This is a genomic window from Lysobacter defluvii IMMIB APB-9 = DSM 18482 (genome assembly GCF_000423325.1).
GTDB classification, from domain to species: domain Bacteria; phylum Pseudomonadota; class Gammaproteobacteria; order Xanthomonadales; family Xanthomonadaceae; genus Novilysobacter; species Novilysobacter defluvii.
Genome location: NZ_AUHT01000008.1, coordinates 1 through 55257, shown reverse-complemented (window position 1 = coordinate 55257; position 55257 = coordinate 1). Strand labels below are relative to the sequence as shown.

Genomic DNA, 55257 nt, shown 5'->3' with positions numbered 1-55257 from the left:
TTGGCCAGCGAGACCTCGGCGACGACGGTGTGCTCGGCGAAGGTCGAGCAGCCCATGTAGTGGTAGACCGGCTGGCCGTTGTAGCTGAAGCGGGTGGTGCCGTCGGGCATCACGCCCTTGCCCTGGGTGGCGCGCACGGCCACGCACAGGTTGGTCTTGCCGGACTTGCAGAACAGGCACTCGCCGCACTCGGCGGTGTAGAGCGGGATGACGTGGTCGCCGGGCTTGACGCTGGTCACGCCCTCGCCGACCTCGACCACGATGCCCGCGCCCTCGTGGCCGAGCACGGCGGGGAACACGCCCTCGGGGTCCTCGCCGGACAGGGTGAAGGCGTCGGTGTGGCACAGCGCGGTGTGGGTGATCTTCACCAGCACCTCGCCCTTCTTGGGGCCCTCGAGGTCGAGCTCGACGATCTCGAGCGGCTTTCCGGCTTCGAATGCAACGGCGGCACGGGTCTTCATGGCGGACTCCTGGATGTGGGGGTGCGGGCTGGTACGCCCGGGAGTGGAGGGTTACTTGAGGTAGGAACGGATCAGCGCGGTCATTTCGGTGACGCGGGCGTGCCGGTCCTCCGGATCGGAGGCGGGCTGGCCGAACTGCTCGCGCAGGTGCGACTCCAGCACCCCGCTCATCAGCCCGTTGACCGCGCCACGGATGGCGGCGATCTGCTGCAGCACCGGTCCGCAGTCGGCACCGGCTTCCAGCGCGCGCTCCAGGGCATCGCACTGGCCGCGGATGCGGCGCACGCGGGCGAGCACCTTCCTCTTTTCCTCGGGGGAATGGGGCACGGCAGCGATCCGGAAACTATAGTGGGGGATAGTATACGGAGCGCCTTCCGGCGGGTCCACCCGGCCCCCGATAGACTGCCCGGTTTCCTCCCCTCCCACGCCCGCGCCATGTCCCTGCCCCGCCGACACCACCTGCTCGCCGTCCTCCTCGGAGCCTCCCTGCTGGGCTGTGCCGCCACCGGTACGCGCCCACCGCCGGCGGCGGAACCTACCATCGGCGAGCAGCGCGAGGCCGTGCTGTTCTGGTCCCAGGCCGAGCGCGAAGCGGGCTTCCGGCGGATGCAGGCGCAGTTCCCGAGCGATGTCGCGAGGCGCGGCGCCGAGGTGCGCGAGCTCCCGGTCGGCGATCCGCTTGCGCTGCCCGGCGGCGAGGCCTGGCTCGACGACTACATGGACCGCCACCACGTCGCCGGCCTGCTGGTGCTGCACGACGGCGAGGTCCGCCTGCGGCGCCATGGCCTGGGTTTCGGACCGGATGACCGCTGGGAGTCCTTCTCGGTCGCCAAGTCGGTGACCTCCACGCTGCTCGGCATCGCGCTGCAGCAGGGGCACATCCACGGCCTCGACGACCGGCTCCCGGTCTACATCCCGGAGCTCGCCGGCAGCGCCTATGCCGACGTCACCGTGCGCCAGCTGCTGACCATGACCTCCGGCGTGCGCTGGAACGAGGACTACACCGACCCACAGTCGGACGTGGGGCAGATGTACCGCGGCGCCTGCGTGGGCGACCAGGCCCACGTGCTGTCCTACCTGCAACGGCTGCCGCGCGAATGGCCGCCCGGCACCCACTGGAACTACAACACCGCCGAGACCGACCTGCTCGGCATCGTGGTCGAGCGCGCCACCGGCCAGCCGCTCGCCCACTACCTGTCGGAGGCGATCTGGAAGCCGTACGGCATGGAGGCCGACGCCTACTGGATCCGCGACGAGTGCGACGGCAGCAACACCGGCGGCAGCGGCCTGTCGGCGACGCTGGCCGACTACGCCCGGCTGGGCCAGTTCATGCTCGAGGGCGGCCGCATCGACGGCGAGCCCGTCATCGCCCGCGAGTGGATGGAAGGTGCCGTGCAGGGGCAGGACGCGGAGAACGCGCCCGGGCGCGGCTACGGCTACCAGTGGTGGACCGGTGAGGGCGGCAGCTATTCGGCCGTCGGGATCTTCGGGCAGATGATCCACGTCGACCCGGCGCGCCGGCTGGTGATCGTGCAGCTGGCCGCGTGGCCGCGTGCCACGTCCAGCGAGCTGGTGGCGGCACGGCGCGGGCTGATCGAGCGGATCAGGCAGGCCGTGGACACAGAAGCCACGGCGCCAGGCGGTGGACGCTGATCAGCCCGCACCCGCCGCTGGCGCATCCCGGAGCAGTCGACGCTCGCGCCATCCACCCCAGCGGTAGTACGCCGCCGACACCGCGCTGCTGACCACGAAGCTGATCCCGATCCCCAGCGCGATGCCGCGCTCGCCGAGGTGGGACGCTAGCCAATACGCCAGCGGTACGCGCAGGATCCACAGCGAGATGATGTTGAGCACCAGCACCTGGAACATCGCGCCGGAACCGCGCACCACTCCGTTGAGGATGAAGTTCAGGCCGATGAAGGGGTAGAACACCGCGATCGTGCGCAGGTAGGACACACCGAACGCGACGCTGCCCTCGTCGCGGATGAACAGCCGGACCAGCGGCTCGGCCCAGGCCAGCAGGACCGCGGCGATCGCCGCCATGACCGCCAGGTTGTGCCACACCCCGGTGCGGGAGATCCGGCCCACCCGCGGCCACTGCCCGGCCCCGATGTTCTGCGCGGCCATCGCGTTGACCGCCGTCCCCAGTGCCACCGCCGGCAACAGGATGATGCTGTCCAGCCGCTGCGCCGCGCCAAAGCCGGCCACCACGTCCGGGCCGAACGAGTTCACCAGCGACAGGATCACCGTCATCCCGGCATAGATGACGACCATCTGCACGCCCGACGGGACGCCCAGCTCCAGGATCGTCCGCAGCTCCGCCACACCCGACGGGCGCGGCCGCAGCCGGTACGGACTGGAGCGCCGCGCCAGGTACCACAGGCTGTACAGGAACGCCGCCGCCTGCCCCAACACCACCGCGTACGACGCACCCGCCACGCCCATGCCGAGTCCCGCAATCAGCGCCGGCGCCAGCACGGCCGCCAGCGCGGTGGCCAGCAGCACGAAGTACAGCGGCGTGCGGCTGTCGCCGAACGCGCGCAGCAGCGTGCCGACGAAGTTGTAGCCGACCAGGAACAGCGTCCCGGCGAAGCCCACCTGCAGGTAGCTTCGCGCCTCCGCCAGGATCGCGGGCGGCGTGTCGAGCAGCACCAGCAACGGCCCGGCCAGGACGAACCCGGCCCCGCCCACCATCAGCGACAGGACCAGCAGGACCAGCGTGAAACCGCCGAGGAACCGGTCCATGCCCGGGTCGTCCCCCGCCCCGCGCAGCTGGGCGAAGATGGTCAGCGTGGCGTTGTTGATGCCCAGCACGAAGGCCAGCACCATCGCCAGCAGGGTCGTGGCGACCGTGACCGCCGCGAACGCTTCACTGCCCAGCAGGTTGCCGACCCACAACCCGTTGACCAGCTGCATCGACGCCTGCAACAGGTTGGCCAACAGGATGGGGAGGGAAAAGCGGACCAGCTTCGGCGGGATCGCGCCCTGGGTGAAATCCATCGCACCAAGGTACCCGCGTTCTCCAGCGCTTGGGCACTATCCGGGCTGGACTCCCGGAGGCAGAAGAACATGAAGAGCTGGCTTTTCCTGGCGATCGCCATCGTCGCCGAGGTGGTCGCCACGTCGGCGCTCAAGTCCAGCGAGGGCTTCACGCGGCTCGGCCCGTCGGCGCTCGTGGTGGGCGGCTACGGCGTCGCCTTCTACTTCCTTTCGCTGGTGCTGAAGACCATCCCGGTCGGCGTCGCCTACGCGGTCTGGTCCGGACTCGGGATCGTACTGATCGCCGCCGTCGCGTGGCTGGTGCATGGCCAGAAGCTGGACGCGTGGGCGTTCGTTGGGATGGGGCTTATAGTCAGTGGCGTCGCGGTGCTGAACCTGCTGTCCAGGACCAGCGTGCACTAGCTTGCAGGAGCCCCCCATGACCATCAAAGCCTACGGCGCCCACGCCGGCGACCAGCCCCTCGTCCCCCTCGACATCACCCGTCGCGAGACCGGTCCGGCGGACGTGCGCATCGACATCGCCTACTGCGGCATCTGCCACTCCGACCTGCACCAGGTGCGCGCCGAGTGGGCCGGGACGGTGTTCCCGTGCGTGCCGGGGCACGAGATCGTCGGCCGGGTGGCCGAGGTCGGCGCCGAAGTGACCGGGTTCAAGCCGGGGGACCTGGTCGGGGTGGGCTGCATCGTCGACAGCTGCCGCCACTGCGAGGAATGCGCCGACGGACTCGAGAACTACTGCGACGGCATGGTCGGCACTTACAACGGGCGGACGCCGGACGCACCCGGGCACACGCTGGGCGGCTACTCGCAGGCGATCGTCGTGGACCAGCGCTACGTGCTGCGCATCCGTCACCCCGAGGCGGACCTGCCCGCGGTGGCCCCGCTGCTGTGCGCCGGCATCACCACCTGGTCGCCGCTGCGGCACTGGCACGTGGGTCCGGGCAAGAAGGTCGGGATCGTCGGCATCGGTGGACTCGGGCACATGGGCATCAAGCTGGCCCGCGCGCTTGGCGCACACGTGGTCGCCTTCACCACCTCCGAGTCCAAGCGCGAAGAGGCGCTGAAGCTGGGCGCGCACGAGGTGGTGGTCTCGCGCAACGAGGACGAGATGGCCGGGCAGCGCAAGAGCCTGGACTTCATCCTCAACACCGTCGCGGCGCCCCATGACCTTGACGCGTTCTTCCCGCTGCTCAGGCGCGACGGGACGATGGCCCTGCTTGGCGCGCCCGCGACCCCGCACCCGTCACCGCAGGTGTTCAACCTGATCATGAAGCGCCGCAGCCTGGCCGGTTCGCTGATCGGCGGGATCCCGGAAACCCAGGAAATGCTCGACTTCTGCGCCGAACACGGGATCGTGGCCGACGTCGAGATGATCCGTGCCGACCAGATCAACGAGGCGTACGAGCGCATGCTCAAGGGCGACGTGCGCTACCGCTTCGTGATCGACAATGCGAGCCTGGCGGCCTGAGCCGCCGCCCAACCGAGGCAAGAATCCATGCAGACCATCCTGTGCCCCGTCTCCGTCGGCGAGTTGGCCGACAAGGTCTCGATCCTGCAGATCAAGTCCGAACGCATCGGCGACGAAACCAAGCGCGCCCACGTGGAGCTCGAACTGGACGGCCTCATGCCGCTGTGGCGCGAGCAGCTCGACGGCCGGCCGGAGCTGGAGCCGGTCTATGCCGAGCTGAAGACCGCCAACGAGCGCATGTGGGAGGTCCAGGACGCCCTGCGAGCCAAGGAGGCGGCGCAGGTGTTCGACGCGGAGTTCATCGAGCTGGCGCGCGCGGTGGCGGCACGCAACGGCGAGCGGGTCGCGGCCAAGAACCGCATCAACCAGCTGTCCGGCTCGGAGTTCGTCGAGGAGAAGCAGTACCAGGCGCAGGACGGGGCCGGCAGCACGGAGGCATAGGCACCAACCGGCGCTTACGCCTCGCCCGGCGGCTCAGCCCTTCGGCATCAAGGCATCGTCGAGTCCCCGGGCGCGCCGGTACGCCTCGCGCCCTCGCAGGCGCTCCACCCATGCGGTGAAGGCCGGCCGCTCGGGGATCGACTTGAACCCGAGCCCGAAGTCGACCTGGCTGCCGACGTACACGTCCGCCGCGCTGAACCGGTCGCCCAGCAGCCACGGCGAGGCGGAGGCGGCCGCCTTCTCGAGGGTGTCGACCGTCTGCTCGAAACTGCCGTAGCCGACCATGCCGCTCTTGTCGGCCGGAGGCAGCAGGCCGAGCGCCTTGGCCGAAACCGCTGCCTCCACCGGGCCGGCAGCGAAGAACAGCCAGCGGTAGTACGTGCCGCGCAGGGGATCACCGGGCGGCGGCGCCAGCCCCGCGTCCGGGAACGCATCGGCGAGATAGGCGCAGATCGCCGCGGCCTCGGTGACCACCACCCCGCGGTGCTCGAGCGCCGGCACCTTGCCCATCGGGTTGATCGCCAGGTACTCCGGCGACTTCATGCTGCCGCCGTATTCCTGCACCACGGTGCGGTAGCCGACCCCGAGCTCTTCCAGCATCCAGCGCACGATGCGGCCACGGGACATCGGGTTGGTGTGGAAGACCAGTTCGTTTTCGCCCATCGGGTTGTTCCTCAGCCGGTGTTCTGGATTCCCGCGGCGATGCCGTTGACGGTCGCCACCAGGGCCTGCAGCAGTTCGCCATCCGGGCGCCCCTGCCCGCGCCAGCGCTCCAGCAGGTCGACCTGCAGCAGGCTGATCGGGTCCACGTACGGGTTGCGCAGGCGGATCGAGCGCGCCAGTTTCGGGTCGCCGGCCAGCAGCTCGCCGGCGCCCTTGATCGCGAGTATGCACTCGCGGGTGCGCGCGAATTCACCCGCGACCGTGCCGAAGAACCGCGCGTGCAGGTCGCCCTCGGGCAGCTCCGCCGCCAGGTTCGAGTAGCGCTCGAAGATGTCCAGGTCGGACTTGGCGAGCACCATCTCCACGTCGTCGACCAGCGCACCGAAGAACGGCCAGTCGCGCGCCATCTCCGCCAGCACCGCCGCGCCGTGGCGGTCGCGCGCCTTCGCCAGCGCGGTGCCCACGCCGTACCAGGCGGTCAGCCCGGAGCGGTTCTGCGCCCAGGAAAACACCCAGGGGATGGCGCGCAATGCGTCGACCTCGCCGGTGCCGCCGCGCTTGCTCGGCCGCGAGCCGATGCGCAGCCGCTCGATCACGTCGATGGGCGTGGCGGCGCGGAAGTACGCCGGGAACGCTGGATCGTCGTGCACGAGGGCGCGGTAATGCGTGCGCGCATCGGCCGCCAGCTCCGCCGCGATCGAGCGCCAGCGCGCCTCGCGCGGCTCCGGCGGGCGCGGCCGCAGGCTGGCGCGCAGCACCGCGCCGGTGGTCTGCTCCAGGTTCCGCAGCGCGAGCGGGCGGATGCCGTACTTGCGGTGGATCACCTCGCCCTGCTCGGTCAGCCGCAGGTAGCCGTCGACGGAGCCGCGCGGGCCAGCGATCACCGCACGCCCGGTCTTGCCGCCGCCGCGGCTGATCGAACCGCCCCGGCCATGGAAGAAGGCGATTCGGATGCCGGCTTCGGCCGCCAGCGCGGTGAGCTCGAGCTGGGTCTGCTGCAGTGCCCAGCGCGAGGCGATGATGCCGCCGTCCTTGGCACTGTCCGAATAGCCCAGCATCACCACCTGGCGGTCGCCGCGCGCGGCCAGGTGGGTGCGGTAGGCGGGATCGGCGAACAGCTGGCGCAGGGTGCCGGCGGCGGCCTGCAGGTCGTCTACGGTTTCGAACAGCGGCGCCACGTCCAGCGGCACCTGCCCGCCCTCGACGCAACCGCCGAGGCGGGCCAGCGCCAGCACCGCCAGCGCATCGGCGGCGGAGCGGCTCATGCTGACGATGTACGGGCCGAACACGCGCTCGCCGTAGCGCGGGCGGAGGGTGGCGACGGTACGGAACACGTCCAGGGTGGCGGCGGCCTCCGCCGCGTCCGGGTCGACGGGCCGTCGGCTGCCCTCGATGAGTTCCTGCAGCAAGGCGACCCGCTCCGCCACCGGCCGCGCCGGCCAGCCCGGGTCGCCCAGCAGCGCCGCCAGCGCCGCGTCATGAGCCGAGGACTCCTGGCGCAGGTCCAGGCTTGCCAGGTGGAAACCGAAGCAGCGGGCGCGCTGCAGTACGCGGCGCAGCGCGCCGCAACCGGCATGCGAGCCGCGGTTGCGCTCCAGGCTGGCCAGCATCGCCTCAAGGTCGGCGACGAAGCCCGCCGCGTCGGCATACCCGCCCTCCTCGCCGTCGGCGGTGCGGCGCAGCCGCTCGTCCAGCAGCAGGACGAGGTTGCGGTAGGGCATGTCCACGTGCCTGGGGTGCAGCCGCGCCGCGCCCTCCGCGAGCTGCTCGCGGTACGCCTCCAGCCGCTCCAGCACCGCCTCGTCGACGCCGACCCGGCCCAGCGACTGGCTGAGCAGGTCGGCTAGCGGCTCCAGGTCGCGCCGGTACGCGGCCAGGACCAGGGCGCGCTGGGCGGCGAGCGTGGCAGCAATGGTGCCGGCGCCCACGTTGGGGTTGCCGTCCATGTCACCCCCGACCCAGCTGCCGAAGCCGAGCACGGCGTCCGGGACCTCCACCCGCGGGAACCGGGCGCGCACCGCATCGTCGAACACCTCCAGAAAATCCGGGAGCACCCGGTACAGCACCTCCGACAGGTAGAAGCCCACGTGCTCGAACTCGTCGGCGACGCTTGGACGGGCCGGCGGGGTCTCGGCGGTCTGCCAGCTTGCGGCGAGCGCGACGCGGATGCGCTCGTGCGCACGCCGGCGTTCGGGCGGGGTGAGCCCGCGGTCCAGGTCTGCCACCAGCGCATCGACGATCTGCCGCTCCTTGTGCAGCAGGACCCGGCGCACGGCCTCGGTGGGGTGGGCGGTGAACACCGGCTCGATCCGCATCCGCGCCAGCAGTGCCGACAGGGCCGCGGCGTCCACGCCCTCGTCGTGCAGGCGCGCCACCGTGTCGTGCAGCCCCTCCGGCTGCACCCCGTGCTCCGCCCGCTCGTGCTCGCGGCGCCGGCGGATGCGGTGCACGCGTTCGGCCAGGTTCACGGCCTGGAAGTACACGGAGAACGCGCGCACCAGGTCGGAGGCTTGCTCCAGGTCCAGGCCGTGCAGCTCTGTCTCCAGCTGCGAAACCGGGTCCCCCAGCTCCCGCCGCAGGATGGCCGAGCGGCGCAGTGACTCGACCCGGTCGAAGAGTTCCTGGCCGCCCTGCTCGGCGAGGATCTCGCCGACGAGGGTCCCCAGCAGGGTCACGTCCTCGCGAAGGCGCGCGTCCGCAGGCCCGAACTCGATGCGCCTGACGTCGCCCCCCTGCCCGGGGCCATGCGTGTTCCGGTTGAATCCACTCATGCCGGCAGCCTAGCGCAGGCCCGGGTCACGGCTGTACCGCTGCCGTGCGATAGTTGCCCGGCCCGTGCTTGGCTGATGCCGCGGCAGCTTCCGGGGAGGGAAGACCAATGCTCATCCGAACCATCATCCTGCTGGCGGCGACGGCCGCTGCACCGTTCAACGCCGCCGCGCGCGACAGCCCCGGGACCGGCGTGCCGAACGCGCCCGACCCGCCAATTGCCTCCTGCGAGTCGGCCTATGCGGAACTCCCCTACGGCACGATCCTGGACCTGCTCGACCCGGACGCGCCGATCGGCAGGCGGGAGGCCGCCCTCGCCGCCTACGAACGCCTGGCAGCCATGGAGCGTTGTCCGGAGTTCGGCTACACGCTCGGGCAACTCTACCGGCATGGTGCCGACCTTCCCGGGAACCTGGTGGAGCAGGATGTCGAAAGGGCACGGGCATTGATTCGGCCGATGGCGGAGGACGGCCACCTGGACGCGTACGCGGACCTGGCGGAGATGGAGATGCGCCACGCCAATTCGCGCGAGATGATGAAGTGGACCCAGGTCTACCTGCACTTCGTCGACGACGTGCTGATGGACTACATCGAGGATGCGAGCGACGCTCATTTCCAGCGGTCGGCGTACAACGGAAACCTGCTGGCACGCGCGGAGGTGATCTGGAAGTGGCCGAAACCACGGCTGCCGCGCAAGTTGATCCGCCAGGACCTCAACGAGTACCTCGCGGAGCACGGCGAGCGCGTCACCCGGCGGATGCACGAACGCATGCAGGGCAAGTACCAGAGGCATTCGGCCCAGGATGGCCCGGGCGTGCGACGCGTGCCCGGGTCCGGAGACTGCTACGTCAAACCCGTGGGCCGGGCTGGCGCGGCGGCGGCAGCATGGATCGTCGAGGTGCTCCCTTCGGGCGAGACCGGGCGAATCGTGATGGAGAACTTCGTACCCAGCCCGGAAGCTACCGCACCCTTGAAGGAGTGCCTCCTGCGGATGCGGTTCGCGCCGCACGCGGGGCACCAGCCGATCCTCGTGCGGGTCCCGATGGTGATGGGCTCGCGGCAGGGCGCCTCGATACGGGGCCGGCGCCGCTGAACCCGCGGCCCACGAGCCGCCGTCAGTACGCGAACTCGCGGTAGACCGGCTCCACGCTGCCCTTCCACGGGCCGTGGAACAGCTCCAGCTTGCGCTCGGCGGCACTGGTACCGGCCTCCGCCATCTCCATCAGCGGGCCAAGGAAGATGCGCTCGTCCATGCCGTTGTCGTTGGTATTGGCGCGGCGCGCCAGGCCCCGCGCGGAGATCTCCAGCGCGCGCCTGGCCAGGTCGAGCACGGTGCCGCCGCGGAACGGCAGCTTCAGCCCGTGCTTCGGGACGCCATCGCGCAGCGCGTGGCGCTCTTCCATGCTGAAGTCGCGCACCAGCTCCCAGGCCTCGTCCAGCGCGTCGTCGTCATAGAGCAGCCCCACCCAGAACGCCGGCAGCGCGCAGATGCGGTTCCAGGGGCCGGAGTCGGCGCCGCGCATCTCCAGGTACTTCTTCAGCCGCACCTCGGGGAAGGCGGTGGTGCAGTGGTCGGCCCAGTCCTGCATGGTGGGCCGCTCGCCCGGCAGCGCCGGCAGGCGCCCGTCCATGAAGTCGCGGAAGGACTGCCCGGCGAGGTCCAGGTACTCGCCCTCGCGCAGGACGAAGTACATCGGCACGTCGAGCAGGTAGTCGACCCAGCGCTCGTAGCCGAAGCCGTCCTCGAACACGAAATCGAGCATCCCGGTGCGGTGCGGGTCGGTGTCGGTCCAGATGTGCGAGCGGTAGGAAAGGAAGCCGTTCGGCTTGCCCTCGGTGAACGGCGAATCGGCGAAAAGCGCCGTCGCCACCGGCTGCAGCGCCAGGCCGACGCGGAACTTGCGCACCATGTCGGCTTCGGACTCGACGTCCAGGTTGACCTGCACGGTCGCGGTGCGGGTCATCATGTCCAGGCCGAGGTTGCCGACCGTCGGCATGTAGCGGCGCATGATCGCGTAGCGGCCCTTGGGCATCCACGGCATGTCCTCGCGCTTCCAGATCGGCTGGAAGCCCATGCCCAGGAACCCCACGCCCATCGGCTCGGCCACCGAGCGCAGCTCGTGCAGGTGGCTGGCGGCCTCGCGGCAGGTCTCGTGCAGGTTGCGCAGCGGCGCACCGGAAAGCTCCAGCTGGCCCGCGGGCTCCAGCGACACCGAGGCGTCGCCGCGCGTGAGCGCGATGGTGCGGCCGCCCTCGCGTACCGGCTCCCAGCCGTACTGGACCAGGCCATTGAGCACGGCCTCGATGCCGGCCTCGCCATCGAAGGGCGGCGGGCGCAGGTCGTCGTGGCGGAAGCCGAACTTCTCGTGCTCGGTGCCGATCCGCCAGTCGCTGCGCGGGCGCGTTCCCGAGGTGAGATAGCGGAGCAGCTGCTCGCGCGAATGCAGGACTTCCTGCTCGACGTGGCTGGGACCGGACACTGCTACCTCGCGCTCATGGCTGTCGGGGCGATATGCGGCGCGCGGCGGCGAACGCAAGTCCGCCAAGTGTAGGCGGCAAGCGCGGACAGGTCGTGACCGCGTGGCGAACGCTGCTTTCCGGCACCGGGGTCACGCAGCCGGCGGCGTGCTTCCTTCGCCGAGCTGCAGCCATCCGCCGATGACCTCACGTGCCTCGTCGGCACCCTGCTTGGCCAGCGAGGAGAACAGCTGCACGCTGATCGCGTCGCCGAACTCCTTGCGCAGGTCGCGACGGACCGCCTGCAGCGCATTGCCCGCGGCGCCGCGGCCGAGCTTGTCGGCCTTGGTCAGGATCGCGTGCGCCGGCAGGCCGCGGTTGGCGGCATAGCCGAGCATCTGCCGGTCGTAGTCCTTCAGCGGGTGGCGCACGTCCATGACCACCACCAGCCCGCGCAGCGCGTTGCGGTTGGCGAAGTAGTTGTCGAGGAACTTCTGCCAGTGCGCTTGCAGGTCCTTGGGCACCTTGGCGTAGCCGTAGCCGGGCAGGTCGACCAGGTACCGCTGCTCGTGCGGCGGCACTTCGAAATAGACCAGCTGCTGGGTGCGCCCCGGGGTCTTGGACACCCGCGCCAGCGCGTTCTGGTTGCAGATCACGTTGAGCGCGCTGGACTTGCCGGCGTTGGAGCGGCCGGCGAAGGCGACCTCGAATCCCCCGTCGGGCGGCAGTTGCCCGGGGGTGTGGGCGGCCAGCAGGTAGCGGGCGCGTGCAAGCGGGTTGTTCATCGTGCAAGGATCGCATGCCGGCCCGCCCCCGGCGCGTGCGTTGACCCGTACACGGGGGCCAACGATAATTCCAAGGTTCCGACGGTGCACGGTGGCCGTCGATCCAGCGTCCTACGGAGCCACCCAATGAGCCACGCCCGCGTCCTCGGTATCGGCCTTGCCGCCCTTGCGGCAGCCGCCGTCGCCTACGCCCAGACCGAGGTCACCCCGATCCCGGATGCCGCACCGGTGGAAACCGCTCCGCTGGAGCCGGCGGCGCCGGAGGCTCCCGCCACCTGGGGCGACCCGCAGAACGGCCAGGCGCTTGCCGCCACCTGCGCCGCCTGCCACGGCGTCGACGGCAACTCGCAGCTCGACATGTACCCGCGCATCGCCGGCCAGAGCGAGATCTACATCGCCGACCAGATCGCGCGCTTCAAGTCCGGCGAGCGCAGCGACGGCATGGCCGCGATCATGAAGCCGTTCGCCGACATGCTCAGCGCCCAGGACGCACGCGATGTCGGCGCGTGGTTCGCCACGCAGACCTCCGGCGCGGGCGTCGCCGACGACACGGTCATCGCCTCGGGTCCCTACGAGGGAATGCGTTTCTACGAGGTCGGCGAGCAGCTGTACCGCTCCGGCGACCCGGCGCGCGGCATCCCGGCCTGCATGGCCTGCCACGGCCCCGCCGGCACCGGCAACCCGGGCCCGGCCTACCCGCACGTGGGCGGCCAGCACGCGTCCTACACCCAGCAGCGGCTGGAGATCTTCCGCAACGGCACCGGCGCGGAGCGCGACAACGACCTGTTCCAGATCATGGCGAACATCGCCAGCCGCCTGACCGAGGAAGAGATCGGTGCGCTGGCCAGCTACATGGAAGGCCTGCACCCGGCCGCCGACGACCTGGTCGCGGCCGCGGCACCGGTCCCGGCCGCCGCGCCGACCGCGCCGGTCACCCCGGACGCCGACCCGGTGGCGGAGCCGTCGACCGTGGAGTCCCCGGCGGACGGCGTTCCCGCCGACGGCGCTGCGGCGCCGGATGCGGACGCCTCCGGAGAAGCCGCCCCGCCCGAAGCCGGCGAGCCGGCGGAGGACGCCCCGGCGGAGGCCGATGCCGGCACCGCCGAGCTGGGCTGATCCGCGGCGACGCCGCGTCCGTCCATGCAGTACCGATAGCGCCGGCCGTCCCCACGGCCGGCGTTTTCATTTTCCGAACCGACACCGGGAGTCCCACGATGCTCACACGCCTCCGCCTCCACGCACGCCAGATGGTGCTCGCCGCCGGGCTGGCGCTGCTTGCCCTCCCGCTTGCCGCCGCGGCCCAGGAGCTCGTGCCCGGCGTCGATTACCTCGAGATCCCGGGCGGCGCGCCGTTCTCGACGCAGGACGGCAAGGTCGAGGTCGTGGAAGTATTCGGCTACACCTGCCCGCACTGCGCGAGCTTCGAGCCGCACCTGGTCGCGTGGGAGCGCACGCTGCCCGACGACGTGGCGCTGGTGCGCGTGCCGGCGCCGTTCGGCGGCCAGTGGATGCCGTACGCGCGTGCCTACTACGCCGCCGAAGCCCAGGGGATCGCCGACGAGACCCACCAGGCGGTCTTCGACGCGATCCATGACGAGGGCACCCTGCTCGCGAGCGGCGTGACCGATGCCCAGCTGGCCGACTTCTACGCCGCGCGTGGCGCCGACCGCACCCGTTTCCTGGCCGACCTGTCCAGCGAGGAGACCCGTGCGAAGCTGCGCGAGGCCACCGGCTTCCTCCAGCGCAGCCGCGTCGACGGCACGCCCAGCCTGGTCGTCAATGGCCGCTACCGCGTACTGGGCCGCACCATCGACGACATCCTGCGCAACACCTCGGCACTCATCGAGCGCGAGCGCGCAGCCGCGCGCTGACCGCGCCGTACACCTCCCGCTCCCGATGCGCTGGCTATGCTCGCGCATCGGGGCCCAGCAACCGACCTGATCCACCGGAGAGAACTTCCATGAAACTGCGCATGCCGACCTGGCCGCGACTCGGCCTGGCCCTGACCGCCACCCTGATGCTGGCCGCCTGCGGCCAGGATGCCCCGCAGCAGGCCGCGCCCGCCGCCCCCGCGCAGCAGGCCACCGCGCCGGCCACCGGCAATGGCGCCGCGGCGCCCGCGCAGGCACCACAGCCCGCCGCGCCCGCGGCCGAGCGCACCCCTGGCCCGGTCGTACCCCCGCAGGGTCCGCCGCCGGTCGCCGGCACCGACTACGTGGAGATTGCCAGCGGCCAGCCGTTCAAGCCGGGCAATCCGAAGATCGAGGTGGTCGAGGCGTTCGGCTACACCTGCCCGGCCTGCGCGCAGTTCGAGCCGGTGCTGTCGGGCTGGGTCGACCGTCTCCCGGCCGATGTCGAGTTCATCCCGGTGCCGGCGCCCTTCGGTGGCTTCTGGATGCCATACGCGAAGGCCTACTACGCGGCCGAGACGGCCGGCATCGCCGAGCAGAGCCACGACGCCGTGTTCGAGGCCTTCCACCTGCGCGGCGAGCTCAACCATGAGTCGACCGAGCCGGAGATCGCGCGCTTCTATGGCCAGTTCGGCGTCGATCCGCAGGAGTTCGCGCGCACCATGTCGAGCTTCTCGGTCAACGCCAAGGTCAACCGTGCGCGCCAGTTCCTGCAGCGCACCGGAGTCGACGGGACCCCGACCCTCGTCATCGACGGGCGCTACCGGGTGACCGGTGGGAACAGCTGGGAAGACAAGCTGCGCATCGCCGACCACCTGATCGCGATGCGGCGCGACGCGCGCGGCACCGCGCCCGCGCAGGACACCGGTGCCGCTGCCGACACGGATGCGGACGCCGATGCGGATGCCGCGCCGGACGCCGACGCCGCGCAGGGCGAGGCCACCGTCGACCCCGCCGAGGCCGGGTAAGCGGCGGATGGCAGCGCAGGCGCACGCCGCGGACGACGCCCCGCGCCCCGGTCCGGACACCAGGCCGGACCCGGCGGGGGAGTCGCGCCGCCTGCGCCTGCTCAGCGCCAACATCCAGGCCGGCTCGAGCACCCGCGGCTACACCGACTACGTCTCGCGCAGCTGGTCGCACGTGCTCCCGGCCGGCAACAAGCGGGGAAGCCTGGACCGCATCGCGGAGCTGGCCGGCCGCTACGACATCGTCGGCCTCAACGAGGCCGACCCTGGCAGCCTGCGCTCGGGCTTCACCAACCAGACCCACTACGTCGCCCAGCGGGCCGGCTTCGACTACTGGAGCCACCAACCCAACCGCCGCGTGGGCGGCGTTGCTTCCAGTGCCAACGCGCTGCTGAGCCGGCTGGAACCCAGGGAAATCATCCACCACCCGTTGCCGGGGCGGATCTCCGGCCGCGGCGTGCTGATGGGCCGCTTCGGCGATGGCCGCCACGGGCTGCTGGTCGCCGTCGCGCACCTTTCGCTGGGGGCGAACTCACGCGCCTCGCAGCTGGCCTTCATCGCCGAGCTGCTGCACGACCACCCCAACGCCGTGCTGATGGGCGACTTCAACGCCCCGCTGGACCGCCCCGAGGTGCAGGCGCTGTTCCGCAACACCCGCCTGCAGCCACCGGAGTGCGTGGTGCCGACCTTCCCCAGCTGGCGCCCGCAACGCGCGATCGACCACATCCTGGTGGGCGATGGCCTGCGCTGCTCCGGTGCCTGTGCGATGCCGGCGGCCAACTCCGACCACCTGGCCCTGTCGCTGGAGCTCGACGTACCGGAGTCGGCGCTCGACTGACGCTCCCCGGGGCGGCGCTCAGTCGTCTTCCCGGAAGCCCCCCGCCGCCATGTCGTACCACGGCGTGCACAGCTTGCGCTGGTGCTGGTGGGCGTCGAAGGAGGCGCGCCACACCTCGACCCCGCCGGCCTGCTCGGGCTGGTCGAACGCGCCGCCATCCATCGGCGCCATGCCGATGCACCAGCGCACGCGCCGCGGGACCTCGCCGGGGACCGACAGCTCGAACGCCCCCTCCAGCGAGCCGCCGGCGGGCAGCTTCGCCGCCAGCGGCACCGGCGGCAGCGTCGGGGCCGGATCCGGCAGCGGCAGCGCGACGTGGCCGAAGGTGTAGTCGCCCTCGCCCTCGTCGCGGAACAGCGGCTGGCCCACCTCGCCCGTCTTCATCCGCCCGGTCATCACCGCGTGCCGGTCGCCCCGGTCGAATACCGCCAGGTCCGCGTCGCCGGTGTTGTGCAGCCGGTACTCCACCTGCACCACGTCCTCCGCCCGCTGGTGGAAGTCCACCTCCAGGCGGACGCCGGTTCCTTCGATGACGGTGGTCGCGAACTGCGAGGTGATGGTCGGCATTGCGGAGTTCTCCTGGCTGGAGCTTGCGGATGGACCCGGGGCCGCCGTGCCGTCGTGCGCACAGGCGGCGGTTGCCGTCAACAGTACGCCCGCGAGCGCCGCCGTGCACCCGGCGCGGTGGAGGGCCGCCATCAGAACCGCAGGTCGGCGCGCAGGTAGAAATAGCGCCCGCCGGGGATGTCGTAGGTGGACGCGTCGTAGCCGTTGAGCGAACAGGACAGGCACAGGGGCGGATCCTCATCGAAGATGTTGTTGGCGCCGGCGGTCAGCTGCAGGCCGCGCAGCACGTCGAAACGGTACCCCAGCTGCACGTCGTGGTAGGTCGTCGCCTCCAGCGTGTTGGTCCCGTTCGCCGGGTCCGAGCACACCGGGAACGACACCGCGTCGCCGCACTCCTCCTCCAGCTCGCTGATGTGGCGCACGCTCCAGGACGCGTTCCAGGCGTCGCGGCGCCAGTCCAGGGTGGCGGTGGAGGTCCAGTCCGGGATCGCGCTGTCGTTGACCTCGATGCCGACGCGGCGCGGCTGCACCTGGCCGGCGGCGCCCACCGCCTCGTAACGCGTCACCCAGGTGTTCTGCCACAGCACGCGGAACCGCCCCGCGTCCAACTCCGGCAGCGTCCATGCCAGGTCCGCGTCCCATCCGTCGGTGCGGATCGAGCCCAGGTTGGTGAGCCGGTTGTTGAAACCGTTGATGCTGCCCACCGACGATCGGGTGATGCCGTCGCAGTACAGCGGGTCCAGCGTGTCCACGCACAGTTCCAGCTGGGTCTGGGCGTCGATCGCCTGCACCGCGCCTTCCAGGCTGTGCCGGTAGAAGGTGACCTCCAGGTCCAGGCGGTCCGACCAGCGGGCGTTGCTGGCGAAGGAGGGGCTGAAGACGAAGCCGGTGGTGAAGCTGCGCACGGTTTCCGGCTGCAACGCCTCGTTGCCGCCGGTGGTCACCGAGATCTGCGGATTGGTCTGCAGCGCGCCCGGCGGCACGCCGAGCGCGGCGCAGTTGGCCGGGTCGCCCGTCGGCGGGGCACCGTCCACGCCCACCAGGCAGGGGTCGCGCAGCTGCAGGTCGGCGCGGCTGGCCGAGCCGTACAGCTCGCCGATCGAAGGCGCACGGAAGCCCTCGGCGTAGGTCGCGCGCAGCAGCAGCTCGTCGGCGACCTGCCAGCGCAGGCCGTACTTGGGGGTGAACTGGCTGCCGAAGGTCGAGTAGTCCGAGTAGCGGCCGGCCAGGCTCAGGTCCAGCCCGTTGCCGAAGAAGCCCTCGGCCAGCAGCGGCACGTTGAACTCCACGTAGGCCTCGCTGACGTCGTACTCGCCCGAGGTCGGCAGCGAGGGCACGCCGTTGTAGTGGCCGGCGACGGTCAGCGGATCGGGCTGGTACCAGCCCTCGTAGCGCCGGTGCTCCAGCCCCCCGGCGAAGGACAGCGGACCGGCCCACAGGTCCACGAGGTCGCCGGAGACGTTGGCGGTGAACTGGTCCAGCTGCTGCTCGCTGCGGTCGCGCACCACGGGCTGGATCCACGCCAGCATTTCCGGGGTGATCGAGCCGGGGCCGCCGAACAGGTCCAGCGGCACGCAACCCGGGGTGGCCGCGCACACCGCCGGATCGCCCAGGGCGGTCGCGATGTTGAGGATGTTGTAGCTGCCGTAATTGACCTGCTCGGCTTCGTTGCGGCTGGTCGCCAGGTTCACGTCCCAGAACCAGGTGCGCGCCCCGGCCTCGAAGGTACCCTCCAGGCCGGCGCCGAAGTACGTCGTGTCCACCTGCTGCTCGAACACCCGCGGCCCGCCCTCCACCGGGCGCCGGCCGATCATCACCAGGTTCGCCTCGTTCTCCGGCGTGGCCGGATCATCGACCGACACCAGGTCGAAGCCAAACGGGTTGTACGGGTTGGCGGCGGAGATGAAGATCCCGTCCGCCAGCGGGTTGCCGGTGCCGGCGTCGGGGCCGAGGAAGATCGGCTCCGGCGCGGCCTGGTTGACCGACTCGCGGCGGTTGAACAGCGCCTTGGCGTAGCCCTGCAGACGGTCGTTGAAGTGGAAGCGGAACTGGCCGAAGGCGCCGGTGCGCTCCGACGGCGTCAGCAGCAGGTTGTAGGTGGCGAAGTTGAAGCGGTCGGCGGTGCCGAAGCAGTGGTAGTCGTCGGTGCGGTCGCAGCCGGCCTGGCCGCCGTCGAAGACCGGATCCGGGGCGCCTGCGTTGGGCGTCAGGTCGTGGGTCACCCCGGTCGCCGGGTCGGTGAAGATGAAGCGCCCGTGCGGCGTGCCCGAGCTGCCGAAGCTCAGCCCGGTGCCCGGCACCGGCCAGCGCGACTGCTCGCGACTGGAGGCCAGGATTTCCTCCTGGTCGACGTGGCTCAGGCCGATGAACAGGTTGCTGCGGTCGGTGTTGTGCCCCCAGGCGAAGTCGACCCCGGTCTGGCGGCCGTCGCCCTCGCCATACTCGCCGACGCTGACCGACACCTGCGCGCCGTCGAAGTCGCGGCGGGTGATGATGTTGACCACGCCCGCGATCGCATCCGAGCCGTACAGCGAGGACGCGCCGTCCTCGAGCACGTCGATGCGCTCGACGATCGCCAGCGGGATGGTGTTGAGGTCGGTGGTCGCACCCACGCCCGAGGCGGAGGACTCGTTGACCCAGCGCATGCCGTCGACCAGCACCAACACCCGCTTGGCGCCGAGGTGGCGCAGGTCGACCTGGGCCGAACCGGCGCCCACGCCGTCGCCGTTGGGCGAGAAGCCGAAGTTGCCCGAGGAGTTGAACTTGGTGTTGAGCGCCGAGCCGGCGCCGGTCAGTTCCTGCAGCACGTCGCCGATCGAGGTCAGACCGGACCGGTCGATGTCCTCGCGGCTGAGCGAATGCACCGGGACCTGGGTCTCGACCTCGGCCTTGCGGATGCGGGTGCCGGTCACCTGGACGCTGTCCAGGGTGGTGGGGTCGGGGGCGGACTGCTGGCCGGCTGGCGCGGCCTGCGCGGTACCGATGGACAGGACGGGGGTGGCAAGGGCAAGGCAAAGCGCAGCCGCGAGGGGCTGGCGAAGGGGCGCGTTCATCGACTCTCTCTCCGTGAGCAGTACGTTGGCGCCGCACCCCTGTTTGCGGCACGCCGTTTGTAATCCATCCGGCGCAGGGCCACAACCACCCCGGCGCGGAGGACGCTAGCCGCCCAGCAGCAGGCTCAGCCCGACCAGCGCCAGGAAGATCGCGAACACCTGCTTGAGCTGCGGACCCGCGAGCCGGTGCGCCAGTCGAGTGCCCCACGGCGCGGCCAGCACCGAAGCCAGGGCAATGCCGATGGCCGCGGGCAGGTACACGTAGCCGATCGCGTGCTCCGGCAGCGCGCCGGCCGGGGCATGCAGCGCATAGCCCGCCGCGCTGGCCAGGCCGATCGCCACCCCGCACGCCGACGAGGTCCCCACCGCGCGCACTGGCACCACCCCGCGCCAGACCAGCAGCGGCACCGTCATGCTGCCGCCGCCGATGCCGACCACCGACGACACCGCGCCGATCAGCCCTCCGGCCGCGAGCATTGGCGCGCCGCGGGGCGCCGGCACCTCGCCTCCGGCCACCAGGCGTGGCTTGCCGAACTGCATCTGCGCCGCCGCGAGCAGGCAATAGCCCGCCACCAGCCAGCGCAGCACGGCCTCGTCGACGCGCACCGCGAACGCGCTTCCCAGCCATCCGCCCAGCAGCAGTCCCGGCACCATCCAGGCCACCGTCGGCCACAGCACGCTGCCGCGGGCTGCATGCGCCCGCGCCGAGGCGGCGGCGGTCAGCACAATGCTGGCCAGGGAGCTGGCCAGCGCCGCGTGCATCGCCGCCTCCTGGGGAATGCCCAGCGCCGGGAGCAGCCAGGCCAGCGCGGCCACCAGCACCAGCCCGCCGCCAATGCCCAGCAGGCCGGCGAGCACGCCGGCCACGACGCCCAGCAGGGGGAACAGCAACCAGGTGACGTCCATGGAACTCCGGCGGGAAGGTGAAGACGGGGGCTGCGGGTTTCACCGCGGCATCGATATAGTCCGGGCCATGCTGCCCCGACCCCTCCACATCGTACTGGCTGCACTGCTCGGCACCGTCGCCGGCACTGCATGCGCCCAACCCGCCCCCGGCGGCCTGTCCCAGGAACAGGAGCCCGCGACGCCACCCGAATTGGCGCCGACGCCCGAGGGCACGCCCGCCGCGGCCCCGCCGGAGCTGGACATCGAGCCGCTCGAGGACCCCGCGCTCCCGCGCATCGAGCGCGCATTGTCCGATGCCGCAGCCGGGCGCATGCATGCCGTCCCGGGCGACCTGGCCTCCCACCCGCTGTATCCCTGGGTCGAGCACGCCGCGCTGGTGCGCGACATGACGCCTGCCGACGAATCGCGCGTGCTGGCCTTCCTGCAGCAGTACCGGGGCGAAGCGGTCGCCGCGGAAACCCGCCGCCTGTGGCTGGCCGCCATGGCCCGGCACCGCGCGCCGGCCTCCTTCCTGCGCGCCTGGGACGACACGGTGACCGACACCGCCCTGCGCTGCGCCTGGCTGGACGCGCGCGCGCAGCAGGGCCAGCTGGGCAAGGACTGGACCCGGGAGGCGCAGTCGATCTGGACCAGCAGCGGCCGTTCCCTGCCCGATGCCTGCGACCCGGTGTTCGACTCGCTGGCCGCGCAGGGCGGCCTGCCGGACGCGCTGCGCTGGCAGCGGCTGGAGATGGCGGCGGAGAAGTGGGAGCCGGGCGTGATGCGCTCGATCGCGCGTGGCTTCGCCGGCGCCGACCGTGAGCTGGGCGAGGACTACGCGGCGTTCATCGCCGCCCCGCATGCGCGCGCCCTGCAATGGCCCAGGACCGATCGCAGCCGGTTGATCGCCTCCCATGGCCTGGCGCGGCTGGGCAAGGAGGACCCGGACCGTGCCGAGTCGATGCTGCCGCAGTACGCGCAGGCGCTGGGCTTCACCGAAGACGACCGTGGCCGCGTGCTGTTCCAGGTCGCCCTCTGGACGGTCGCGTCCTACCTGCCCGGCGGCGCCGAGCGCCTGGCCCGGGTGCCGGCGTCGAGCTACGACGACCAGCTGCACGAGTGGCGGGTGCGCGAGGCGCTGTCGCGCTCGGACTGGCCGGCGGCACTGGCGGCGATCCGCCTGATGGGGCCGGAGCAACGTAATGATTCGCGCTACCAGTACTTCGAGGCGCGGCTGGCGGAGCTGACCGGAGATCCCGCGACGGCCCAGGAGAAATACCGCGCCGCCGCCCGCAAGCCCGAGTTCCACGGCTTCCTGGCCGCCGATCGCCTGGACCTGCCCTACGCCCTGTGCCCCCGTGGCGTGGAAGCCGACGAGGCGACCCGCCGCGCGGTGGAGGCGGACCCTGCGCTCCAGCGCGCGCTACGGCTGCACCGCATCGGCCGCCACCGCTGGGCGGTGCTGGAGTGGAGCCGCGCCGTCGAGGGCTTCAGCGACACCGGCCGTCATTACGCAGTCGCCATGGCGCAGGCCAACGGCTGGTTCGACCGTGCGGTGTTCGCCCTGCGCGGCGAGGGCGAGAACCGCCTCTACGGCCTGCGCTTCCCGCTGCACCACGACGAGGTGATCCGCCGCGAGGCCGCGCGCAACGACATCGATCCGGCCTGGGCCGCGGCGGAGATCCGCGCCGAGAGCATCTTCAACCCCGACGCCCGCTCCCCGGCCGATGCCCGCGGCCTGATGCAGGTCCTCCCGTCCACCGGCGCCGCGGTGGCGCGCCGCATCGGCTACGGATGGGAAGGCGGCCAGAGCCTGTACGACCCGGAGACCAGCATCGTGCTGGGCACCGCCTACCTGCGCCAGATGCTGGACGAGACCGGCGGCAAGCCCTACTTCGCGATCGCCGGCTACAACGCCGGTCCCGCGCCGCTGGCCCGCTGGCGCTCGCAGCGCCCCGGCATGGACGCGGACTTCTGGATCGAAACCATCAGCTACAAGGAAACCCGCGAGTACGTCGCCCGGGTGCTGGCCTTCAGCGTGATCTACGACTGGCGCCTGGATGGGGATGCGCTGCGGCTCACGGACCGGATGGAGGGGCGGACGGACGGGCCGCGGAAGGAGTTCCGGTGCCCGGCGGGTTCCTGACCGCGGGATGGTGACGGCGATGCGACCATGGGCCACATGAAGGTCTACCTCGTGGGCGGCGCCGTCCGCGACCGGCTGCTCGGCCTGCCGCCCGGCGACCGCGACTGGGTGGTGGTCGGCGAAACCCAGGCTTCCATGGAGGCCGCCGGCTTCAAGCCGGTCGGCCGCGACTTCCCGGTCTTCCTGCACCCGGACACCGGCGAGGAGCACGCGCTGGCACGCACCGAGCGCAAGTCCGGGCGTGGCCACCGCGGCTTCGTGGTCGATGCGGCGCCTTCGGTCACGCTGGAGGAAGACCTGGGGCGGCGCGACTTCACCATAAACGCCATCGCCGAGGACCCGGACGGCAGGCTGGTCGATCCATACGGCGGCGCCGCCGACATCGAGGCACGGGTGCTGCGCCACGTGGGCCCGGCCTTCGTCGAGGACCCGTTGCGGGTACTGCGCGCCGCGCGCTTCATGGCTCGCCTGGCGCCGCTGGGGTTCACCGTGGCGGATGAAACCATGGCGCTGATGCGCACGATGGTGGACTCCGGCGAGCTGGCCGAACTGGTCCCGGAGCGGGTCTGGCAGGAACTGCGCAAGGCCGTATCGGCGCCCCGGCCCTCGGCCTTCCTGCAGACCCTGCGCGGCTGCGGCGCGCTGGCGGTGGTGCTGCCGGAGGTCGACGCGCTGTACGGGGTGCCCCAGCGCGCGGAATACCACCCCGAGGTCGACACCGGGGTCCACGTCGAGCTGGTCTGCGACATGGCCGCGCGGCTCGCGCCCGGGAACGACCTGGTCGGCTTCGCCGCCCTGGTGCACGACTTGGGCAAGGCGCTGACGCCGGCGCATGTGCTGCCCAGGCACCTGGGCCACGAGCAGGCCGGGGTGGCGCCACTGCGGGCGCTGTGCGCGCGGCTGCGGCTGCCGTCCGAGCACTGCCGCTTCGCCGAGATGGTCTGCCGCGAGCACCTTAACGTGCACCGCTTCGGCGAGCTGCGCGCAAGCACCGTGGTCAAGCTGCTGGAGCGTTGCGACGCGTTCCGCCGGCCGGAGCGCATCGAGTTGCTGGCGATCGCGTGCGAGGCCGACAAGCGCGGCCGCACCGGACTGGAGGACCTGCCCTACCCCTCGCGCGAGGGCCTGCTCGCCGCCCATGCCGCCGCCTGCTCGGTGCGGGCCGCGGACCTGCCGCCGGGGCTTGAGGGACCGGCGATCGGCGAGGCGATGCGCAAGGCGCGGGTGCGTGCCGTGGCGGAGGCGACCGGCAAGAAGCCCTGACCCGGTCCGACAGGACCGCAACGGTGTACGCGCCCACGGCGCCGCTCAGCCCGCGCGGCCGTCCTGTTCCCGCGCACCGGCAAGGCGACGGTCCACGCGCTGCAGCAACAACGCCAGCCGCGTCCGCGCCGCCAGCAACCCGGCCACGATGCCGGCCGCATTGGCGAACACGTCCGCCAGCTCGGGGCTGCGGTCCACGGTGAACGCACCCTGCGCCAGCTCGATCGCGATGCCGAAGGCCAGCAGCCCCGCCGCTGCCGTCCAGCGCGCGCGGCGGGTCGCGAACAACATCACCGCGTACGCGGACATCGCCGCATAGCCCCCGCCATGCTGCAGCTTGTCCGCGCCGGGGAAGGCGACGTCCGGCAGGCCGCTGGACGGCATCAACGAGCCGGTGGCGACCAGCGCCAGCATCGCCAGCCAGCCGGCCACCCACAGCCGTGGCCAATGGAAGTCGCGCAGCACGCTACAGCCGGTGGCTCAGGTCACCGGCCAGGAAGGCGATGCCGAACTCGACGTCCTTCTGGAAACCCATCACCTGGAAGCGCTCGCCCATCTCGCTGGGCAGGGTGAGCTTCTTGACCTCGTTGGTGCGCCGCTGGCGCTCGGCCTCGTCCTGGATCTTCTCGATGCGGCCAAGCACGTGGTTCATGCCGTTGCCCATCAGGAAGCTGGCCTGGCTGCAGTACCCGGCGAAGTCGAAGCCTGCCGCCACCCCGGCCTCGGCCAGCGCGGTGAAGTCCACCGACGCGGTGATGTCCTGCAGTCCAGGCCAGGCCAGCGGGTCACCGTGGACGTGGTGGCGGTAATAGGCGCGCAAGGTGCCGTCGTCGCGCTCGGGCAGGTAGTACTCCCGGCGCGCGTAGCCGTAGTCGACGAACAGCATCGCCCCGCGCTGCAGGCCACCGGACACCGCCTGGATCCAGTACGGCAGCTGCGGCAGCGCCTCGCTGCGGTAGCCGTCGGGAAAGCGCCGGTCCATGCGTTGTTCCAGGAACCGCACGGTGTTGGTGAGGAACGCATCGGTGGGGCGCAGCACCCGCACCAGCCGGCCTTCCTCGACCGCGACATGCTCCTCCAGCACCTCGCCGGGCTCCTCGTCGCTCCCGCCCTCGATCGCGAAGCGCGAAGTCGGGAGCGCGTCGATCACCTCGTTGGCGAACACGACGCCTTCCCAGTCGTCCTCGAACGGACCGTCCACCCACTCGACCAGCTCGAACACCGGCGGGATCAGCCGCTGCTGCAAGCGCTCGCGCTGGCGTTCGCGCAGCTGCGCACTGGGTTCCAGGATGCAGTAGCGGTCCGGCAGCGCATCCAGCTCCAGCAGCCGCTTCAGCGCGACCTCGGCAAACGCACCGGTGCCGCCACCCAGCTCCAGCAATCGTGCCTGCGGTCCGATCTGCTGCAGCACCGGCGCGATCGCCTCGGACACGCAGGCGGCGAAGATCGGCCCCAGCTCGGGCGCGGTGACGAAATCCCCCTCCGCCCCGAACTTGCTCGCCCCGGCGCTGTAGTAGCCCAGTCCCGGCGCGTACAGCGCCAGCTCCATGAACTCCCGGAACGGGATCGCCCCACCGGCCTCGTCGATCCGGGCGCGGACCAGCTCCTGCAACCGCGCACTGTGCGCAACCGCCTCGGGCGACGGATCGGGAAGCGTACTCGGGCTCACGGCGTACTCCTGCGAAACGGCCCGGCAGGATAGCGAGTGCGTACTGTCCCCCGCATCAACGCTCCACGCCATTCCCTTCTCCCGCTCGCGGGAGAAGGTGCCCGAAGGGCGGATGAGGGCAGCCTCCCCCCTCAGTACGGCTCAGGCCCACCCCGCTCCCGCTCGTCCCTCTCGTCCTGCACCATCCGCCGCCGCGCATACAGCGCCAGCCACACCGAAAGGCCGATCATGAACAGCACGCCGCCCAGCGACAGCCAGCCCACCGGGCGAGCGAACAGTTCCACCAGTACCGGGTTCATCGGGCACCTCCCTCAGCTTGGATGGCCCCAATGTGCCGCCGCCGCGGGCGCCGATCTTGCGCCCGGTCAAGTCCTCGGCAGGGGTTCAGTTCCCTGCTGCGGCGCATGGCCCGCCCCGTCCTCGATCCTGCGCCGCGGCCCCTCGAAGGCCTGGGCCAGGTCGGCGCCGCCGGGCGCCTGGTACAGCCGCAGGCCGAACTCCGGCAGCATCGCGATCAGGTGGTCGAAGATGTCCGACTGGGTGTTCTCGTAGTCGACCCAGGCCACGCTGGCGGTGAAGCAGTACAGCTCGATGGGCAGGCCGGTCGGGCCCGGCGCCAGCTGGCGGACCATCAGGGTCATGCCCTGGTGGATGCCGGGATGGGCCCGCAGGTACTGCTCGACATAGGCGCGGAAGGTACCGATGTTGGTGACCCGGCGCGTGTTGACCGGGTCCTTGCCGGCGGCCAGCAGGTCGCGGTTCCAGTCCTCCAGCTCCTGGCGCTTGGCATCCAGGTAGGCGTCGATCAGGGCGATGCGGCACAGGCGGTCGCGCTCTTCGTCGGACAGGAAGCGCACCGAGGACTGGTCGATCAGCAGCGCGCGCTTGATGCGGCGTCCGCCCGACTCCTGCATCCCGCGCCAGTTCTTGAAGCTCTCGCTGATCAGCTTGTAGGTGGGGATGGTGGTGATGGTCTTGTCCCAGTTCTGGACCTTGACCGTGTTCAACGCCATGTCGATGACGTCGCCGTCGGCGTTCTGCGAGGGCATCTCGATCCAGTCGCCGACCCGCATCATGTCGTTGCTGCTCAGCTGCACGCTGGCCACCAGCGACAGGATCGAGTCCTTGAACACCAGCATCAGCACCGCGCTCATCGCACCAAAGCCCGACAGCAGCAGCAGCGGCGAGCGCTCGATCAGCGCCGCGACCATCAGCACGGCGGCCAGCACGAAGATGATGATCTTCAGCACCTGCAGGTAGCCCTTGATCGGCCGCTCCCTGGCCTTGGGGCTGCGCGCCACGTACAGGTCGTTGACCGCGTCGAGCAGGTTGCTGATCGACAACGCGATGGTCAGTGCCACGTAGGCCAGCGCGACGTTGCCGATCACCGCCACCGCGGCGGGATGCAGGCCCGGCACCGCACCGATGCCGCCGGCGATGACCAGCGCCGGCACCGCGTGCGCCAGGCGCGAGAGCACGCCCCGGCCGAGCAGGGCGTCGTCCCACTTGAAGCTCGAGGCGGCGACCACGCGCTCGGCGATGCGCAACAGCACGCGGCGGACGATGAAGTTGGCGATCCACGCCAGCAGGAACAGCGCGGCGAGGGAGAGCAGGGTCACCGCGTACGGATAGTCGGCGAGCCAGTTCTGTGCTTGGTCGAAGTACGGCATCCGGCCAGTCTACCGGCCCTGCCCGCGACGATCATGCCCGCCCCTGCGGTATAGGGACCCGGGCCCCGCATCTGTGACAACATTCCGCGCATGCAACAAGAACGTCCGGTCGCCCTGATCACCGGCGCCGCCCGCCGCATCGGCGCGGAGACGGCCCGGCTGCTCCACGCCCGAGGCCATGACCTCGCCCTGCACTACCGCAGCTCCGGCGACGCCATGCAGGCGCTGCAGGCCGAGCTGGAGGCCGAGCGCCCCGGCAGCGTCCTCGCGCTACAGGCGGAGCTTTCGGACCTGGACCGGCTGCCCGGGCTGGTGGACGCCACCATCGAGCGCTTCGGGCGCCTGGACGCGCTGGTCAACAACGCCAGCAGCTACTTCGCGACGCCGGTGGGCACCGCCACGCCGGCGCAGTGGGACACGCTGTTCGCGAGCAACGCGCAGGCGCCGTTCTTCCTGTCGCAGGCTGCGGCGCCGCACCTGGCCGCGGCGCGGGGCTCGATCGTGAACATCGTCGACATCTACGCCGAACGCCCGCTGCCGGCCCACACGATCTACTGCATGGCCAAGGCCGCGCTGGTGATGATGACCCGCTCGCTCGCGCTGGAGCTGGGACCCGAGGTCCGCGTCAATGCGGTCGCGCCGGGGAACGTGCTGTGGTCGGACAACCCGGTGAAAGCGGAGACGCTGGCGACCGTCGAGGCGCGCACCGCGCTGCGCCGGCAGGGTTCGCCGCGCGACATCGCCGAGGCGGTGCTGACCTGCCTGCAAAGCGGCTACATGACCGGGCACGTGCTCACCATCGACGGCGGGCGGCGGCTGCACATCTAGGCGCGGGCCGCGCGGAGGACCGGCTAGCCGAGGGCCGCGTCCAGCTCCGCCCGGCCGCGGCCGCTGACCACCTGCCGCACCAGCGTGCGCACCAGTTCCGGCGCCAGCTTTTCGGGCGCGAGGTGCAGCAACGCGCCGTCGGCGCCGAAACCCGCCACCAGGTCGATGTCGATCTCCACGTCGTGCGCAGCGGCACCCGCGGCTTCGCGACGCCGCCCGAGGCGCCGCTCGATGTCGCGCGCGAGCGCGGTGAACCCACCGGTCGCCCCGGGCCACTCCAGCAGCAATGCCTGGTTGCGGTAGAGGGACGCATCACCAGGCAGGTAGCTCGGCGCCTCGACCTCCTCCGACGCGGCGACGATCGGCGCGGCCCGCTCCAGTTCCGAGCGTGCCTGCTGCAGGCGGCGCCGGGCGTCCGCGTTGCTTCCCAGGACCACGACCAGGCGCACGGCGGCCCCGGCTGCAGGAACCCGCTCGCCCGTCATGCGCGGCTGCGGGTGATCTCGACCCCGGCATTGCGGGCGTTGGGAATCGCGCGCGGCTTGCGCACGCGTACGGTCACCGCGGTGACCTTCGGCCCGAAGCGCTCCAGGATCATTGCCGCCGCTTCCTCGGCGAGGGTCTCGATCAGCTGGTACCGCGACTTCTCCGCCAGCTCGCCGATGGCCTCGGCGACCGCGGCGTAGTCGACCGTCTCGTCCACCGCGTCGCTGCGCGCCGGCACGCTGGCGTCGACCGCCATGCCGACATCCACCACCAGCGGCTGGGCGGCGGTGCGCTCCAATTCGTGGACGCCGATGATCGCCTCGATGTCGAGGCCCTCGATGAAGACGCGGTCCATGCGGACACCCGGTGTGGAGGGAAGGAGGACTTTACCTGCTTCCACCCTGCGGCCTACGCGGCGGGCAGGGTCTCCATGTCCCAGCGCGGGGTGACCCGGACTTCCGGACCCTCGTGCTGGCCGGCCTGCAGCCGCAGCGCCCCGGCGAACGCGATCATCGCCCCGTTGTCGGTGCAGAACGCCGGCCGCGGGAACGCCACCCGGCCGCCGCGGCGCCGGGCCATCTCCCCGAGCTTCGCTCGCAGGCGTTCGTTGGCGCCAACGCCGCCCGCAACCACGAGGGTGTCGCACCCCGCCTCGTCGAGCGCGCGCTCGCACTTGATCGCCAGGGTGTCGACCACCGCCTCCTCGAAGCCACGGGCGATGTCCGCCCGGGCCTGGTCGGACCGGTCGCTCTCCTGCCAGGCCGTGAGCACCTGGGTCTTCAGGCCGCTGAAGCTGAAATCCAGCCCCGGCCGGTTGGTCATGGGCCGCGGGAACCGGTAGGCGCCCTCGCGCCCCTGCGGCGCCAGCGCCGCCAGCCTCGGGCCGCCGGGGTACGGCAGGCCCATCAGCTTGGCGGTCTTGTCGAAGGCCTCGCCCGCCGCGTCGTCCAGCGTCTCCCCCAGCAGCCGGTAGCGGCCGATGCCCTCGACGTGTACCAGCTGGGTGTGCCCGCCGGAGACCAGCAACGCCACGAAGGGTGGCTCCGGCCGCCCGGCCGGGTCGTCCTCCAGCAGGGGCGCCAACAGGTGGCCCTCCATGTGATGGACGGCGACCGCGGGAACATCCAGCGCCCACGCCAGCGCGCGCGCCGTGCCGGCACCCACCAGCAGCGCCCCCACCAATCCGGGTCCGGCGGTGTACGCGACCCCGTCCAGGTCCGCCACCTGCAGCCCCGCGTCGCCCAGCACCTCATGCACCAGGGGCAGCAGCTTGCGCACGTGGTCGCGGCTGGCCAGCTCCGGCACCACCCCGCCGTACTCGGCGTGCATCGCCACCTGGCTGTACAGCGCGTGCGCCAGCAGCCCCGCGCCGGTGTCGTACACCGCCACGCCGGTTTCATCGCAGGAGGTCTCGATGCCAAGGACTTTCATGGTCGCTACATGGGGGCGGGATGCGGAAAGCCTACTCCCAAGCGACCGCCGCGGGCCGGTGCACGTGGTGGCCGCGCCGCGGACAGGCAGAAGCCGCTTGCAGCAGCCAAACCCCCGTGGCTATAATGCGCGGCTCGCCCGTGGACCGGGCTGCCACCCGAACCGAGATACCCTACGTATGCCCAGCGTCAAAGTCCGCGAAAACGAGCCTTTCGAGTTTGCCCTCCGTCGCTTCAAGCGCACCTGCGAGAAGGCCGGCGTCCTCGCCGAAACCCGCAAGCGCGAGTACTACGAGAAGCCGACCCAGGAGCGCAAGCGCAAGGCCGCGGCCGCGGTGAAGCGCCAGGCCCGTCGCACCTCGCGCGACGTGACCAAGCGCCAGCGCCTGTACTGAGCGCGGCCCTGCGCTGACCGGCGCCCGCCGGTCACGCTAACCTGTGCATCGAGCCGGCTGCGCCCACGCGCTGCCGGCTTTTTGCGTTGTCCCTGTTGCGTTCTCCCACCTTCCAGGAGCACCCCGCATGTCCCTCAAGGACCAGCTGACCACCGACATGAAGGCCGCCATGAAGGGCGGTGACAAGCAGAGCCTGGGCGTGATCCGCCTGGTCAACGCGGCGATCAAGCAGCGCGAGGTGGACGAACGGATCGAACTGGACGACGCCCAGGTGGTGGCGGTGCTCGACAAGATGGTCAAGCAGCGCCGCGACTCGGTGGCCCAGTACGAGGCCGCCGGCCGCGAGGACCTGGCCCAGGTCGAGCGCGACGAGATCACCGTGATCGAGCGCTACCTGCCGGCGAAGATGGACGAAGCCTCGATCGCCGCGGAGATCGAGGCCGCGGTCGCCGAAACCGGCGCCGCCGCCCCGGCCGACATGGGCAAGCTGATGGGCGTCCTGAAGCCCAGGCTCGCCGGCAAGGCCGACATGGGCCTGGTGTCGAAGCTGGTCAAGCAGCGCCTGGGCTCCTGATCCGCGCGGACACGCCACGCTAACCGCGCTTCCCGGATCGTTGCCCCACGCAGCGACGCAGACGGGAATGCATGAGCAGCGAGCAAGGACCTGACAATCCGGAACCGCCACCGCCCGCCGGCCTGAAGGCGTGGGCGGCGCGCTTCCAGCACAGCTGGGCGGGCGTGCTGGTCCGCCGCTTCCTCGACCACGACATCCTGGCGCTCGCCGCCGCCCTGTCCTTCTACACCACCCTGTCGCTGGCGCCGCTGGTGGTGCTGGTGCTGTGGGTGACCACGGCGCTCTACCCGGCGGCGCAGGAGGAGTTCTTCCGCCAGGTCGGGCTGCTGGTCGGCCCGCAGGTCGAGGCGACCACGCGGCTGATCGTCAACAACGCCGAGGAGCAGCCGGGCGTGGGCTCGTTCGCCGCCGCGGTGGGTACCGGAGCCCTGCTGTTCAGCGCCTCGGTGGTGTTCGCGCAGCTGCAGACGGCGCTGAACCGGGTGTTCCACTCCGGCGCCGAGCAACTCGGCGGGCTGTGGGCGTGGCTGCGCAAGCGCCTGCTGTCGCTGGGGATCGTGCTGGGGATCGGTTTCCTGCTGGTGGTCTCGATGGCGGTGCAGGCCGCGCTCGCCTTGGTGACCCAGTGGCTGCCGGACCTGCTGCCGGTGGTGGTCGCGGCCTTCTCCTTCCTGCTCTACACGGTCGTGTTCGCGGCCATGTACCGGCTGCTCCCGGACTGTCCGGTCAGCCGCCAGCGCGCGCTCCTCGGCGGTGCGCTCACCGCCGGCATGTTCATGCTGGGGCGCTGGCTGATCGGCCTGTACCTGGGCCAGGCCAGCCTGGGCAGCGCCTACGGCCCGGCGGGCGGGCTGATGGTGATGCTGGTATGGCTGTACTACTGCGCCGTGATCTTCCTGGTCGGGGCACTGATCACCGCGCTGCTGGAGGAACGCGCCGAGAGCCAGGCCTCCGACGCGGGGGACGGCGCCGGGTCCCCGCAGGTGCACCAGGCAACGCCAGGGGCGGACGCCGGCTGAGCCGGGCCCGCCGCATGGCATGCTAGGCGGTCCCGCTTCCCACGGCGCCCGTACGCGACATGGCCCGCATCCCCGACGCCTTCATCGACGACCTGCTGGCGCGCACCGACATCGTCGAGCTGATCGCCAGCCGGGTGCCGTTGAAGAAGCAGGGCCGGGAATACTCGGCGCGCTGCCCGTTCCACGACGAGCGCTCGCCCAGCTTCACCGTCTCGCCGACCAAGCAGTTCTACCACTGCTTCGGCTGCGGTGCGCATGGCACCGCGATCAGCTTCCTGATGAACTACGACCGGCTCGAGTTCCTCGACGCGATCGAGGAGCTTGCCCGACGGGCGGGCATGGAAGTCCCGCGCGAGGCGGGCCGCCGCCAGTCCAACCCCGACGGACAGGCGCTGTACGACATCCTCGGCGAGGCGGCCGGCTTCTTCCGCCGCCAGCTGCCGGGCAGTGACAAGGCGCGCGCGTACCTGCGCCGCCGCGGCCTGGACGAGGCCACCTGCGAGCGCTTCCAGATCGGCTACGCGCCGGACAGCTTCGATGCCCTGCGCAACGCGCTGGGCACCGACGAGCCGCGCATGAAGCTGCTCGAGCGCGCCGGACTGCTGTCGCGCAGCGAGTCCGGACGGGTCTACGACAAGTTCCGCGACCGCCTGCAGTTCCCGATCCACGACCGGCGCGGGCGGCCGATCGCCTTCGGCGGCCGGGTGCTGGAGGCCGACGCCGCGCCCAAGTACCTCAACTCCCCCGAGACCGAGCTGTTCCACAAGGGACGCGAGCTGTACGGGCTGTGGCAGGTGCGGCAGGCCAACGCGAAGATCCCGCGGCTGGTGGTGGTCGAGGGCTACATGGACGTGGTGATGCTGTTCCAGCACGGCATCGAGACCGCCGTGGCCACCCTCGGCACGGCAACCACCGGCGAGCACGCCGAGCTGCTGTTCCGCAACGCGCCGGACGTGTACTTCTGCTTCGACGGCGATCGCGCCGGGCGGGCGGCCGCCTGGAAGGCACTGGAGTCGGTGCTGCCGCGCATGCGCGACGGCCGGCAGGCGCTGTTCCTGTTCCTGCCCGAGGGCGAGGATCCCGACAGCATCGTCCGCAGCGAGGGCGCCGCGGGCTTCGAGGCACGACTGAAGGCGGCCACGCCGCTGTCGGATTTCCTGTTCGACACGCTCTCGGCCGAGGTCGACCTGGGGACCCTGGAGGGGCGCGGCCGGCTGGCCGGGCGCGTGCGGCCGCTGCTGGAGCAGATCCCCGACGGCGCCTTCGCCGACCTGATGAAGCAGCGGCTGGCCACGCTCACCGGCCTGGACGCGGCCGGGCCGGCCCAGCGTCCGGCGACGCCGCAGCCGCGCCGCAACACCGCCGCCCCGCGGCGCAGCCTGGTGCGCAGCGCGATCGTGCTGTTGTTGCAACAGCCCTCACTGGCCCTGGAGCTGGAGCCGCCGTTCCGCTTTGCCGTCCTGCAACAGCCGGGGATCGACCTGCTGGTGGACCTGCTGGGGCTGGTCTACGAGCGGCCGGACATCCGCACCGGGGCCCTGATCGAGCACTTTGCCGGCCAGGAGGTCCACGGCTCGCTGCAGGCCCTGGCGACGATCGACCTGCCGGGCGACCCCGCTGCCTGGCGTACCGAGTTCCTCGACGCTATCCAGCGCCTGGACCAGATGACCATCCACCAGCGCCTGGACGAACTGCAGGCGGCGATCCGCGCCGGCGGCATGTCGGCGCTCGACGACGCGCAGAAGGCCGAGCTGCGGGAACTCCAGGGCAAGCTGCCGCGCTAGCCGGGCGTGGCCGGTCAGGCGGGCGCGAACTCCATCACCGCCATCGCGCCGGGCTGCAGCACCGGCAACAGCCAGTGGTCGACCAGCAGGAATGCGAACAGCGCCATCAGGTACACGATCGAGTAGTTGAAGACCTTCATCGCGTACAGCTCGTCGGGCGGGTCCATCAGCTTCCAGGCGTGGGCCAGGAACACCAGCCCCAGGACCAGCGCGCCGCCGAGGTAGAACAGGCCGCTCATCCCGGTCACCCACGGCAGCACGCTCACCACCACCAGCAGCACCGTGTAGAACAGGATCTGCCAGCGCGTGTACTCCACGCCGTGGGTGACCGGCAGCATCGGCACCATCGCACGGGCGTAGTCCTGGCGGCGGAAGATCGCCAGCGCCCAGAAGTGCGGCGGGGTCCACACGAAGATGATCAGCACCAGCAGCAGCGCGTGCGGGTCCAGCGTGCCGGTCACCGCCACCCAGCCCAGCGCGGGCGGCGCCGCGCCGGCGATGCCGCCGATCACGATGTTCTGCGGCGTCGCCCGCTTCAGGTACACCGTGTAGACGATGGCGTAGCCAATCAGCGAGGCGAACGTCAGCAGCGCGGCCAGCACGTTGGTGAACACCAGCAGCACCAGCATGGACAGCGCGGCGAGCGCGAGGGCGAACAGCACCGCCTGGCGCGCGGTCACCCGGCCCGACACGATCGGACGCCACGAGGTGCGCGCCATCTTGGCGTCGATGCGGGCGTCCAGGATCTGGTTGATGGCCGCCGCCGAGGACGCCGCCAGCCAGATGCCCAGGAACCCCATCACCGACTCGCGCAGCGGGGGCAGCCCCGGCACCGCCAGGAACATGCCGATGGCGGCGGTGAACACGATCAGCGCCACCACGCGGGGCTTGGTCAGGTCCCAGTACTGGCGGAACACGGTCCCGGCGGTCGCGGTGGCCATCACGCCTCCGGCGCGCGCAGGCGCGCGAGCAGCGAGACCAGCACCGCCAGCAACAGCACCGCGCCGGCGTTGTGCGCCACCGCGTTGCCCAGCGGCAGCCCGAGCTTGACGTTGGCGATGCCCAGCCCGAACTGCACCAGCACCAGGATCGCCAGCACGCTGGCCCAGCCGCGGATGCCCGGCGTGCGCAACATTCGCAGCGCCAGCCACAGCAGGTAGGAGGCGACCACGACCGCACCGATGCGGTGCGCCATCTGGATCGCGATGCGGGCCTCGCCGTCGAGCACCCCGCCCTCGTAGTCGACCCCGATCCCGCGCCAGAGCACGAAACCCTCGCGGAAGTCGGTCGGCGGCCACCACTGGCCAACGCAGGTCGGGAAGTCCAGTCCGCAGGACAGCGCGGCGTAGTTGGCGCTGGTCCAGCCGCCCAGCGCGATCTGCACGCCGAGCAGCACGACGCCGACGGCCACCAGCCGGTGCAGCTGGCGTGCCTGCGCCAGGCGGATCGGCAGGTTGGTCGCCCGCCACGCCATCCACAGCAGCAGCGAAAAGGTCAGCAGCCCGCCCAGCAGGTGCGCCATGACCACGATCGGCTTGAGCAGCCAGGTCACGGTCCACATGCCCAGCAGGGCCTGGAAGATGATCACCGCCAGGGTCAGCGCGCCGACCCGGGACAGGTCGCGGTTGTCCCAGCGCACCGCGGCGGCCAGCAGGACCAGCTCGCCGGCCACCGCCAGCGCCGAGGCGGCCACGTACATCCCTTGCATGTACAGCGGGATCGCGATGGCGACCAGCGCCGAGGCGGCGACCACCTGCAGCATCCCCTTGTCGCGCCTGCGTGCGGCCAGCAGCGCCAGCGCCAGCGTAAGCACGCCGAGCAGGCCGGCGATGATGCGGTGCACCTGCTCGCGCCAGGCCTTGTGGACCTCGACCGGGCGGATCGAGGCGGCGGCGTGCCCGTCGCCGTGCTCCACCGCCGTGGGCCAGGTGGCCTTGCCGTAGCAGGTCGGCCAGTCCGGGCAGCTGAGCCCGGCGTCGGACAGGCGCACGAAGGCGCCGAACACGATCACGCCCAGCGCCAGCCCCACGGCCAGCCACGCCAGCCGGTGGAAGTGGCGCCAGGGGCGCACGGAACCGGGGCGCGCCGGGGTGGCCGGGCCGCGCCCGGGTCGGAGATCACTCATGCACCACGCTCATCACACCAGTCGGACCAGCTTCCCCACGTCCCTGCGCAGGCCGGACGGATCGAACCCCGGAGCGTAGCGCAGAACCAGGAACCCATTGGGATCGATCACGTAGACCGGGGTGCCGTCGGGGGTGTCGACACCCGGGAGTGCGGCCCGCAGCGCGGCATCCGGGCGGATCCGGACGAAGGTGTCCGGCAGGGTCGTGCCGGCCGGCGGCATGCACGCCTCCTCGCCGCAGGCCCACAGCACGTGGACGCGGCCGGCATTTCGGCCGAACAGGCGCCAGACCTTGTCCAGGTCCGCGACCAGGTCCACGCACGCCTGCGCGCAGTTCGCGGGCGCCACCACCAGGATGCGCCAGGTGCGGGTCTCCGGCGCCCAGGCATAGGTGCTTCCGTCGACCGGCTCCAGCGTGATCGCCCGCAGGTCGCGGGCCGGGTCGTACATCTCCCCGTGCACGCCGGTGGCCCCGGGGATGCGGTCGGCGCGGGCAATCCACATTGCAATCAGGATCGGCAGCACGAAGACGGCGATGACCGCGACCAGGGCCAGGCGGTTGCGGTTGCGTGCACGCGTGTCCAGCGGCGGTGGAGGGGGGGTGCTCATTTCGGGTTCCTCCGGGTACGCCGCAGCGCGCGCACCGTCAGCAGCACGGCGATGACCAGGACGGTCGCCGCCAGCCCGTACCACTGCAGCGCGTAGCCACGGTGGCGGTCGGGCGTAAGCGTGTTGGGGAGCAGGTCGAGGTCGCGCTCGTAGCCGAGCGGCAGCGACGGATCCAGGCGCAGCACCCGCGACGCGACCGGATGCGAGACCTCACGTTCCAGTGCGTCCAGGTCCAGGCGCATCGCCAGCAGCGCCTCCCCGCGCGACGCCAGCGCCTCTCCCAGCGCAAGCCCCGCGGACGGCGGCGCCGCCAGCAACCCCCCGAGTTCGAACTCGCCCTCCGGGCGGTCCACCCGCGGCAGGCTGCGGTCGCCGGGCATCGCCAGCCAGCCGAGTTCGACCAGGATCCACTCCGGCGCCCCGGAATCGAACAGCCGGTAGGCGCGCACGCCGGGACGGCCCTCGCGCAGCTGGTTGTCGAGCAGGATGGCCGGCGCGTCCACGAAACGACCGCTGCCCGCCGCCCAGTCCAGCCGGTCGGCACGCAAGGGATCGGCGGCGAGCGCGAGCGGCCGCGGTTCGCGCGCCTCCAGCACCTCGCCGGCGGCCTGCAGCAGGCGTTCCTTCTGCACCGCGCGCCCGGCCTGCCAGTTGCCCAGCATGGCCATCACCGCCGCCAGCACCAGCGCGAGCGCCCATCCCGCCAGCCATCCGGCGCTCCGTTTCGCCATGCCCCGACTCACCACGCCGCCACCCGCGCTTGCCATAATCCCCCGACGCCGCCGCTGCCACCGCAGCCAGCCGGCCCCTGGAGAACATTGATGAAGACCCTGTTGATCGTCGCCGTCCTGCTGCTGATCCTGTGGAACCTGGGCGCGGGCCTGTACTACATGATGGTGGACAAGGGCGGCAGCAAGCGCACGGTCAACGCACTCACCCGCCGCATCGCCATTTCGGTCGCGCTGATCATCGGCGTGATCATCGCCGCCTCGATGGGCTGGCTGGAGTTCCACGGCGTCGGCGCCTGAGCCGGCGCCGCGTGCGGGCGACGGCATGGCCCGGCGGCGCGCGCCGCCGGCGGTGGGTCAGAGCACGTAGACGAACAGGAACAGGATCAGCCAGACCACGTCCACGAAGTGCCAGTACCAGGCGACCGCCTCGAAGCCGAAGTGGTCGTCGGCGCTGAAGTGGCCCCTCCAGCTGCGCAGCCAGATGACCGCCAGCATGATCGTGCCCAGGGTGACGTGCAGGCCGTGGAACCCGGTGAGCATGTAGAACGTCGAGCCGTAGATGCCCGAGCGCATGGTCAGATTGAGGTCGGAGTACGCGTGCATGTACTCCTCGGCCTGGAAGAACAGGAACACGCAGCCCAACAACACCGTGGCGCCCAGCCACACCAGCAGCCCGCGGCGGTTGGCCGCCTTCAGCGCGTGGTGGGCCAGGGTGATCGTCACGCCCGAGGTGAGCAGGATCAGGGTGTTGACCAGCGGCAGGCCCCAGGCCGGGATGGTCTGGTAGGTGCCGCCCACCGCGCCCGGGCCGTTGCTCGGCCAGGCGGAGGTGAACGCATCCCACAGCAGCGCGTTGGTCATGGCGCCGTCGCCGGCGCCGCCCAGCCACGGCAGCGCGAACTGGCGGGCGTAGAACAGCGCGCCGAAGAACGCGCCGAAGAACATCACTTCCGAGAAGATGAACCAGATCATCCCCATCCGGAAGGAGCCGTCGACCTGGTCGTTGTAGCGGCCGCGCACCGACTCGCGGATGACGTCGCCGAACCAGCCGAACAGCACGCCCACCATCAGCGCCAGGCCGAACAGGCACACGACCATGCCCCAGGGGGCGTCGTTGAGCCACGCACCGGCGCCGACGGCGGCGGTGAACAGCGCGATGGAGCCGAAGAACGGCCAGCGGCTGCTCGGTGGCACGTAGTAGTGGTTGGCGTCCGGCAAATGGGTGGTGGCCATGGCGACTTCCTGGGTTGGGCTCACTGCGCCGCGAGCTGCTGCTGCTCGGTAAGCGCGTCGTTCTTGAAGAAGGTATAGGACAGCGTGAGGGTCTTCACGTTGGCCGGCAGCGCCGGGTCGACGATGAAGCGCACCGGCATGTCGCGCCCCTCGCCGGCGTGCAGCGTCTGGGCGGTGAAGCAGAAGCACTCGGTCTTGCTGAAGTAGCCCGACGCGCGCGCCGGCGCGACCGAGGGCACCGCGCTGCCGACGATGGTGCGGTCGCTGTCGTTGTGCGCGTAGTACATCGTTTCGTACTGCTCGCCCGGGCGCACGCGCATCGACGCCTCGGTCGGGCGGAACTGCCAGGGCAGCTTCGAGTTCACGCCGCCGTCGAACTCCACGGTGACCCAGCGGTCCTCGTCCACGGCGGCGGCGCTGGCGGTCGCGGCGGTGTTGTCGACGCGGATGCCGAGCACCTTCTCGCAGGCGATCCGGTACAGCGGCACCAGCGAGAAGGTGAAGCCGAAGGCCAGGGCCGCGGCCACGAGCATCTTTGCCAGTCCGGCGGTGCGGCGCGGCTGCGGCTGCCCGCCCCCGCCCCGTGGCTCCTGCTGGCGCGCCCCGTCAGCCACGGCCCAGTACCCCGCTCAGGATGAAGGCGACATAGATCGCACCCGCCACCAGCGCCAGCCACAGCGCGGTCCGCCGCGCCGCCTTGCGGCGGGCGGGGACGTCGTTCTCGCGCGGGTTCCTGGACGGTTCCATTCGTATGGCGGGCTGGCGGTCAGTGGGTCACGTCGCCGTGGGCGAGGTCGGCGTCGCGGATGACCGGCGGGGTGGTGAAGGTGTGGTGCGGCGCCGGGCTCGGCACGGTCCACTCCAGGCCGCGCGCGCCTTCCCAGGCGCGTGCCGGGGCAACGGCACCGGTCTTCTTCGAACGCAGCAGGATGAAGGCCATCAGGAACGGCGTGATGAACATGCCGAAGGCCCCGATCGAGCTGACCAGGTTCCAGTCCGCGAACACCACGTTGTAGTCCGGGATGCGGCGCGGCATGCCGGCCAGGCCCAGGAAGTGCTGCGGGAAGAACAGCAGGTTGACGAACACGATCGTCCACCAGAAATGGAACTTGCCCCAGGCCTCGTTGTACATGCGGCCCGTCCACTTCGGCCACCAGTAGTAGATCGCGGCGATGATCGCGAACAGCGCGCCGGTCACCAGCACGTAGTGGAAGTGGGCGACCACGAAGTAGGTGTCGTGGTACTGGAAGTCGGCCGGGACGATCGCCAGCATCAGGCCCGAGAAGCCACCGATGGTGAACAGCAGCACGAAGGCGATGGCCCACAGCATCGGCGTCTCGAAGGTCAGCGAGCCGCGCCACATGGTGGTGATCCAGTTGAAGATCTTCACTCCCGTCGGGATCGAGATCAGCATCGTGGCGTACATGAAGTAGATCTCGCCGCCCAGGGGCATGCCGGCGGTGAACATGTGGTGCGCCCACACGATGAAGCTCAGGAAGGCGATCGCCGCGGTCGCGTACACCATCGCCTGGTAGCCGAACAGCGGCTTGCGGCTGAAGGTCGGGATGATCTCGCTGACGATGCCGAACGCCGGCAGGATCATGATGTAGACCTCGGGGTGCCCGAAGAACCAGAAGATGTGCTGGTACATCACCGGGTCACCGCCGCCGGCGGCGTTGAAGAAGCTGGTGGCGAAGAACTTGTCGGTCAGCAGCATGGTGACCGCGCCCGCCAGCACCGGCATCACCGCGATCAGCAGGAACGCGGTGATCAGCCAGGTCCAGGCGAAGATCGGCATCTTCAGCAGGTCCATGCCCGGCGCGCGCATGTTGAGCACGGTGGCGATCACGTTGATCGCGCCCATGATCGAGCTGATGCCCATCATGTGGATGGCGAAGATGCTGAAGGCCACGTTCGCGCCGCCCTGCAGCGACAGCGGCGGGTACATGGTCCAGCCCGACGCCGGCGCCCCGCCCGGCAGGAACAGGGTCATCAGCAGCATCGCGAAGGCGAACGGCAGGATCCAGAACGACCAGTTGTTCATGCGCGGCAGCGCCATGTCCGGCGCGCCGATCTGCAGCGGGATCATCCAGTTTGCCAGGCCGACGAAGGCCGGCATGATCGCGCCGAAGATCATCACCAGCGCGTGCATGGTGGTCATCTGGTTGAAGAAGTGCGGGCTGACCGCCTGCAGGCCCGGGATCGCCAGCTCGGTGCGGATCACCACCGAGAACGCCGCGCCGATGATCGCCATCAGGAACGCGAACCCCAGGTACAGGGTGCCGATGTCCTTGTGGTTGGTGGAGAAGAACCAGCGCTCGATGAAGCCCTGCTCGTGGCCGTGGGCGTCGTGGTGGTCAGCGACGGGGGTCGTGGCAGCCATTGCCTACCTCTGCGTTCGTGTTCTGTGGCCGGGGGGCGAGCGCGTGCTCAGCCCGCCGGGGATGCCGGGACGGCGGCCGCGGCCGCCACTGGCGCCGGCGCGTCTTCGCCGCTCTGGCGGCTGGTCAGCCAGCGCTGGAATTCTTCCTTCTCCACCGCCTGCACGACGATGGGCATGAACGCGTGGTCCTTGCCGCACAGCTCGGCGCACTGCCCGCGGTAGATGCCCGGCGTGGAGATGTCGGCCCAGGCCTCGTTGACGATGCCCGGCACCGCGTCCTGCTTCCAGCCCAGCGCCGGTACCCACCAGGAGTGGATGACGTCGTCGGCGGTGATGACGAAACGGATCTTGGTGTCGATCGGGAGCACCAGCGGGTTGTCGACGTCCAGCAGGTAGTACGGGTCGGTCGCCGCATCCGGACGCACGCCGGACTGGCGGATCTCGTCGCTGCGGCGGTCCATGCGGCTGACGAACTGCACGTCCTGGCCCAGGTACTCGTAGCCCCACATCCACTGGTAGCCGGTGACCTTGACGGTCAGCTCCGAGTCGCGGGTGTCGTACATCGCCACCAGCTTGCTGGTGGCCGGGATCGCCATGATCACCAGCAGGATCACCGGGATCACCGTCCACAGGATCTCCAGCCGGGTGTTGTGGGTGAAGCCGGTGTCGGCGACCGCGCCCTTGGACTTGCGGAACTTCACGATCGCCACGCCCATGCCGATGAACACGGCCAGGCCGATCGCGACGCAGATCCACAACGCGAGCATGTGCGCTTCGTACGCGTTGTTGGACAGGTGCGTCACGCCGCGGCCCATGTTGAGCTGCCAGCGCTGCGGATCCGCACTCTGCGCCATCGCCAGGACCGGGGTCGCCATCGCGGCGAGTCCTGCGATCCACTGCTTCATACAACCGGCTTTCATCACTCAGGACCCCGAAATTCTGCGAGTTGTGTTGCGCGTTGCCGCCCGTGACCGGCGCCCGCCGTGCGGACGGCCCGGACTCTTGTCGGTCTTTGCTGGACCACCGCCCCCTGCGGGGGTCGTCAACCACCATGGCGACATCAAAGCGTTCCGATCCTAGCCGCTGGCGGCAATCCGTAGCAAGCATCGGTTCATCTTCACTGCATGCAGGGACGGTACTCGCGAGGGCATGCGGGGCCGCCGCGGGGCACCGGCAAAGGGGCGTGCAGGACAGCCCGTGCACAGCATCCCGCCCGTTGCCGCCCCACCGGGCACTACCCGTGTTCACGCGCGCGCGCGTACCCTTGTGTCCACAGGCAGGAAACCCCCCACCGGCCGGCCCCCGCGTCGGCCGTCTTCGTATGCAGGCCTAAATGAACCAGACCTCCACGCAAGTGGCGCCGGCCCCCCGCGCGCTGATCAGTCCCGAATTGCCCCCGGCACCGTCCGGTCCGCGCGCGGCGATCACCGCCGGCTGGATCCGCGACGAGGCCGACCACGTCCGCGCACTGCTCGAGCAGGCACGCCTCCCGGATGCGGACCGCAACGCCATCCAGTCGGTCGCGGCCGACCTGGTGCGCCGGGTACGCGCGCAGGTGAAGGACCAGGGCATGATCGAGGCCTTCATGCGCCAGTACGACCTGGGCAGCGAGGAAGGCGTGCTGCTGATGTGCGTGGCCGAGGCGCTGCTGCGCATCCCCGATGCCGAGACCACCGACCTGCTGATCCGCGACAAGCTCGGTGAGGCGGACTGGAAGCGGCACATGGGCCAGTCGCACTCGCTGCTGGTCAATGCCTCCACCTGGGGGCTGATGCTCACCGGCGAGCTGGTGGACCTGGCCGACGAGACCAAGCGCGACGTGCACGGTGCCTTCAAGCGCCTCGCCGGGCGCCTGGGCGAGCCGGTGATCCGCTTGGCGGTGCGCCAGGCGATGAAGATCATGGGCCACCAGTTCGTGATGGGCGAGACCATCGGCGAAGCACTGGCCCGCGGCCGCAAGGGCATTTACGCCCGCTACCGCTACTCCTACGACATGCTCGGCGAGGCAGCCTTCACCGCCGACGACGCGGCGCGCTACATGCAGGCCTATCGCGACGCGATCCTGGCCGTGGGTGCCGAGCGCGGGAAGGCGGAAGGCGGCATCTTCACCGCGCCGTCGATCTCGGTGAAGCTCTCGGCGCTGCACCCGCGCTACGAGCATGCCAAGCGCACCCGGGTGATGGCCGAGCTCACCCCGCGCGTGCTGGAGCTGGCCCGGCTGGCCAAGCAGCACGACATCGGCTTCACCATCGACGCCGAGGAGGCCGACCGGCTGGAGATCTCCCTGGACGTCTTCGCCGAGGTCTACCGCGATCCGTCGCTGGAGGGCTGGGAAGGTTGCGGCCTGGTGGTGCAGGCCTACCAGAAACGCGCTCCGGAGGTGATCGAGTTCATCGCCTCGCTTGCCCGCGAGGGCGGCCGCCGGATCCCGGTGCGCCTGGTCAAGGGCGCCTACTGGGACACCGAGATCAAGCGCGCGCAAGTCGACGGCTACCCCGGTTTCCCGGTCTTCACCCGCAAGCCGAACACCGACGTGTCGTACCTGGCCTGCGCCCGGCGCATGCTCGGCCTGTCGGACGCGATCTACCCGCAGTTCGCCACCCACAACGCCCACACCATCGCCGCGGTCCACCACATGTCGCGCATGGACGGCCGCCAGGTGGACTTCGAGTTCCAGAAGCTGCACGGGATGGGCGACGACCTGTACGGCGAGGTGATCCCGGCCGACCGCCTGGGCGTGCCGTGCCGCGTCTACGCGCCGGTCGGCAGCCACGAGGACCTGCTGCCGTACCTGGTGCGCCGCCTGCTGGAGAACGGCGCCAACTCCAGCTTCGTCAACCGCATCACCGACGAGTCCATCCCGGTCGAGGACCTGGTCCGCGACCCGGTGCAGGTCGTCGAGGCATTCGATTCCATCCCCCACCCGCGGATCCCGCTGCCTGTCGACCTGTATCGCAGCCACGCCGATTCGCTCGAGAACTGTGACAGGAGCAATTCGATGGGCGTCAACCTCGCCAACGACGGCCAGCTGCGCACGCTGGCCGAACAGGTGAATGCGGCGTTGCGTAACGACTGGTATGCCGAGCCGCTGGTCCCGGGTGCGAACCCGGTGGGCGAGAAGCTGCCGGTGACCAACCCGGCCGACCTGCGCGAGGTCGTCGGCTACTGGCTGCCCGCCGACGAGGCGACGGTGGAGAAGGCGCTGGACAACGCGGTCAAGGCGCAGCCGGGCTGGAACTCGACACCGGCGGCCAGCCGCGCGGCGATCCTGGAGCATGCGGCCGACCTGCTGGACTCGCGCCTGCCCGAGTTCGTCGCGATGTGCACCCGGGACGCCGGCAAGACCATCATGGACGGCGTCGGCGAGGTCCGCGAGGCGGTCGACTTCCTCCGCTACTACGCCTGCCAGGCGCGGAAGCTGTTCACGCCCGAGCCGCTGCCCGGCCCCACCGGCGAGAGCAACGTCCTGCAGCTGTCCGGGCGCGGCGTGTTCGTGTGCATCAGCCCGTGGAACTTCCCGCTGGCCATCTACATCGGCCAGGTCGCCGCCGCGCTGGCGTCCGGCAACAGCGTGATCGCCAAGCCGGCCGAGCAGACCAACCTGGTCGGCTACTACGCCACCCGCCTGCTGCACGAGGCGGGCGTGCCGAAGGACGTGCTGCAGTTCGTGCCGGGCGACGGTGCGGTCGTGGGCGCCAAGCTGACCTCGGACGCCCGCGTGGCCGGCGTGGCCTTCACCGGCTCCAACGAGACCGCCAACGCCATCAACCGCGCCCTGGCCGCCCGCGACGGCGCCATCGGCACCCTGATCGCCGAGACCGGCGGCCAGAACGCGCTCATCGCCGACTCCTCGGCCCTGCCCGAGCAGCTGGTGCGGGACGTGCTGGGCTCGGCGTTCACCTCGGCCGGCCAGCGCTGCTCTGCCGCGCGTATCCTGTTCATCCAGGAGGACGTGGCCGACCACGTGCTGCGCATGCTGTCCGGCGCCATGGCCGAGCTGAAGGTGGGCGACCCCGGCATGCTGTCCACCGACGTCGGACCGGTGATCGACCAGGACGCCCTGGCGATGCTCGAGAAGCACGCCGAGCGCATGGACCGGGAGGCGAAGCTGGTCGCCAAGGCGGAGATGGGCGAGGAGACCGCCCACGGCACCTACTTCGCCCCGCGCGCCTACGAGATCGACTCGATCGAGACCCTGGGCCGCGAGGTGTTCGGCCCGGTGCTGCACATCATCCGCTGGAAGGCGGGCGAGCTGGACCAGGTCATCGACGCGATCAACTCCACCGGCTACGGCCTGACCCTGGGCGTGCACAGCCGCATCGACGCGACCGCCCGCAAGATCGCGGAGAAGGCGAAGGTGGGCAACTGCTACGTCAACCGCAACCAGATCGGCGCGGTGGTCGGGGTGCAGCCGTTCGGCGGCCAGGGCCTGTCGGGCACCGGCCCGAAAGCCGGCGGCCCGCACTACATGCTGCGCTTCGTGACCGAGAAGACGGTGACCATCAACACCACCGCGACCGGCGGCAACGCCTCGCTGCTGACGCTGGAGGACTGACCGCCACGCGCCCGCCGCCCCGGGGCGGCGGCGTTGCCGGACAAAAAGAACCCCCGCCAATGGCGGGGTTTCCTGTTTGCAGCGACCGGTGCGGGGTCAGAAGCGGTACTGCGCCGAGATGCCATACAGGTCGGCGGCACCCTCGAACTCGCCGAACAGGCGGTAGTTCGGCGCCTCGATGCCGATGTACGGGGTGTCCGGCTCCAGGCGCGTGTAGGCGAGGCTGAACTCCAGGTTGTCGGCGTAGTTCCAGGTGGCACCGATCGAGTACCACTGGCGATCCTCGTCCGGCAGGCGCGGGGTGCGGTGCGCGAACGTGGTCGGGGTCTCGTCGTAGGCGTAGCCGGCACGCAGGGTCCACGCGTCGTTGAGCACGAACTCGCCGCCGATGGAGGAGAACCGCGTCTCGCCCCAGCCGAACGGCTCGATGGTCGGCGCGTCCGGGCCATCGAACTCGATGCGCACTTCCTCCAGCGACTCCCAGCTGGTTTCCGCGTAGGTCGCCGCCATGGAGAAGCGGTCGGTGAACTGGTAGGCGACCTCGACCGTGGTCATGCCCGGGGTGGTCAGCTTGGCGCCTGCCCCGCCGTCCTGGAACAGCGCGCCGGCACCGAAGCTGTCGAAGGCGGCGCGCGCCGGTGCGGGCACCGTCCAGTCGACGTCGCCGCGCAGGTCGTACTTGACCTCCGAGCGGTGGCTGATGCCGATGCTCAGCTTGTCGGTCGGGCGGATGTTCACGCCGAGGATCCAGCCCATGCCGGTGTCGTCGCCCTGGATCTCGGCCTCGCCGTCGTGGCTCTGGGGATGGAAGCCCAGCGGGCCGGCCCCCTGGCCGGCCAGCACCGACCCGAAGTCCACGCCCTTGGACAGGGTCACGTCGGCCTGCGAGAAGGTGAGGCCCACGCCCACCGACAGGCGGTCGGGGATGATGTCGACCGCGCCGGTCAGCGCCAGCTCGACGATCTGCACGTCGGAATCGATTGCGGCGTAACGGCCGACCCAGTCGGGATCGTACTTGGTGGCCAGGCCGAACGGTGCGCTGAACATGGCGCCGATGGCGGCGCCGTTGTCGAACTTGTGCACCAGCGAGAAGGCCGGGATCGGGGTGAAGTCACCGGCGTTGCCGCCGTCGCCGCCGGTCAGCGGGCGGCCGAGCGCGTCGTATCCGTCGCCGCGGAACTCGTAGTTCAGGTCGATGGCGGTCACATCGCCCTGGATCGTGGTCCCCTCGAACTGGGTCATGCTGGCCGGGTTGTTGACCACGACCGAGGCGTCGTCGTCGCGCAGGCCGGCGCCGGCGAAGGCGTTGCCGAGCGACTTGACGCTGTTTTCCTTGAGCTGGAAGCCCGAGGCGTCGGCCTGGCCGAAGGCCAGCGCGCCGGCGATGCCCAGCGCGAGCGCCGACAGGCGGGTGATGTGTGCGTGTTGCATGCGTGTAGTCTCCGTTGGAGTGTCCTGTGGTCTCCGGTCGCGCCGGTGCGCCAGCGGGCGCCTGGCCGGCTCGTGCCGGCCCGCGCCATACGGGGCCGAAGGCACTATAGCGCGACTTAACCATGAGCTAACAAGCCCCGGATGTTCGTCACCATCCCTCCCCGCCGCAAGGCATCGCTGCGCTGGGCCACCCCGCTGCTGTTCGCGATCCTGTGGGGCAGCTTCACCTGGATGCTGCTGGCCGGCGAGCAGCAGCAACAACGCCTGTTGACCGAGTGGGGCGCGCTCTCGGGCGGACTCACCAGCCCGGAGGCCTGGCGGCGGTCACTCGGGGACGGCGCGCTGCTGCGGCTGGTCACCGCGCTCGGGTTGCATGCCGACTGGGCCCACCTGCTGGGCAACCTGGTGTTCCTGCTGATCTTCGGCCTTCCCGCCGAGCGCAGCATGGGTCCGTGGCGCCTGCTGCTGCTGTTCGTGGCCGGGGGCGCGTTCGCCAACCTGGCCGCGGTGCTGGCGATCTCCACGCCCGACCGCCTGATCATCGGCGCCAGCGGCGCCGTCTCGGCGCTGATGGGCGCCTACCTGGCGCTGTTCCCCGGGGCCCGCCTCGGGGTGGTGGTGCCGCTGGGCCTGTTCCTGCAGTTCGTGAAGGTGCCCGCGCCGCTGCTCATCGGCATCTGGGCACTGCTGCAGGTCGTGTTCACCTTCATCGGGCCGGCCTTCGGGGCGGTCGCCTGGTCGGCGCACCTGGTCGGCTTCGCCTTCGGCGGCGCCTTCGCGCTCGGGGCGCGGGCGGGCATCGCCCGCCGGCTGCGGCACCAGCGCGGCTACTGAGCGACCTGCGCCGGCGCGGCCAGCTCCTTCAGCTCGGCCAGTGCCTGGTCGATGTACGCATCGCCGGTCAGCACCTGCCCGGGCGCGCCCTCCGCATCGCCGCCCCCCAGGTGGCCGGCGAGCGTCGCCTCGCTCTGTACCGGGTACGACGGCTCTCCCGCGTCCTGTTCCTCCTCGCCGGCGGCGGCATCGAACTCGACGGCCGGCACGATCCCGGTGGCCTGGATGGAGGTGCCGTCGGGGGTGTAGTACAGCGCGGTGGTGAGCTTGACCGAGTCGCCGTTGTCCAGCGGCAGGACGGTCTGCACCGAGCCCTTGCCGAAGGTGCGGCTGCCCACCACCCGCGCCCGCCCGTGGTCGGCCAGCGCACCGGCCAGCACCTCCGAGGCACTGGCCGAACCGGCGTCCACCAGCACCACCACCGGTGCTCCGTCCAGCAGGTCGCCAGGGGTCGCGCTGAAGCTGGCGTCGCTGATCGCAGTCCGCCCGCGCGTGCTGACGATGAGGCCGTCGTCCAGCAGGGCGTCGGCGATCTGCACCGCCGAGGTCAGCAGGCCGCCGGGGTTGCTGCGCAGGTCGATCAGCAGCCCGTCCAGCGAGCCGCCCGCCTCGTCCTGGAGCTCGCCCACCACGCGCTCGAAGTCCGCGGCGGTACCGGCCTGGAAGGCACTGACCCGGACGTACCCGTAGCCCGGCTCCAGCATGCGGCCGCGGACGCTGGCAAGGCGGATCACCTCGCGCTCGACGGTCATCTCCAGCGGCGCCGGTTCGCCCTCGCGCAGGACCGTCAGGCGTACCGTCGTGCCGGGCTCCCCGCGCAGGGGCACGGCATCCTCGGACAGCGAGGGCGTCAGCGAAATCCCGTCCACGGCGACGATGACGTCGCCCGCCAGGATGCCGGCGCGCGCGGCCGGGGTGTCGTCGAACGGCGCGATCACCCGCAGGGTACCGTCCGGCTGGCGCAGGATCTCCACGCCCAGGCCGCCGTAGTTGCCGCGGGTCTGCTCGTCGAAGGCGTCCGCGGCGTCGCCGGCCAGGTAGGCGCTGTGGGGATCCAGGTCGAGCAGCAGGCCACGCACGGCCGACTGCATCAGGTCACGGTCCTCGACCGGCTCCACGTAGGCCTGCTTGACCGCGTTGTAGAGCGCGACGAAGCGCCGGATCTCCTCCACCGGGACGGCGGATGGATCCTGGGCCCCGGTGTCGTCGTCGGGCCCGGTCCCCTCGCCGGTGCCGGTCGATTCGTCCGCATCGACCTCCTCGCCGGAGCCGGTTGCCTCGCCAGGGCCGATGTCGCCGCTGGTGCCGTCGTCCGCCTCCCCGGGTTCGGCTGCGTCGACCGCGGGCACCTCCTGGTCCGGCTCCCCGGACTGGTCCTGCGCGCCGGCGGGTGCCCCCGACAACGCCATGGCGAGGGCGAGGAACAGGGGAAGCGGTCGGCGCATGCGGGTCCTCCAGTTGCCGTGGCCGCCGTGTGGCGGTGACCCGATTATGCGGACCCACGCGTTGTCGGGACCAGCACGTGCCGCCGCGTGGTTCAGCGCCCGAGCCAAGGGCGCGGGTCGACCGGCTTGCCGCCGCGCCGCAGCTCGAAGTAGAGCGCGGGCTGGCCGTGGCCACCGGAGCTGCCGACGGTCGCCACCGGATCGCCGGCGGCAACCGTGTCCCCGGCGCCACGCAGCAGGGTTTCGCTGTGGGCGTACAGGCTCATGTGGCCGTCGCCGTGGTCGATGATCAGGATCAATCCGAAGCCGCTCATCCACTCGGCGTAAACCACGGTCCCGGCGGCGGCGGCGCGGACGGTGGTGCCGGCGGGCGCGGCGACCAGCAGACCCTGGCTCTTGCGTCCGTCCGGCATGGTGGCGCCGAAGCCCGCCAGCAGGCGCCCATCCACCGGCCAGCCTGCGCCGCCCACGCTCGGGCCCGACGGAACGGCGGGGCGCGGGGCCGGCGGTTTACCCGGGCCCGCCTCCTGGCGCGCCGCCTCGCGAGCGGCGGCGGCGCGGCGCTCGGCTTCGGCTTTCGCCGCCGCCTCGCGCAGGCGGGCCAGCAGGTCCTCCAGCGCCTTTGCGTCGCGGCCGAGCGCCTTTTCGCGGGACTGGCGGTCCTCGAAACGGGCGTCCAGGTCGGCAACCAGGGATTGCCGCTTCGCACGCTCGGCTTCCAGGCCGGCGAGCCGCTCGTCCAGCTCCGCGCGTGCGCTTTCCAGTGCATCGCGGCGGCCGGCGATCTCCTGCTCCAGCCGGGCCAGCTCGTCCAGTTCCGCGGCGAGGCCGCGGATGCGCGCGACCTGCTCGCGCTGCAGGTAGCCGTGGTAGGCGAGCATCCGGTTGGCCTCGGCCACGCTGTCCTGTGCCAGCAGCAGTTTCAGCGGCGCGGCCCGGCCCCGTGCATACGCCGAACGCAGCAGGCTGGCCAGTTCCTCCCGGCGTCCGGCGAGCGCGGCCTGCATGCCGGTGCGCCGCTCCTGCAGCGCCTGCAGTTCCCCTTCCGCGGCGGCGATCTGCTGTTGCAGCTCGCGCAGCCCGCGCGCGGCACGTGCCACCTCTTCATCCGCAGCACGCAGCTCCCGGGCCGCCGCGCTGCGCCGCCCTTCGACCTGGCGGCGCTCGGCGGCCACGTCCTTGAGCTCCTGGCGCACCCGCTCCAGCCGCTTGCGTGCGGCCTCCGGGTCTTCCTGCGCACCGGCGGGCGCGGCCGCGCCCGACGCGAGCACCAGCGCCGCGACCAGGCAGGCGAGGCTCGCGCGGGCGGAGGCCATCAGCCGGCTTGCCCGTCCACCAGCAGGCTGCGGCCGGTCATTTCCTCCGGCCGGGGCACGCCGAGCAGGTCGAGGATGGTCGGGGCAACGTCGCGCAGCGATCCGCCGCTGCGCAGCGTCGCGGGACGGGTGCCCTGGTAGACGAACGGCACCGGACCCACCGTGTGCGAGGTGTGCGGCTGCCCGGTTTCCGGATCCCGCATCATCTCCACGTTGCCATGGTCGGCGGTCACCAGCAGCGCGCCGCCGGCGCGCCGCACTGCATCGGAAACGGCGCCGATGGCCACGTCCACGGCCTCGACGGCCTGGATCGCCGCCTGCAGGCTGCCGCTGTGCCCGACCATGTCCGGGTTGGCGATGTTGCAGATGCAGGCGTCGAACCCGCCGGACTCGATCGCGCCGACCAGCCTGGCGGTGACCTCCGGACAGCTCATCTCCGGCTGCAGGTCGTAGGTCGCGACCTTGGGGCTGGGGACCAGGATCCGGGTCTCGCCCGGGTACTCGTCCTCGCGCCCGCCGCTGAAGAAGAAGGTGACGTGGGCGTACTTCTCGGTCTCGGCGATGCGCAGCTGGCGCAGCCCTCGGTCGGCGAGCACCTGGCCCAGGGTGTTGCGCAGTTCTTCCGGGCCGAATGCCTGCGGCGCCGGCAGGCGGGCGTCGTATTCGGTGAGGCACACGAAACGGGAGAGCGCCGGGCGCGGCACCTGGAATCCGTCGAACGCGGGATCGACGAACGCCGCCGTCAGCTGGCGGGCGCGGTCGGCACGGAAGTTCATGAACACCACCGCATCCCCGTCGCGCACCCGTGCGCCGCCGCCGATGGGGGTCGGTTCGACGAACTCGTCGTTCTCCCCGCGCGCATAGGCCGACTCCAGCGCGGCAAGCGCATCGTCGGCGGCATGCACGCCGCGCCCCTCGACGATCACGTCCCAGGCCTTGCGGACCCGGTCCCAGCGCCGGTCGCGGTCCATGGCCCAGTAGCGGCCGGTGACGCTGGCGATGCGGGCGTTCCCCGCCGCCGCGCAGGCCGCCCCCAGGCGCTCGAGGCTGGCCGCGGCGGAACGGGGCGGGGTGTCGCGGCCGTCCAGGAACGCGTGCACGGCGACGTCGGCCACCCCCTCGCGGCGGGCCAGCTCGATCATCGCCAGCATGTGGTCCTCGTGGCTGTGCACCCCGCCCGGCGACACCAGGCCCATCAGGTGCAGCGTCCCGCCCGATGCGCGCGCTCCCGCGCAGGCGGCCTGCAGCTCGGCGTTGGCGAAGAAGCTGCCGTCCTCGATCGCGGCGTCGATGCGGGTCAGGTCCTGGTACACGATGCGGCCCGCGCCCAGGTTCATGTGCCCGACCTCGGAGTTGCCCATCTGCCCGTCGGGCAGGCCGACGTGGCGGCCCTCGGTATGGATGAGCACGTGCGGCGACCCGGCGACCAGTTCGTCCCAGTTGGGCGTACGGGCCTGGGCCAGTGCGTTGTCGGTGGGATCCTCGCGATGGCCCCACCCGTCGAGGATCATCAGCACGACGGGACGGATCGCGGGCGTATGGCTTTGGTTGGGCTTGGCGGGCACGGTCTTCTTCGGTGATTCTGGCCCCGCGGATTGTATCGGAGCCGCCCCCAACCGAACCGGAGGACCACCATGAGTACCCGGAACCAGCTCCTCGCGGCCGCCCTTGGCGCCGCGCTCCTCTTTCCCGCTTCCGGTCTCCTGGCCCAGGACGTAAGCAAGGTCATGGGCTCGATCGACGTCGAGGCCGGCCAGGCCGTCGGCGACGTCGACACCGTCAACGGACGCATCCGCATCGCCGCCGGCGCCAGCCTGGGCGACGCGGCCACGGTGAACGGGTCGATCGAGGCCGGGGACGGCGCCCGGCTCGCCTCGGTGGAGACGGTCAACGGCCGCATCACCCTGGGCCACGACGTCCACTCGGGTTCGCTGGAAACAGTCAACGGACGGATCCGCACCGGTGAGCGGGCCCGGATCGGCGGCGACGTCGAATCGGTCAACGGCAGCGTCTTCATCGACCGCGGCAGCCGGGTCGACGGCGACATCGAGACCGTCAACGGCTCGATCGGCCTGGTCGGCACCGAGGTCACCGGCGACATCGAAACGGTGAACGCCGACCTGACCGTGGGCGCCGGCTCGCACGTCCGCGGCCGGGTGCACTACGAGAAGCCGCAGTCCACGTTCCCGCTGGGAACCCGCCGCACCCCGCGGGTCATCATCGGTCCGGGCGCGGTCGTCGATGGGCCGCTCGTGTTCGAACACGAGGTGGAGCTGTTCGTTCACGACACCGCCCGCACCGGCGCGGTGACCGGCGCGACCGCCCAGGCCTACAGCGGCGAGGGCGCCCCGGCGCGGGACTGACGGGAGGGACTGCTACCATCGGGTGTTCGTTCCCCTGGGGAGAAACACCCGATGTCCCGCATCCCATTGCTTACGGCGACGCCGGTGCTGGCCGCCGCGCTCGCCCTGGCCGGCTGTGACCGCGCCGCCGAACCGGCCCGGACGACGGACACCCCGTCCGCGACCGCCGGGGCGAGCGCGGCCGGCGACGAAGCCCATCCGCTTCCCCCCGAGCGCCAGTACGAACCGGCGATCACGGCGGACGACTTCCTGCACCGGGTCCAGGTGCTTGCCTCCGACGACTTTGCAGGCCGCGCGCCGGGCACGGTCGGCGAGGAGAAGACCATCGAGTGGCTGGCCGCGGAGTTCGAGCGGCTGGGGCTGGAGCCGGCCGGCGAGGACGGCACCTGGTTCCAGGACGTGCCGATGGTGCAGACCACCGCCGACGAATCCTCCGTGCGCATGGACCTCGTGGTCGGCGGCGAGGAGCGGAACCTCGCGTTCGGCGAGGACATGGTGATCGGCACCCGCACCGGCGAGGAGCAGGTCTCCCTCGACGACAGCCAGCTGGTGTTCGTGGGCTACGGCGTCAACGCGCCCGAGCTGGGCTGGAACGACTACGAGGGCGTCGACGTCGAGGGCAAGACCGTGCTCATGTTCGTCAACGACCCGGGGTTCCACGTCGACGACGAGAGCCTGTTCGAAGGCAAGCGGATGACCTACTACGGCCGCTGGACCTACAAGTTCGAGGAGGCCGCCCGCCAGGGCGCCGCCGCGGCGCTGATCATCCACGATACCGCCGGCGCTTCCTACGGCTGGGACGTGGTGAAGAACTCCTGGTCGGGCCCGCAGTTCGACCTGACCGCGGCGGACGATCCCGAGCCGCGGCTGCCGGCGCAGGGCTGGATCACCGGTGACGTGGCCCGCGAAGTGCTGGGCACGCTGGGGCATGACCTGGACGAGCTCTACCAGGCGGCCAACCAGCGCGGCTTCGAGGCCATCGAGCTCGACGCCTCGATGTCGCTGGACCTGGCCAGCAGCAGCACCCACGGCAGCTCGCGCAACGTGATCGCGCGCCTGCCGGGCGCCACCCGCCCCGACGAGGCGGTGGTCTACATGGGGCACTGGGACCACCTGGGCACCCACGAGGACGGCCGGATCTACAACGGCGCCATCGACAACGCCACCGGCATCGCCGGCATCCTGGAGATCGCCGAGGCCTTCGCGACCCGTGAAGAGCGCCCCGACCGGTCGCTGCTGTTCCTCGCGGTGACGCTGGAGGAGTCCGGCCTGCTCGGCTCCAAGTACTACGTCGCCCATCCGACCGTGCCGCTGGAGGACACCGTGGCGGCGATCAACCTGGACGCCCTGCCGGTGATCGGTCAGGCCAGCGACATGACCGTGGTCGGCCTGGGCAACTCCGAGCTGGAGGACATCCTCGGCGGGGTCCTCGAGGGGCAGGACCGCACCATGTCCCCCGAGGCCACCCCGCAGGACGGCTTCTTCTTCCGCTCCGACCACTTCAACTTCGCAAAAGCCGGGGTGCCGGCGTTGTATGCCAAGGGCGGCGACAACCTCCGCGAAGGCGGCCTGGAAGCCGGTGCCGAGGCGCAGCGTGCGTATCGTGACGCCCGCTACCACCAGCCGGGCGACAAGGTCGACCCGGACTGGGACCTCACCGGGATCGTCGAGGACCTGCAGGCCCTCTACCAGGTGGGCGAAGCGCTGGTGGACGGCGACGACTGGCCGAACTGGCGGGAAGGCAACGCGTTCCGCGCCAATCGCGACCGGATGATGGAAAACCGCGCGGACTGACGCGCGAACCCGCGCCGCGGGGACCGGCACAAGCCGGGCACGCGGCACGCAAGCCTGAGGCCGGCCCCTTCACAGGGGCCGGCCTTTTTTGTGCGGCTCGCAGGCGTCGCGGCGGCTCGGCTAGGCTGGAATCCCCAGCCTGTGGAGAAGAGACATGGACTACGCGATCGCCTACTGGTGCGTGCTTGCCGCAGCGTTGCTTCCGTATGCCTGGACCGTAGTGGCGAAGGGCAGCGGCAAGGGTTTCGACAATCGCGACCCGCGCGGCTGGCTCCAGCGGCAGGACAACCCCAGGGTCGCCCGCGCCAATGCCGCACAACTGAATGCCTTCGAGGCGTTCCCGGCCTTCGCCGTCGCGGTCGTGATGGCCCAGCTGGCCGGCGTGGACCCGAGGCGCGTCGCGTGGCTCGCGCTGGCCTTCGTCCTGCTGCGGGTGCTCCACGGCGTCTTCTATGTCGCCGACCGCGACCGGCTCCGCAGCCTGGCCTGGGCCGGCGGATTCGCCTGCGTGCTGGCGCTGCTCGTCAGTGCGGCGCTTGCGGTGCGCTGATCGCGGATCCCTTTGCGGTACTTTTCCCCCGCGCAAAAGAACAAGGCCGGTCCCTTTCGGGGACCGGCCTTGCGGTGTAAATGCTCAGCGATGACCTACTCTCGCATGGGAGACCCACACTACCATCGGCGCGTGTGCGTTTCACTTCCGAGTTCGGGATGGGATCGGGTGGTTCCACACAGCCATTGTCACTGAGCAAGCTGTTGCAGTCGCGCGTTTGCGCGGACTGGCATTGGGTTGGGACGTAGCGAGCGAGTGTGCCTGGAATGCTCCGACGTATCGTCGAGTCCAAGGCCACTTGAGGTTATATGGTCAAGCCGCACGGATCATTAGTACTGGTTAGCTCAATACATTGCTGTACT

51 protein-coding genes, 1 rRNA gene and 1 pseudogene (1 of these 53 only partly in view) are annotated in these 55257 nt (G+C 71.0%); 22 read left to right on the top strand and 31 right to left on the bottom strand.

Translation table 11 applies throughout. The annotated features are described in order from the left end of the window. Both G545_RS0108140 and frmR read right to left on the bottom strand, forming a co-directional pair. On the bottom strand, positions 1 to 461 hold the beginning of the coding sequence (locus tag G545_RS0108140) for an S-(hydroxymethyl)glutathione dehydrogenase/class III alcohol dehydrogenase (protein WP_027069943.1). The gene continues 649 nt to the left of window position 1, outside the view; 461 of the gene's 1110 nt are visible here — the first part of the coding sequence; it begins with the start codon at positions 459 to 461; its stop codon lies off the left edge, out of view. 51 nt (positions 462 to 512) lie between these two features. Further along, on the bottom strand, positions 513 to 788 hold the full coding sequence (gene frmR, locus G545_RS0108135; RefSeq protein ID WP_027069942.1) for a formaldehyde-responsive transcriptional repressor FrmR: 276 nt from the start codon (positions 786 to 788) through the stop codon (positions 513 to 515). A 108-nt stretch (positions 789 to 896) separates the two neighbouring features. On the opposite strand from frmR, the gene G545_RS0108130 reads away from it, so the two are divergent. Further along, positions 897 to 2114, top strand: coding sequence for a serine hydrolase domain-containing protein (locus G545_RS0108130; RefSeq protein WP_036136781.1), 1218 nt, complete (start codon positions 897 to 899; stop codon positions 2112 to 2114). Here G545_RS0108130 and G545_RS0108125 read toward each other — a convergent pair whose 3' ends face one another. Then, entirely contained in the window at positions 2115 to 3461 is a 1347-nt protein-coding gene (locus tag G545_RS0108125; protein WP_027069940.1) for an MATE family efflux transporter, read from the bottom strand. A 69-nt stretch (positions 3462 to 3530) separates the two neighbouring features. Between G545_RS0108125 and G545_RS0108120 the strand changes: the two genes are divergently transcribed. The 3 genes from G545_RS0108120 to G545_RS0108110 are packed head-to-tail and all read left to right on the top strand — an operon-like array spanning position 3531 to position 5370. After that, positions 3531 to 3863, top strand: coding sequence for a Qac family quaternary ammonium compound efflux SMR transporter (locus G545_RS0108120; protein ID WP_027069939.1), 333 nt, complete (start codon positions 3531 to 3533; stop codon positions 3861 to 3863). 16 nt (positions 3864 to 3879) lie between these two features. Further along, positions 3880 to 4929 carry an NAD(P)-dependent alcohol dehydrogenase gene (locus G545_RS0108115; RefSeq protein ID WP_027069938.1) on the top strand — a complete coding sequence of 350 codons (1050 nt, stop codon included), beginning with the start codon at positions 3880 to 3882 and terminating at the stop codon, positions 4927 to 4929. Positions 4930 to 4956: 27 nt separating this feature from the next. Continuing rightward, on the top strand, positions 4957 to 5370 hold the full coding sequence (locus G545_RS0108110) for a DUF6165 family protein (RefSeq protein ID WP_027069937.1): 414 nt from the start codon (positions 4957 to 4959) through the stop codon (positions 5368 to 5370). 33 nt (positions 5371 to 5403) lie between these two features. Here the strand turns inward: G545_RS0108110 and G545_RS0108105 are convergent, their stop codons facing one another. Together G545_RS0108105 and ppc are read right to left on the bottom strand one after the other, a co-directional pair. Continuing rightward, on the bottom strand, positions 5404 to 6033 hold the full coding sequence (locus G545_RS0108105) for a glutathione S-transferase family protein (RefSeq protein WP_027069936.1): 630 nt from the start codon (positions 6031 to 6033) through the stop codon (positions 5404 to 5406). Positions 6034 to 6044: 11 nt separating this feature from the next. Further along, positions 6045 to 8804, bottom strand: a complete 2760-nt coding sequence (gene ppc / locus G545_RS0108100) for a phosphoenolpyruvate carboxylase (protein WP_052347297.1) — start codon at positions 8802 to 8804, stop codon at positions 6045 to 6047. A 107-nt stretch (positions 8805 to 8911) separates the two neighbouring features. Between ppc and G545_RS0108095 the strand changes: the two genes are divergently transcribed. After that, a complete protein-coding gene (locus tag G545_RS0108095; RefSeq protein WP_027069934.1) occupies positions 8912 to 9895 on the top strand; it encodes an SEL1-like repeat protein in 984 nt (327 codons plus the stop codon). A gap of 22 nt (positions 9896 to 9917) precedes the next feature. Here the strand turns inward: G545_RS0108095 and G545_RS0108090 are convergent, their stop codons facing one another. Continuing rightward, complete coding sequence (locus tag G545_RS0108090; protein ID WP_027069933.1) at positions 9918 to 11282, bottom strand: glutamate--cysteine ligase; 1365 nt, start codon at positions 11280 to 11282, stop codon at positions 9918 to 9920. Between the two features lie 129 nt (positions 11283 to 11411). Further along, on the bottom strand, positions 11412 to 12044 hold the full coding sequence (yihA, locus tag G545_RS0108085; protein WP_027069932.1) for a ribosome biogenesis GTP-binding protein YihA/YsxC: 633 nt from the start codon (positions 12042 to 12044) through the stop codon (positions 11412 to 11414). Positions 12045 to 12170: 126 nt separating this feature from the next. Here yihA and G545_RS14120 point away from each other — a divergent pair. The 4 genes and pseudogenes from G545_RS14120 to G545_RS0108065 all read left to right on the top strand — a co-directional run. Then, positions 12171 to 12965 (top strand): annotated as a pseudogene (locus G545_RS14120) (c-type cytochrome); the annotation flags it as partial. A 293-nt stretch (positions 12966 to 13258) separates the two neighbouring features. After that, positions 13259 to 13915, top strand: a complete 657-nt coding sequence (locus G545_RS0108075; protein ID WP_052347296.1) for a thiol:disulfide interchange protein DsbA/DsbL — start codon at positions 13259 to 13261, stop codon at positions 13913 to 13915. 89 nt (positions 13916 to 14004) lie between these two features. Beyond that, on the top strand, positions 14005 to 14922 hold the full coding sequence (locus G545_RS14115) for a thiol:disulfide interchange protein DsbA/DsbL (RefSeq protein ID WP_052347295.1): 918 nt from the start codon (positions 14005 to 14007) through the stop codon (positions 14920 to 14922). Between the two features lie 97 nt (positions 14923 to 15019). Then, entirely contained in the window at positions 15020 to 15757 is a 738-nt protein-coding gene (locus G545_RS0108065) for an endonuclease/exonuclease/phosphatase family protein (RefSeq protein WP_027069930.1), read from the top strand. Positions 15758 to 15775: 18 nt separating this feature from the next. On the opposite strand, the gene G545_RS0108060 is transcribed toward G545_RS0108065, so the two are convergent. The 3 genes from G545_RS0108060 to G545_RS0108050 all read right to left on the bottom strand — a co-directional run bounded on the left by G545_RS0108060 (position 15776) and on the right by G545_RS0108050 (position 20283). Continuing rightward, on the bottom strand, positions 15776 to 16324 hold the full coding sequence (locus G545_RS0108060; protein WP_027069929.1) for a hypothetical protein: 549 nt from the start codon (positions 16322 to 16324) through the stop codon (positions 15776 to 15778). A 131-nt stretch (positions 16325 to 16455) separates the two neighbouring features. Next, complete coding sequence (locus G545_RS0108055; RefSeq protein WP_027069928.1) at positions 16456 to 19377, bottom strand: TonB-dependent receptor; 2922 nt, start codon at positions 19375 to 19377, stop codon at positions 16456 to 16458. 105 nt (positions 19378 to 19482) lie between these two features. Then, positions 19483 to 20283, bottom strand: a complete 801-nt coding sequence (locus G545_RS0108050; RefSeq protein ID WP_027069927.1) for a sulfite exporter TauE/SafE family protein — start codon at positions 20281 to 20283, stop codon at positions 19483 to 19485. A gap of 67 nt (positions 20284 to 20350) precedes the next feature. Here G545_RS0108050 and G545_RS14110 point away from each other — a divergent pair, with 67 nt between their 5' ends. Both G545_RS14110 and G545_RS0108040 read left to right on the top strand, forming a co-directional pair. Continuing rightward, positions 20351 to 22408, top strand: a complete 2058-nt coding sequence (locus tag G545_RS14110) for a lytic transglycosylase domain-containing protein (protein ID WP_052106529.1) — start codon at positions 20351 to 20353, stop codon at positions 22406 to 22408. 36 nt (positions 22409 to 22444) lie between these two features. Next, positions 22445 to 23671, top strand: a complete 1227-nt coding sequence (locus G545_RS0108040) for a multifunctional CCA addition/repair protein (RefSeq protein WP_027069926.1) — start codon at positions 22445 to 22447, stop codon at positions 23669 to 23671. 45 nt (positions 23672 to 23716) lie between these two features. Here G545_RS0108040 and G545_RS0108035 read toward each other — a convergent pair whose 3' ends face one another. The 4 genes from G545_RS0108035 to G545_RS14105 all read right to left on the bottom strand — a co-directional run bounded on the left by G545_RS0108035 (position 23717) and on the right by G545_RS14105 (position 27010). After that, positions 23717 to 24136 carry a VanZ family protein gene (locus G545_RS0108035; protein WP_027069925.1) on the bottom strand — a complete coding sequence of 140 codons (420 nt, stop codon included), beginning with the start codon at positions 24134 to 24136 and terminating at the stop codon, positions 23717 to 23719. 1 nt (position 24137) lies between these two features. Then, positions 24138 to 25412 (bottom strand): class I SAM-dependent methyltransferase, encoded by a 1275-nt coding sequence (locus G545_RS0108030; RefSeq protein ID WP_027069924.1) that lies wholly within the window; start codon positions 25410 to 25412, stop codon positions 24138 to 24140. A 59-nt stretch (positions 25413 to 25471) separates the two neighbouring features. Then, positions 25472 to 25639 carry a DUF3149 domain-containing protein gene (locus tag G545_RS15335; protein WP_081677795.1) on the bottom strand — a complete coding sequence of 56 codons (168 nt, stop codon included), beginning with the start codon at positions 25637 to 25639 and terminating at the stop codon, positions 25472 to 25474. A gap of 66 nt (positions 25640 to 25705) precedes the next feature. Continuing rightward, entirely contained in the window at positions 25706 to 27010 is a 1305-nt protein-coding gene (locus G545_RS14105; protein WP_081677794.1) for a mechanosensitive ion channel family protein, read from the bottom strand. Between the two features lie 90 nt (positions 27011 to 27100). Here G545_RS14105 and G545_RS0108015 point away from each other — a divergent pair, with 90 nt between their 5' ends. Next, positions 27101 to 27838 (top strand): pteridine reductase, encoded by a 738-nt coding sequence (locus tag G545_RS0108015; RefSeq protein WP_197050178.1) that lies wholly within the window; start codon positions 27101 to 27103, stop codon positions 27836 to 27838. 23 nt (positions 27839 to 27861) lie between these two features. Here the strand turns inward: G545_RS0108015 and G545_RS0108010 are convergent, their stop codons facing one another. Genes G545_RS0108010 through tsaD form a run of 3 tightly spaced genes read right to left on the bottom strand, consistent with a single transcriptional unit; the run spans position 27862 to position 29755 of the window. Continuing rightward, complete coding sequence (locus tag G545_RS0108010; protein WP_027069922.1) at positions 27862 to 28323, bottom strand: 2-amino-4-hydroxy-6-hydroxymethyldihydropteridine diphosphokinase; 462 nt, start codon at positions 28321 to 28323, stop codon at positions 27862 to 27864. Next, positions 28320 to 28679 (bottom strand): dihydroneopterin aldolase, encoded by a 360-nt coding sequence (gene folB, locus G545_RS0108005; RefSeq protein ID WP_027069921.1) that lies wholly within the window; start codon positions 28677 to 28679, stop codon positions 28320 to 28322. The genes G545_RS0108010 and folB overlap by 4 nt, the downstream gene beginning before the upstream one ends. A gap of 53 nt (positions 28680 to 28732) precedes the next feature. Continuing rightward, complete coding sequence (tsaD, locus tag G545_RS0108000; RefSeq protein WP_027069920.1) at positions 28733 to 29755, bottom strand: tRNA (adenosine(37)-N6)-threonylcarbamoyltransferase complex transferase subunit TsaD; 1023 nt, start codon at positions 29753 to 29755, stop codon at positions 28733 to 28735. A gap of 178 nt (positions 29756 to 29933) precedes the next feature. On the opposite strand from tsaD, the gene rpsU reads away from it, so the two are divergent. From rpsU to dnaG, 4 genes are all read left to right on the top strand, one after another. Then, positions 29934 to 30149 carry a 30S ribosomal protein S21 gene (gene rpsU / locus G545_RS0107995; RefSeq protein WP_027069919.1) on the top strand — a complete coding sequence of 72 codons (216 nt, stop codon included), beginning with the start codon at positions 29934 to 29936 and terminating at the stop codon, positions 30147 to 30149. 127 nt (positions 30150 to 30276) lie between these two features. Then, on the top strand, positions 30277 to 30723 hold the full coding sequence (locus tag G545_RS0107990; protein WP_027069918.1) for a GatB/YqeY domain-containing protein: 447 nt from the start codon (positions 30277 to 30279) through the stop codon (positions 30721 to 30723). A gap of 71 nt (positions 30724 to 30794) precedes the next feature. Continuing rightward, positions 30795 to 31742, top strand: a complete 948-nt coding sequence (locus tag G545_RS14100; protein WP_081677793.1) for a YihY/virulence factor BrkB family protein — start codon at positions 30795 to 30797, stop codon at positions 31740 to 31742. A 59-nt stretch (positions 31743 to 31801) separates the two neighbouring features. Further along, positions 31802 to 33526, top strand: coding sequence for a DNA primase (dnaG, locus tag G545_RS0107980; RefSeq protein WP_027069917.1), 1725 nt, complete (start codon positions 31802 to 31804; stop codon positions 33524 to 33526). 14 nt (positions 33527 to 33540) lie between these two features. On the opposite strand, the gene cyoE is transcribed toward dnaG, so the two are convergent. Genes cyoE through G545_RS0107960 form a run of 4 tightly spaced genes read right to left on the bottom strand, consistent with a single transcriptional unit; the run spans position 33541 to position 36991 of the window. Continuing rightward, on the bottom strand, positions 33541 to 34467 hold the full coding sequence (gene cyoE, locus G545_RS14095; protein ID WP_036135990.1) for a heme o synthase: 927 nt from the start codon (positions 34465 to 34467) through the stop codon (positions 33541 to 33543). Then, positions 34467 to 35651: a COX15/CtaA family protein gene (locus G545_RS0107970; RefSeq protein WP_081677792.1), complete on the bottom strand. Its 1185-nt coding sequence runs from the start codon at positions 35649 to 35651 to the stop codon at positions 34467 to 34469. The genes cyoE and G545_RS0107970 overlap by 1 nt, the downstream gene beginning before the upstream one ends. A 12-nt stretch (positions 35652 to 35663) precedes the next feature. Further along, positions 35664 to 36260: a hypothetical protein gene (locus G545_RS0107965; protein WP_027069915.1), complete on the bottom strand. Its 597-nt coding sequence runs from the start codon at positions 36258 to 36260 to the stop codon at positions 35664 to 35666. Beyond that, entirely contained in the window at positions 36257 to 36991 is a 735-nt protein-coding gene (locus tag G545_RS0107960) for an SURF1 family protein (RefSeq protein ID WP_027069914.1), read from the bottom strand. The genes G545_RS0107965 and G545_RS0107960 overlap by 4 nt, the downstream gene beginning before the upstream one ends. 90 nt (positions 36992 to 37081) lie before the next feature. Between G545_RS0107960 and G545_RS0107955 the strand changes: the two genes are divergently transcribed. Beyond that, entirely contained in the window at positions 37082 to 37288 is a 207-nt protein-coding gene (locus tag G545_RS0107955; RefSeq protein ID WP_036135993.1) for a twin transmembrane helix small protein, read from the top strand. A 57-nt stretch (positions 37289 to 37345) separates the two neighbouring features. On the opposite strand, the gene G545_RS0107950 is transcribed toward G545_RS0107955, so the two are convergent. From G545_RS0107950 to coxB, 5 genes are all read right to left on the bottom strand, one after another. Next, positions 37346 to 38224, bottom strand: a complete 879-nt coding sequence (locus tag G545_RS0107950; RefSeq protein ID WP_027069912.1) for a cytochrome c oxidase subunit 3 — start codon at positions 38222 to 38224, stop codon at positions 37346 to 37348. Between the two features lie 20 nt (positions 38225 to 38244). Beyond that, positions 38245 to 38766 carry a cytochrome c oxidase assembly protein gene (locus tag G545_RS0107945; protein WP_027069911.1) on the bottom strand — a complete coding sequence of 174 codons (522 nt, stop codon included), beginning with the start codon at positions 38764 to 38766 and terminating at the stop codon, positions 38245 to 38247. Positions 38767 to 38830: 64 nt separating this feature from the next. Continuing rightward, positions 38831 to 38971 carry a hypothetical protein gene (locus G545_RS15780; protein ID WP_169449571.1) on the bottom strand — a complete coding sequence of 47 codons (141 nt, stop codon included), beginning with the start codon at positions 38969 to 38971 and terminating at the stop codon, positions 38831 to 38833. Between the two features lie 19 nt (positions 38972 to 38990). Then, positions 38991 to 40607, bottom strand: coding sequence for a cytochrome c oxidase subunit I (ctaD, locus tag G545_RS0107935; RefSeq protein ID WP_027069910.1), 1617 nt, complete (start codon positions 40605 to 40607; stop codon positions 38991 to 38993). Positions 40608 to 40654: 47 nt separating this feature from the next. Beyond that, on the bottom strand, positions 40655 to 41512 hold the full coding sequence (gene coxB / locus G545_RS14090; protein WP_081677791.1) for a cytochrome c oxidase subunit II: 858 nt from the start codon (positions 41510 to 41512) through the stop codon (positions 40655 to 40657). Positions 41513 to 41940: 428 nt separating this feature from the next. Between coxB and putA the strand changes: the two genes are divergently transcribed. Next, positions 41941 to 45162, top strand: coding sequence for a bifunctional proline dehydrogenase/L-glutamate gamma-semialdehyde dehydrogenase PutA (gene putA / locus G545_RS0107925; RefSeq protein ID WP_036135999.1), 3222 nt, complete (start codon positions 41941 to 41943; stop codon positions 45160 to 45162). A 96-nt stretch (positions 45163 to 45258) separates the two neighbouring features. Here putA and G545_RS14085 read toward each other — a convergent pair whose 3' ends face one another. Further along, positions 45259 to 46593: an OmpP1/FadL family transporter gene (locus tag G545_RS14085; protein WP_036136001.1), complete on the bottom strand. Its 1335-nt coding sequence runs from the start codon at positions 46591 to 46593 to the stop codon at positions 45259 to 45261. A gap of 141 nt (positions 46594 to 46734) precedes the next feature. Between G545_RS14085 and G545_RS0107915 the strand changes: the two genes are divergently transcribed. Further along, positions 46735 to 47427 (top strand): rhomboid family intramembrane serine protease, encoded by a 693-nt coding sequence (locus tag G545_RS0107915; RefSeq protein ID WP_027069908.1) that lies wholly within the window; start codon positions 46735 to 46737, stop codon positions 47425 to 47427. Here the strand turns inward: G545_RS0107915 and G545_RS14080 are convergent. The 3 genes from G545_RS14080 to gpmI form a co-directional block, all read right to left on the bottom strand. Beyond that, complete coding sequence (locus G545_RS14080; protein ID WP_052347294.1) at positions 47421 to 48872, bottom strand: S41 family peptidase; 1452 nt, start codon at positions 48870 to 48872, stop codon at positions 47421 to 47423. The genes G545_RS0107915 and G545_RS14080 overlap by 7 nt on opposite strands. 92 nt (positions 48873 to 48964) lie before the next feature. Next, entirely contained in the window at positions 48965 to 50188 is a 1224-nt protein-coding gene (locus G545_RS14075; RefSeq protein WP_081677790.1) for a murein hydrolase activator EnvC family protein, read from the bottom strand. Then, positions 50188 to 51753 carry a 2,3-bisphosphoglycerate-independent phosphoglycerate mutase gene (gene gpmI / locus G545_RS0107900; RefSeq protein ID WP_269429839.1) on the bottom strand — a complete coding sequence of 522 codons (1566 nt, stop codon included), beginning with the start codon at positions 51751 to 51753 and terminating at the stop codon, positions 50188 to 50190. The genes G545_RS14075 and gpmI overlap by 1 nt, the downstream gene beginning before the upstream one ends. Positions 51754 to 51915: 162 nt before the next feature. Between gpmI and G545_RS0107895 the strand changes: the two genes are divergently transcribed. The 3 genes from G545_RS0107895 to G545_RS0107885 all read left to right on the top strand — a co-directional run bounded on the left by G545_RS0107895 (position 51916) and on the right by G545_RS0107885 (position 54895). Further along, positions 51916 to 52551 (top strand): DUF4097 family beta strand repeat-containing protein, encoded by a 636-nt coding sequence (locus tag G545_RS0107895; protein ID WP_052106870.1) that lies wholly within the window; start codon positions 51916 to 51918, stop codon positions 52549 to 52551. A 51-nt stretch (positions 52552 to 52602) separates the two neighbouring features. Then, entirely contained in the window at positions 52603 to 54345 is a 1743-nt protein-coding gene (locus G545_RS0107890) for a M28 family metallopeptidase (protein ID WP_027069905.1), read from the top strand. Positions 54346 to 54499: 154 nt separating this feature from the next. Next, positions 54500 to 54895, top strand: a complete 396-nt coding sequence (locus G545_RS0107885; RefSeq protein WP_036138182.1) for an MAPEG family protein — start codon at positions 54500 to 54502, stop codon at positions 54893 to 54895. A gap of 82 nt (positions 54896 to 54977) precedes the next feature. On the opposite strand, the gene rrf is transcribed toward G545_RS0107885, so the two are convergent. After that, a 5S ribosomal RNA gene (gene rrf / locus G545_RS0107880) occupies positions 54978 to 55091 on the bottom strand. Between the last annotated feature and the right edge of the window lie 166 nt (positions 55092 to 55257).

What these genes read in the sequence shown, in the direction of transcription:
- G545_RS0108130 (WP_036136781.1), top strand. Translation starts at nt 897, where the DNA reads ATGTCCCTGCCCCGCCGACACCACCTGCTCGCCGTCCTCCTCGGAGCC.
- G545_RS0108125 (WP_027069940.1), bottom strand. Translation starts at nt 3,461, where the DNA reads ATGGATTTCACCCAGGGCGCGATCCCGCCGAAGCTGGTCCGCTTTTCC.
- G545_RS0108120 (WP_027069939.1), top strand. Translation starts at nt 3,531, where the DNA reads ATGAAGAGCTGGCTTTTCCTGGCGATCGCCATCGTCGCCGAGGTGGTC.
- G545_RS0108115 (WP_027069938.1), top strand. Translation starts at nt 3,880, where the DNA reads ATGACCATCAAAGCCTACGGCGCCCACGCCGGCGACCAGCCCCTCGTC.
- G545_RS0108110 (WP_027069937.1), top strand. Translation starts at nt 4,957, where the DNA reads ATGCAGACCATCCTGTGCCCCGTCTCCGTCGGCGAGTTGGCCGACAAG.
- G545_RS0108105 (WP_027069936.1), bottom strand. Translation starts at nt 6,033, where the DNA reads ATGGGCGAAAACGAACTGGTCTTCCACACCAACCCGATGTCCCGTGGC.
- ppc (WP_052347297.1), bottom strand. Translation starts at nt 8,804, where the DNA reads ATGAGTGGATTCAACCGGAACACGCATGGCCCCGGGCAGGGGGGCGAC.
- G545_RS0108095 (WP_027069934.1), top strand. Translation starts at nt 8,912, where the DNA reads ATGCTCATCCGAACCATCATCCTGCTGGCGGCGACGGCCGCTGCACCG.
- yihA (WP_027069932.1), bottom strand. Translation starts at nt 12,044, where the DNA reads ATGAACAACCCGCTTGCACGCGCCCGCTACCTGCTGGCCGCCCACACC.
- G545_RS0108075 (WP_052347296.1), top strand. Translation starts at nt 13,259, where the DNA reads ATGCTCACACGCCTCCGCCTCCACGCACGCCAGATGGTGCTCGCCGCC.
- G545_RS14115 (WP_052347295.1), top strand. Translation starts at nt 14,005, where the DNA reads ATGAAACTGCGCATGCCGACCTGGCCGCGACTCGGCCTGGCCCTGACC.
- G545_RS0108060 (WP_027069929.1), bottom strand. Translation starts at nt 16,324, where the DNA reads ATGCCGACCATCACCTCGCAGTTCGCGACCACCGTCATCGAAGGAACC.
- G545_RS0108055 (WP_027069928.1), bottom strand. Translation starts at nt 19,377, where the DNA reads ATGAACGCGCCCCTTCGCCAGCCCCTCGCGGCTGCGCTTTGCCTTGCC.
- G545_RS0108050 (WP_027069927.1), bottom strand. Translation starts at nt 20,283, where the DNA reads ATGGACGTCACCTGGTTGCTGTTCCCCCTGCTGGGCGTCGTGGCCGGC.
- G545_RS14110 (WP_052106529.1), top strand. Translation starts at nt 20,351, where the DNA reads ATGCTGCCCCGACCCCTCCACATCGTACTGGCTGCACTGCTCGGCACC.
- G545_RS0108040 (WP_027069926.1), top strand. Translation starts at nt 22,445, where the DNA reads ATGAAGGTCTACCTCGTGGGCGGCGCCGTCCGCGACCGGCTGCTCGGC.
- G545_RS0108030 (WP_027069924.1), bottom strand. Translation starts at nt 25,412, where the DNA reads ATGGCGTGGAGCGTTGATGCGGGGGACAGTACGCACTCGCTATCCTGC.
- G545_RS15335 (WP_081677795.1), bottom strand. Translation starts at nt 25,639, where the DNA reads ATGAACCCGGTACTGGTGGAACTGTTCGCTCGCCCGGTGGGCTGGCTG.
- G545_RS14105 (WP_081677794.1), bottom strand. Translation starts at nt 27,010, where the DNA reads ATGCCGTACTTCGACCAAGCACAGAACTGGCTCGCCGACTATCCGTAC.
- G545_RS0108015 (WP_197050178.1), top strand. Translation starts at nt 27,101, where the DNA reads ATGCAACAAGAACGTCCGGTCGCCCTGATCACCGGCGCCGCCCGCCGC.
- G545_RS0108010 (WP_027069922.1), bottom strand. Translation starts at nt 28,323, where the DNA reads ATGACGGGCGAGCGGGTTCCTGCAGCCGGGGCCGCCGTGCGCCTGGTC.
- folB (WP_027069921.1), bottom strand. Translation starts at nt 28,679, where the DNA reads ATGGACCGCGTCTTCATCGAGGGCCTCGACATCGAGGCGATCATCGGC.
- tsaD (WP_027069920.1), bottom strand. Translation starts at nt 29,755, where the DNA reads ATGAAAGTCCTTGGCATCGAGACCTCCTGCGATGAAACCGGCGTGGCG.
- rpsU (WP_027069919.1), top strand. Translation starts at nt 29,934, where the DNA reads ATGCCCAGCGTCAAAGTCCGCGAAAACGAGCCTTTCGAGTTTGCCCTC.
- G545_RS0107990 (WP_027069918.1), top strand. Translation starts at nt 30,277, where the DNA reads ATGTCCCTCAAGGACCAGCTGACCACCGACATGAAGGCCGCCATGAAG.
- G545_RS14100 (WP_081677793.1), top strand. Translation starts at nt 30,795, where the DNA reads ATGAGCAGCGAGCAAGGACCTGACAATCCGGAACCGCCACCGCCCGCC.
- dnaG (WP_027069917.1), top strand. Translation starts at nt 31,802, where the DNA reads ATGGCCCGCATCCCCGACGCCTTCATCGACGACCTGCTGGCGCGCACC.
- cyoE (WP_036135990.1), bottom strand. Translation starts at nt 34,467, where the DNA reads ATGGCCACCGCGACCGCCGGGACCGTGTTCCGCCAGTACTGGGACCTG.
- G545_RS0107970 (WP_081677792.1), bottom strand. Translation starts at nt 35,651, where the DNA reads ATGAGTGATCTCCGACCCGGGCGCGGCCCGGCCACCCCGGCGCGCCCC.
- G545_RS0107965 (WP_027069915.1), bottom strand. Translation starts at nt 36,260, where the DNA reads ATGAGCACCCCCCCTCCACCGCCGCTGGACACGCGTGCACGCAACCGC.
- G545_RS0107960 (WP_027069914.1), bottom strand. Translation starts at nt 36,991, where the DNA reads ATGGCGAAACGGAGCGCCGGATGGCTGGCGGGATGGGCGCTCGCGCTG.
- G545_RS0107955 (WP_036135993.1), top strand. Translation starts at nt 37,082, where the DNA reads ATGAAGACCCTGTTGATCGTCGCCGTCCTGCTGCTGATCCTGTGGAAC.
- G545_RS0107950 (WP_027069912.1), bottom strand. Translation starts at nt 38,224, where the DNA reads ATGGCCACCACCCATTTGCCGGACGCCAACCACTACTACGTGCCACCG.
- G545_RS15780 (WP_169449571.1), bottom strand. Translation starts at nt 38,971, where the DNA reads ATGGAACCGTCCAGGAACCCGCGCGAGAACGACGTCCCCGCCCGCCGC.
- ctaD (WP_027069910.1), bottom strand. Translation starts at nt 40,607, where the DNA reads ATGGCTGCCACGACCCCCGTCGCTGACCACCACGACGCCCACGGCCAC.
- coxB (WP_081677791.1), bottom strand. Translation starts at nt 41,512, where the DNA reads ATGAAGCAGTGGATCGCAGGACTCGCCGCGATGGCGACCCCGGTCCTG.
- putA (WP_036135999.1), top strand. Translation starts at nt 41,941, where the DNA reads ATGAACCAGACCTCCACGCAAGTGGCGCCGGCCCCCCGCGCGCTGATC.
- G545_RS14085 (WP_036136001.1), bottom strand. Translation starts at nt 46,593, where the DNA reads ATGCAACACGCACACATCACCCGCCTGTCGGCGCTCGCGCTGGGCATC.
- G545_RS0107915 (WP_027069908.1), top strand. Translation starts at nt 46,735, where the DNA reads ATGTTCGTCACCATCCCTCCCCGCCGCAAGGCATCGCTGCGCTGGGCC.
- G545_RS14080 (WP_052347294.1), bottom strand. Translation starts at nt 48,872, where the DNA reads ATGCGCCGACCGCTTCCCCTGTTCCTCGCCCTCGCCATGGCGTTGTCG.
- G545_RS14075 (WP_081677790.1), bottom strand. Translation starts at nt 50,188, where the DNA reads ATGGCCTCCGCCCGCGCGAGCCTCGCCTGCCTGGTCGCGGCGCTGGTG.
- G545_RS0107895 (WP_052106870.1), top strand. Translation starts at nt 51,916, where the DNA reads ATGGGCTCGATCGACGTCGAGGCCGGCCAGGCCGTCGGCGACGTCGAC.
- G545_RS0107890 (WP_027069905.1), top strand. Translation starts at nt 52,603, where the DNA reads ATGTCCCGCATCCCATTGCTTACGGCGACGCCGGTGCTGGCCGCCGCG.
- G545_RS0107885 (WP_036138182.1), top strand. Translation starts at nt 54,500, where the DNA reads ATGGACTACGCGATCGCCTACTGGTGCGTGCTTGCCGCAGCGTTGCTT.